This window comes from Martinezella multihospitum, assembly GCF_900094585.1.
Classification (GTDB): domain Bacteria; phylum Pseudomonadota; class Alphaproteobacteria; order Rhizobiales; family Rhizobiaceae; genus Rhizobium; species Rhizobium multihospitium.
Genome location: NZ_FMAG01000001.1, coordinates 1,431,724 through 1,489,394, shown reverse-complemented (window position 1 = coordinate 1,489,394; position 57,671 = coordinate 1,431,724). Strand labels below are relative to the sequence as shown.

Sequence of the window (57,671 nt, the reverse complement as noted above, 5' to 3'; positions counted from 1 at the left end):
ATCGAGACGAAGTTGGCTGCGGGCGAGAACCTGGACGAGGCGCTGACCACGACTGCCACGGCAGAACAAGCCCGCCCGATCGACCTTACCAATGGCAATCCAGCCCGCTTCATCCTCCTGACGCAAGAAGGGCGGGCGGTGGGTACCTTATTCTCCCTCCACGCCATCCTTGCCGACGTTGCGGCGCTCGACCTGCTTGCGACAGATTTCCTTTGCAATATCGACGGTCATTCCCCAGAGGATATCGCAGAGACCGTGCTGTCCGACGCCGCGTCGTGGATGATTACCAATGGCGCACCACGCCACGCGGCACCGGAGCTGGTCGACTTCTGGTTCCAGCGGCTGACCTCTCAAGAGAACATTGCATCGCTCCTGCCGCAAACATCGGCGGGACAGAACACGGTCGACGAGGCATGGTTCGAGCATATGCTTGAAGTGCCGGTACAGTCGTCCGCTGACACCTCCGGCGACATGCTTGCCGCCCTCGGGATCGCCCTGCGGCGCCATACCGGATACGGCACTCAAAGGATCGGCCTGGTCACGCGTCCGAAAAGGCAGAAAGTTGCCGCTCGCAGCGAGGACGTGTTGATCCTGATGCCGGAACTCGACGGCACCATGACGCTCAAGGAGGTTCGCGACGCATTCGTCAAGGAAATCGATACGGCGACCGGGCAATCCCTGCCCTTCGAGGCTCTTGCCGATGCGCTGATACGGCGGGACGAACTCTTCGACACTACGGGCCTCGTCAAGACGCTCCTTGATGTGCGTCCGCCCCTGCGCCTCATGGAAGCAACCTCGAACGAAGTCAGGCTGCGCAGCCCCATCGAACCGTCGGCGCGCCGCGATGCCGATCTGGTCGTTACCGTTTCCCCGGCATCCGTCGGCAAGCTTCGCATCAGCATCGGCTTCGACCCGCAGAAGCATGATCGAAAGCAGACCATACGCTTCGCTGACGATCTTTCCATTGCGCTTGCGCAGTTGCATGCCAATCCTGGTGCGCAGGTCAAACATATCCCCTTCGTGTCGCCGGAAGAGCTGGACAGGCTTTCTGCGCCCTATCCCGACGCGCCGGAGCCCGATGACGGCACGCCTATCCATGAGGTCATCTCCGCGCAGGCGAAACGACGGCCGAACGCCTTTGCCGTCGCACAGGGCGAAAAATCGATCGCACATGGCGAGCTCGAAGCTGCCGCCAACCGGCTGGCACATCGGTTGATCGCGATGGGGATCGGCCCAGAAAAACGCGTTGCCATCGCCCTTGAAAAATCGATCGACGCCATCATCGCCATTCTTGCCGTCTTGAAGTCGGGCGGCGCCTTCACGCCGGTCGAGCCGGATCATCCCGAGGCGCGCAATCGTCACATCCTGACGGCCCCGGGCCTCTCGCTCGTCATCTCCCGCGCAAAGCACATCGCCAACCTGCCGAGCGATATCGCCACACCCTATCTCAATCTCGATGCCATCGACCTGTCCGCGGAGAGCGTCGACGCACCGGCAACGACCATTGCCCCGCAGCAACTTGCCTATGTGATCTACACCTCCGGCTCGACAGGCGTGCCGAAGGGAGTGGCGGTCGAGCACGGCCCGCTCGCCCACCATTGCAAGGCGACCCTGCGCATCTACGAGATGAGCGAGGCATCCTGCGAATATCCCGTACTGCCCTTCACCTCGGACGGCGGCCATGAGCGCTGGATGGTGCCGCTGATGGCAGGTGGTGGCGTGGTGCTGACGCAAGACAAGCTTGCGACACCGGAAGATGCCTTTGCCATGATGAAGCGGCACGGCGTCAACAATGCCAGCCTGCCCACAAGCTATGTCCGCGGCCTTGCCGAATATGCGGGCGAGAACAGCGAAATCCCGCGGCTGCGGCTCTATTCCTTCGGCGGCGAGGCGCTGTCGCAGGCGGTGTTCGACATGATCACCGAAAACCTGAAGGCGCAGCTGCTGATCAACGGCTACGGCCCGACCGAAACGATCATGACGCCGATGATCTGGAAGATCCCGGCCGGAACCCGCTTCGAGGGGACCGTCGCGCCGATTGGCCGCGGCGTTGGCGATCGGCGCATCTATGTGCTCGATGCCGACCTTGCGCCGGTTCCGGTCGGCGTGATCGGCGAAATCTATATCGGCGGCAGCGGCCTGGCACGCGGCTATCTCGGCCAGCCGGAGCTGACGGCGGATCGCTTCATTCCGGATCCCTTCACACCTGGCGGACGACTGTACAAGTCGGGTGATCTCGGCCGCTGGCGCGAGGACGGCATCGTCGAATTCGCCGGCCGCGTCGATCACCAGATCAAATTGCGTGGCTTCCGCATCGAGCCTGGCGAGATCGAAGCCGTGCTGCGCTCCGATCAGCGTGTCGCCGAGGCGGTTATCCTCCTGCACAATGACGGCGGACGGAGCTCGCTCGTCGCCTATGTTGTGCCGCGCGAGGGCGAGAGCTTGAGCGTGACCGAACTGCGCCGCACCGCCATGACCGCCCTGCCCGATTACATGGTGCCGCAGACCATCATGCTGATCGACAGGCTGCCGATGGGGCCGAACAGCAAGCTGGATCGCGCCGCCCTGCCCGCACCTCGTATCGAACGCGAAATGGCAGCACCCGCCAATGACAGGGAAAAAGCGATCCTGGATGTCTGGAAAGACATCCTCGACATCGGCGATATCGGCGTCACGGAGAATTTCTTCGATATTGGCGGGCAATCGCTGATGGCCGTGCGCATCGTCTCGCGCCTGAAGATGCGCCATCCCGAATGGCCGCTGTCGATCGCCGACATGTTCAACCATCCGACGGTTCGCGACCTAGCACTGGCGATCGACGGCAGCCGCGACGAGGCCGGCGTCGATGTGGTCTATCTTCGTCGTAACGGCGACCGGCCGGCGCTCTATTGCTTCCCGGGCCTGCTCGTCAGCACGCGCGAATATATGCGTCTCGTCGATTATCTCGGCCCTGAACAGCCGGCGACCGGCTTCATCTGCTATTCGCTGACGGAAACCAAGACGCTGAGCACCCGCGTCGAAGACATTACTGCGCGTTACGCCGAAGCCGTGCGCAAAAAGGCCAATGGCCGGCCTTGCGCCTTCCTCGGCTGGTCGTGGGGCGGGCTGCTCGCCTATGAGGCCGCCCGGCAGCTCGGCAACGATATCGATCTGCGCATGATCGGTATGGTCGATGTCTGCGACATGGACGAGGAGTTCACCGTCGGCATCATGCCGCGCTTCGAAGACGGCATCCGCGATCGCACCCATGCCGCCGTGCAGAGCTGGCTTGCCACCACGCCGATGCGCGAAGACTGGAAGAGGCTGTTCGCCGCCATGAACGAGGAGGTTTACGAACAGTTCCTCCACCATGTCGTCAAGCATAACGTCAAACTACCGACGGATGGTCCCGATATCGGCTCGGAAGAGCATACGTTCTGGATTCTCATCGACAACGCGATGATCTTCCGTAACTACCGCCTGGAGCAATCCGATTTCCGCATCCATGCCTTTGCGGCCGAGGATTCTCTCACGCGCGCCCTCAACGTCATCGACTGGCGGCGATATTCTCCGAATGCAACGGCATCGGAGATCGTCACCGGCACCAACCATTTGACGATCATCGGCAAGACGCCCTTCCATCAGCGTTTCGCCCGGCGGCTCGATCATGCCTTTGCGCCGGCGCCACTGTCCAAAGACACCGTCAAGTAACCCCTCTTCGACATCATTCTGGAGCTGCATCATGACATCGCACGTGCTCGACCTCGCCGGGGCCGGTATCGGTCCCTTCAACCTCAGCCTTGCCGCTCAGCTCGATTCCATACCGCAACTTTCCGTCCGTTTCTTCGAACGGCGCCCATCCTTCGCATGGCATCCGGGAATGATGCTGCCGGGCGCGGAAATGCAGACATCCATCCTCAAGGATCTGGTGACGGCCACCAACCCGACAAGTCCGTGGAGCTTCCTCTCCTATCTTGTTGCACATAAACGCTTTTATCAGTTTCTCAATGCGGAGTATGAAGCCGTACCTCGCAAGGAATTCGCCGACTATCTCGGATGGGTCGCACGCGGACTGACGTCGCTTCGCTTCGGCGCCAGCGTCCGAGAGGTCCATGCCAATGACGGCTTTTTCTCCATCGCCACCGACAATGGCGCGATCAGCGCTCGCAATCTCTCCGTCGGCGTCGGCAAGATAGCGTCTCGTCCGGCCTGGGCCGAACAGCTGCCAAAATCGATGACCTTCCACAGCAGCGAAGCAACGCAACGTATCGGTGATGTCAGAGCGCCCCGTGTTGCCGTCATCGGCGGCGGCCAAAGCGGCGCCGAGATCGTCGATGCCCTCCTGGACCTGAACGCCGTTTCGTCCATTCACTGGATCAGCCGCCGGCCGAATTTCGAACCGCTCGATGCGACGCCGTTCACCAATGAGCTCTTCACGCCAAGCTATATGGAGCGCTTCCACGGACTTCCCGAGGAACTGCGGCTCACTCACACACGCCGGCAGGTGCTGGCGAGCGACGGCGTTTCCGCCTCCACTTTGAAAAAGCTCTATCGCCGCCTCTACGAGCGAAAGCTCGATGCCGCCGGTCACCCCGATCACGGCATATCGCTGCGCCCCTTCCGCAACGTCATCGCAGCCGAACAGGATGGTCCCGAAATCACGCTGACCATGCGCAACGGCTTCGATGACAGTATCGAAACACTGATGGTCGATATGATCGTCTTTGCGACCGGCTATCGCTTTGTGCTTCCGGAATTCCTACATTCGCTCGAAAACCGCATCGAGCTCAGCTCCATCGGCGAGCCGGTGCTGGAAAGCGACTTCTCGCTGGCTTGGGACGGGCCGCGCGAGAACCGCATCTTCGTTCTCAATGCCGGACGCCATAGCCACGGCATCGCCGAACCGCAGCTCAGCCTCGCCGCATGGCGCAGCGCCGTGATCGCCAATGCATTGCTCGGTCGTCCGCATTTCGATCTCGATCAGCTCGATCCCATCGTACAGTGGGAAACGCACGGGCAGTCGTCGAACCTACCCTCTCACATGGGACAGGCAGCGGAATAGGTGAAGATGGGCCAACCGGGGGAAGAGACGGCGCAGGTGGAGCTTCATAGCCTGCACCTGTCTGACGGGCTTGCCGTACCGGTCTCGATTTTGAGCGAGGCGGAAAAAAGCCGTGCCGCAGCATTCAGATCATGCTCGGCGCGGCGCCTTTTCGTTGCCGGACGGGTCTTGTGCCGAAGCGTCATCGCCAATCTGCTCGGCTGCGCCCCGCAAGCACTTTGTCTTGCGATTACCCCTTCCGGCAGACCCTACCTGCATGATTACCCCGACATCGACTTCAATCTCTCGCATACGAAAGACCGCGTAGCGCTCGCGATCTGTCGCGGCGGCCGCATCGGCATCGATATCGAGCGCCTCGATGCGTTTTCGGAGAAGGAAGCCTCCGAGATCATGCCGATGATCCTTTCCGAACAAGAACTCAACCAAGTGTATCAATTGGATGAGCGACATCGCCACGATGTTTTTCTCGCCTGCTGGGTTCAGAAGGAGGCTGCGCTGAAATGCTTCGGCCAGGGTTTTCTGGCCGACCCGCAAAGCGTGATGCTGACGCCAGGAAATACAACCCTAGAAAGCAAAAGCCAGGTATCTGGCGAAGCGATATTCATCCATTCCGGCCGGATCGGCAATGGAGAAACCGGGGATTTTCAATGGGCTATCGCGACCTCAAGGGCTGTGGCACAGCCGCAATGGCAGCATCACAAAAGCGGGATTTTCTTCTAGATTCCATAAAAAGTTAAAATAAAATCAGGTGGATAAACCTTGATTTAGGAGATGCTTCACTTTTCGACTCCGCTATCTTGACTATCATTGTCATGTTTTATAGGTTCCCTCTCAAAAAGAGGGGCACACAGAAATGCAACTTTGGATTTCAGCGAGAGCCCGACATGATTGCCAACCATTTGCAGTCGACTTCCAATGAGCAACTCCAAACAGCACTTCACGCCTATCCGAAGCTCCTCTCCGTCGCACGCAGGATCACAGGCTGCATGAGCCTGGCCGAGGACGTCGTGCAGGAAGTTCTCCTGCAGCTGGTCTCCAAGCCGCTGAAGGAGGATATAGCGGCTCCCGCGCCCTATGTGATGCGCATGGTGCGCAATCTGGCGACCGATCATATGCGGCGCCGGCAATATGAGCGCGGCCTGTTCGTCGAAGAGGAAGTCGGCGGCAATACCTCGGCCTATGGAAGCCCCGAGGAATATCTTCATGAAGCCGAGGCCTACAAGGCCTTCCGCTGCACGGTCGAATCCATGCCCGCCAGAACCCGGAAGTTCTACGAGGAGCACTATTTCGACGATATCCCCCAGAACATCATTGCCAAGGAGGCCGGGGTATCCTGCGCTCTTGTCTGCGGTCTTCTGCGGGAGGCGCATTCGCGGTGCCTCGCCGCCATCTCGCTCGAAGCCGACCATGCTTGCGCCGCAAGCAGCAACCACAGACGAAACAGAACAACACGGGTGCGGGAGATGCGGGCCTGATGGCGGTTCGCCGCCATCGCCTGCGAACCGCGCTCCATCGCCAGGAAAGGGAAGAATAGATGCAGGAAACCATCGAGATAACCGAATCCAAAGGCGCCATCTGTCGTGACATCATGTCGGAATTGACCGACTGGTTTACCGACCCCGACGTCATCGAAGCCTGCGCGGGTGCCGTGGAGACCCTGCCGATGTTCGGCTGCGTCGAGGCGGATACGGTTGCCGGCTTCGTTGCGCTGCGCGCCCATCCGCCGGCCGCCATGGAGATTCTCGTGATAGCAACCAGGCGCCGACACCATCGTAGCGGCGTCGGCAGGCGATTGCTGGCAGCGGCCGAGACCTTCGCCCGCTCTTCCGATTGCAAGCTCCTGACCGTCAAGACGCTTGCGCCGCGCGGCAGGGACGAACCGCAATATGAAAAGACTCGTGCCTTCTACGATAGAAACGGCTTCATCCGCGCCGAAATATTCCCGACCCTCTGGCGTGAAAGCGATCCGTGCCTGTTCTTCGTCAAGCCATTGACCTCGATAAACTAACCCGGCCACCTGCCGGCCATCGGAATTTCAGGAAGCCAGCGCGCTTCACCAGGAATGATAATGATCATGAAAGACGAAACGATCACCGGAAACGATCAGAATCACGCAACGGTCTTCACGACGGAAGGCCTGCGTTTCGAGGTCGATGGCAAAACCATTCTTCACCCGCTCGATATCAGCTTCAAGGCGGGCGAGATTTCCGGCCTGATCGGCCACAACGGTTCGGGCAAATCCACGCTGATCAAATTGCTGGCCCGGCAGATTCAGCCGACCAGCGGGCGCATCCTGTTCGATGGCGTAGCCGCCAGCTCCTACGACATGCGCGCCTTTGCCCGCGCCGTCGCTTATCTGCCGCAGGACACCAGCTCGGCTGCCGGCATGACCGTCGAGGAGCTTGTCGCCTGCGGGCGCTATCCCTGGCATGGCGCGCTCGGGCGCTTCACCGATCTCGACCGGGAAAAGGTGGATACAGCAATGAAGCTGACGCATGTCGATACATTGATAGGCCGCACGGTGGATACGCTCTCCGGCGGCGAGCGTCAGCGCGTCTGGATCGCCATGCTGGTCGCTCAGGACAGCCGTTGCCTGCTGCTCGACGAGCCGACATCGGCACTTGACATCGCCCACCAGATGGAAATCCTCGGGCTCGTGCGCGAGCTTTGCCGGACGAAGGATCTGAGCGTCATTCTCGTCCTGCACGATATCAATGTCGCAGCGCACTTCTGCGATCATCTGCATGCGCTGAAGCAGGGCCGTCTCATTGCAGCAGGCCCATCGCCGAGCCTCATGAAGGCTGAAACGCTCAATACGATCTACGGCACCAATATGGGCGTCACCGCCCATCCCGTGCATGGAACGCCGCTAGCTTATGTCATTTGAAAGCAGCTTCGAGAACCTGATGCTCTCCCGCCGCACGCTGCTTGCCGCCGCAGCACTTTTTGCCGTTCCGCAAGTGGGCGTGGCTGCAGAAACCATATCCGGCCCGATCGTTTCCCTAGATTATGGCCTGGCGTCGACACTGCTGGCGCTCGGGGTCACGCCCGCTGCCATCGCCTCGCTTGCCGATTGGGACACATGGGTCGTCGAACCGAAAATGCCTGGTGGTGTCATCGATCTCGGCACCACCAGCGAGATCAATCTCGAGGTCCTGGCAAGCATCAAGCCGGCACTGATCCTGACGACGCCCTATCTCGCTCCATTGAAGCCGCAACTGGAGGCAATTTCGCCCGTCCTGGAACTGACGATCTATGCCGAAGGCGGCGAAGCTTTGCCACGCTCCATCGAGGCGACGCGTCGGCTGGCCGACTTTATCGGCCGGCGGCAACAGGCGGAAGAGTTCCTTGCCCGGTCGGAGCAATTCTTCGACGACTGCGCAAACCGCGTCAAAAAGCTCAACCCTCCTCCATTGGCGCTCATCAATTTCGTCGACCCGCGCCATGCCCGCATCTATTGCGGCGCAGGCCTCTACCAGAATGTCATGAGCAGGATCGGGCTCAAAAACGCCTGGACTAGGCCGGGCGACTACTGGGGCTTCGAGACGATCGGGCTGGAGCAATTGGCAACGCTCGATCAAAGCCTGCGCCTCATCGCATTCGAACCGCTGCTCCCGCCGAACGTCCTCGACAATCTGCAGGATAGTCCGCTGTGGACCGGCCTCCCCTTCGTCAGGGACGGGCGCGTCTCCGTGCTGCCGGGCACATTGATGTTCGGCATGGTGCAGGAAGCAGAGCGCTTCGCGCGCATATTGCTTGACCATCTGGAAACATTCGCATGACCCGCGCCGAAGCAAATAACGTCCTCGGCGCCCCAGCCGTTGCTCTGACGCTGTTCGTGCTCGCCAGCCTGCTTGCCTGGCATCAACTGGCACCTGACCTTTCACGCCTGTTCGAGCAGGAAGCAGGCTACGATCCGCAGCGCCTGCTGCTCATCTACTCGACCCTGCCGAGGATCGTCACCGCCTTGCTGGCCGGTGCCGCACTTTCGCTCTCGGGAAGCCTGCTACAGCAGGTGCTGCGCAATCCGCTCGCCTCGCCCTCCACACTTGGCATTTCCGCAGGCGCCAATCTTGCGCTCGTTGCCGTCATGCTCGCCTTTCCCGCCCTTCAGGGCCTCAGCCGCGACGCCGTTGCCCTCTTCGGCAGCGCCGCCGCGGCGGCAGTCGTTTTCCTGATCGGCGCAAGACGAGGCTTCTCGCCCCTGGCGCTCGTGCTTGCCGGCCTGATCGTCGGCGTCTGGAGCGGCGCGCTGGCCGCCATTCTCGTCCTGATGAACGATCGCTATCTTTCCGGCCTATTCATCTGGGGGGCGGGATCGCTGGCGCAGCAAAGCTGGACCATTCCGCTTTCCCTTCTCCCGAAAATCGCCATCCTCTCTGGCGCGGCCTTGCTGATGGCGCGGCCGCTGGCACTCATGGAACTTGGCGATAGTGGCGCGAGCGGACTTGGCCTGTCGGTCAAGCGCACGCGCATTGCTGCCGTTTGTATTGCAATTGCGCTTGCCGCGATCGTCACCAGCGCCGTCGGCGTCATCGGCTTCATCGGCCTCATCGCGCCGCGCATCGCCCAGCTCGCCGGCGCCCGACAGATGAAGAGCCAGCTCATCTGGTCGCCCCTCATCGGCGCAGGATTGCTGCTGCTGACCGATGAGGCCCTGGTGCTGCTTTCCGGAGCCTCTTCGACCTTCCTGCCGACAGGCGCCATCACCGCATTGCTGGGTGCGCCGTTACTGCTCCTGATGCTGCCGCGCTTGAAGGCCGTGCAGCGCAGTGTGCCGTCCCCCTCTCAGAATGTGAATCGCGCCTTGCGGACACCGCGCGTACTCTTGCTTGCATCAGTTCCGGCGCTCGTCCTTCTCCTGGCCGGCGCGGTCTTCTTCGGGCGCGCACCGGATGGAACATGGACACTCCTGGCCTACCCCCATTGGCCCGAAGTCCTGCCCTATCGCCTTCCACGCATCGCCGGTGCTTTTGCTGCGGGCGCAATGCTTGGCGTCGTCGGCGCCATTCTGCAACGGCTCAGCGGCAATGAGATGGCAAGCCCGGAGGTTCTGGGCATTTCGGCAGGCGCTACCCTTGGCGTCACGGCTGCGCTTTTCCTTCTGCCCGCTCCCGGCATGGCCGCCCAACTGGGCTTCGGTGGCATCGGTGCCTTCGCCGTCCTCATCGCCATTTTCCTGTTCGGCATCCGGTCCGGTTTCGCACCGGAACGGGTACTTCTGACAGGTATCGCGCTCGGAGCCATGCTGGATGCCTTCATCAGCGTGCTGGCCGCGAGCGGCGATCCGCGCGCAATGATCGTGATGCAATGGATGAGCGGATCGACTTATCTCATTGATATACCGAAGGTAATCTCTGCGATGATGGCAGCAGTCGCAGGCCTTGCGCTTGCCTTTCTGACCCATCGCTGGCTCGATCTGCTGCCGCTTGGGACCCAGGCGGCCCAGGCAGTCGGCATTCGCGTCAACTTCGCCCGGGCCTGCCTCTTTGCCCTTGCCGCAGCTATGACCGCAGCCGCCACCCTCGTCGTCGGGCCTTTGAGCTTCATCGGCCTCATGGGACCGCATCTGGCGCGAGAACTCGGCCTGCGGCGTGCCTCCCCCCAGCTTACCGGCGCGGCGCTCGCCGGCGGTGGCCTCATGGTGCTCGCGGATTGGTTCGGCCGAATGATCGCCTTTCCCTACCAGATGCCCGCTGGCCTGGTTTCTGCCCTCGTCGGCGCGCCGCTGCTGCTGATATTGCTGATGAAGCGGCGTAGAACGGCATAGTGGTCGTGAAAGGCGGGCGTTCACTGTCCGAAGCGCTCTGCCGAAATGGCAAGTCAAACGGATGGAAACGCGTCACGCGTTGAGGCCTACGACTGCCTTGCTCATCGCGCCAATGAGATCGAAGTAAGTATCTGATGGGCCTGTGCTCACGCTTCCAGGCAGCGTTTACGAAAGCCGACTTACGGGAAGAGCACTCAAACTTGATTTGGCAAAAGCTGGATAGGAAGCCTTGGGGGAAAAGAGCTCGCCTCTTGACCGGCACCCAGCAGAATAAAGATGGGCGCTGCAAGCCGCAGCGCCCGCAGGAAGCTTACCAGCGATACTTCAATGACGCCGTGATGTTGCGGCCCTGTCCGAGGTAGCAATAGCCCTCGTTGCAGACCGTCAGGCGGCGGTTGGCGATGTTGCGAACATCGACGGATGCCGTCAGGCCCTTATATTTCTGGTCGACCGCGCCGAAGTCATAAGAGACAGCCGCATCCAGATAGACGCTTGCATCATTCTTCGCCGTGTTTGCCGTGCTGGTATAGGTCTCGCCCGTATAACGAATGCCGGCACCGACAGTCAGGCCCTTCGCGGCGGAATCATCCTGGAACGTATAGTTCGACCAAAGGCTGGCGATGTTCTTTGGCGTCACGGCAGGCGCGTTGCCGGCATCGTCGCCACGCGTGATTTCGGAATGGTTATAGGCATAAGCCGCAACCACATCCCAGCCGTCAGTAATATTCGCCCTGGCCTCGAGCTCGATCCCCTTGTTGGTCACCTCGCCAAGCGAAGCGTAAACGAGTGTCAGCGGGTCGACCAGAACCGGCTTGTTCTTCTCGACGAGATGATAGGCAACCGCCGAGAGCAGAATGTCGGTGCCCGGCGGCTGGTATTTCACGCCAAGCTCATACTGCTCGCCCTTGGTGGGATCGAGGATGCTACCGGATGCAGACCGCTGCGTGACCGGATTGAAGGAGGTCGAATAGCTTGTGAAGGGCGCAATGCCATTGTCGAAAAGATAGAGCGCGCCGAGCTGGTAGGAAAATGCATTCTTGTTGAGGCTGTCGTTCGTGGTCGTATCGGTGGAAACAATGGTGGTGTCGGTCGACTGCTTCACCCAGGTCTGACGCCCGCCGAGCGTGAAGCGCCATTTGTCGAGTTCGATCTGATCCAGGGCATAGGCGCCGAACTGCTGCAGACTGGCATCGACCCGGCTGAAATTATAGGCCGGCGTCGGACTCGATACTCCATAGGTCGGATTATCGATATCGAAGTCATAGGCGGGACTGGTCGTTGCATCCATCCCATAGGCGAACGAATCGCTCATACGGGTATAGTCGAGACCGAACAGCATGGTATGGGCAGCCGCACCGGTATTGAATTTGGATTCAAGCTGGTTGTCGACCTGAAAGACATTCATCCTGTCGCCGATCGCGGTCGCATAGCGTTGCGCGACGTCTCCTACCCAATCGAGGGTGCTGAGATAGCGCGATTTCAGGTCAAGATGCGAAAAACGAAGGTTCTGACGGAAGGTGAAGCCGCCGTCGAACTCGTGCTCGAACTGATAGCCGACCTGCTGCTGCTTGGTCCTCTGATAATCGTAATCCGGGTCGCTGTCGCGATAATCGAGAACATTGCCGTCGGGGCCGATCATTGCGCCGACATTGGCATCCGTTTCCGTCGATTGCGCCGAGCCATAGATGGTAATTTTCGTCGTGTCATCCGGCTTCCAGGTGAAGGACGGCTGGATCAGATAGCGGTCATCGGCGATATCGAAATTGGTGTCACCCTTTCGCGCCAGGCCGACGATGCGATACAGCATGCTGTCATCGTCTTGATTGACCCGACCGCCGAAATCGAACATCGTCTGGGCACGATCCGATGTTCCATAGAGAACACCGACCTCCCTGATCGTCTCATCCGTCGGCAGTTTCGATATCTTGTTGACGATACCGCCCGGCGAACCGGCACCATAGAGCACGGACACCGGCCCCTTGATGATCTCGACGCGATCGAGCGCATAAGGATCGGTCCGGAACATCGCATAATTCATGTAGGGCTGGCGCAGCCCGTCGCGATAATCACCGTCGGTCGTGACATCATTGCCGCGAATATAGATCTGGTCGAAGCGCGGATCGAAGCCATAAGAGCCGGTCTGAACGCCAGCCGAATAACGCACCGCCTCGGTAATATCCTGCGCACCGCGCTCTTCCAATTCCTTCCTGGTCACCACCGAAACCGAGCGAGGGGTTTCGACCAGAGGCGTATTGATCTTGGTGGCGCCCTGGCTCTTCTTCGCCGCTACGGTCGTATTATCACTTGCGTCGCTCGATTGGCCGCTGACGACGATCGGCGCGAGCTGGGTGGCATTTCCATTGTTCGCATCGGCCGCAGCGTCCTGCGCGAAGGCATTTCCACTTAAGGCAAACACTGTCGCAAGTGCGGTGGCGCCGCTTGCACGGTGGAATCTCTTACGTGTCAAATTACTGATATAATTATGGGATTTCTGCTTCATAAGCCCTTTGCGCCTGCCCGTTTTGAAAAGATGGCGCAAATTAGTTCGCAGGCGCAGCCGGCGTCAAGAATACATGAGTACAAGAGTCATATTTTTTATTGGTTTCCACTCTCATGTTGCAGAATGGCCCCGGTGGCCGAGCACGGGATTGCGGAAGACACCTGAAAATTGCGCTTAGCAAAGCATTTGGCCCGCTTGCCAAATCGCGCCACCCATAATATGAGAAATTTCATCATCTTTTCGAATATCGGCGCCTGCTGCTCCAGCGCCCCATATGATCGGTCAGCCGGAAAGGCCATGTCGCACACCTCATCACACAATGCCGCTGCCATGCTGGCACCGGTCACCCTTCCCGGCTGCACATTCGCTGACCTGAAGTTTGACAACGCCGATCATCCTCACAGGATCCTTCTCTACCGTCCCGACAAACCGGCACCGCCGGAGGGTTGGCCGATCCTGTACCTGACCGACGGCAACGCCTGTTTTGCGACCGCTGTCGACGCCCTGAAAGTGCAGGCGAGCTATCCGAACGGGACCAATGTCGCGGAAGGCGTGATCGTCGCCATCGGCTATCCCACGGACGAGCCCTATGATCCGCTTCGCCGCTCCTGGGATTTGAGCCCGCCGCCCGGACGGGTCTATCCGCCATTTTTCCCCGATACGCCGGATGTAAGGACCGGCGGCGGCGAGCGCTTTCTGACGCTGATCGAAGACGAGCTCAAGCCCTGGATAGAGCAGCAGCTACCGGTCGACCGCTCACGCCAGACGCTTTTCGGCCATTCGTTCGGTGGCCTGTTCACGCTCTACGCACTGTTTCGTAAACCCAATGCCTTCAGCCGCTGGATTTCCGCAAGCCCAGCGATCTACTGGGAAGATGCCGCTATTCTTTCGATGGAGAGAGAGTTCCTGGACAGGCACAAGGAGCCGCTGGGTACGGAACTGCATCTTTCCGCCGGTCAGTATGAAGGCGAGATCCTCGCGCCCTTCCATAAAGGCACAGCCGAAGAGCAAAAACGACGGGAACGGGCAAAGGAAACGCGCACGGTAGAACTCGCTCGCGACATGGCTGAGAGATGGACCAAACTGGCGTCATCCACAGGAACGATCACCTTTGAGGAATATGCCGGAGAGAACCACATGTCGGTCCTCCCGGTCGCGCTGAACCGGGCCGTACAGATCGCATTTCGAAGAAAGAAATCGATCTGAAATTCATAGGCTTGCGGCCTAAAGTTGCAGCTTGATCTCCGACTAGATATCACTCTTCGTGCATTCGGCGCGACGGAGCGCATTCGGCGTGCATTTCTGGCCTCTTGCGGCACGCCAATCGGTCAAAATTAACCCTTGGTTAACCATAATCACCTTTATTTGCTATAGTGAATACAAGGACTTGATTCCAAAGACCGTCGCGCAATTTGCGATGAATGTGACCACACAGGATTGCCGCGATCTAAGAGATGCATTTTTCAAAGACGATAACGTTGATGATATTGGCCTGCCTCGGCGCCGGCTGCACGACGACCGGCCAGGTTCGTCAGTCGATCGGCGTGGAAACGGTTACGAGTGACAAGGCACTGGCCTTTCCACCGCCCGGCGGACCGGCGATCGTCAATGTGGTCGAGCGCAGGCATGCCAAGGATGTCGAGCAGACGATCGCGCTTTCCACCTCGTCTTCCGTCTCAGGCCAGAATTTCCTCAAGGTTCAGTTTCTTGGGCTAACGGGTTCAAGTCCCGCGCTAGGAAGCCGGCCCTACAATACGATCAGCGAAGGCGCGATTGCTCGCGAAATGGCAGCCGCAGTGCCTGGCGTGCGGCTCGCCCGCTCGGCGACCTTCGTTCAGAACAATTACGGTCCCTTTGGTTATGCCTCCGGCCAGAGCCATGCCGGCGATACCTGTCTTTATGCCTGGCAACAGGTGAAGGCCGGCTTTGCGCCGCCGCAGGATCAGCGTAATTTCGGCATGGTGCAGGTGCGCATCCGGCTCTGCGACGCCCATGCGAGCGAACGCCAGCTGTTGAGCACCGTCTACGGCTATACGATCGCCGGCCATTTTACCGGCGCAGCGCTCAACCCTTTTGGTGCACCGCGCGGCGCTGATGCCGTTTTAGGCAAGCCCGGCGAACCGGTCTATCCCGACGCCATCCCTTATCGCACGGCACCGATCAGCATCGGCTACCAGAACCGCCCGGTCGCACCGCGCCCTACAGCCGTGCGCCGACCGGTCATGACACAGCCGCAGACGGCACCAGTTCTGCCGCCGATGATCGGCCCGCGCGTACCGCTGCCGGATGGGCAGACCGATCAGCCGCAGATGAATGGCGCGAATGGTGCAAGTTCGATGGTTGCGCCGCCGCCTGTAAATACCGCAAGCAATATCATCGTGCCTTTACCGGACTGTAACGGAGCAACTGGCATATCTCAGGGGTGCCGCTAGCGGGCGGCACTGCTTGGGGGCGCCAGGATGGCGTCTGGCAATACCTTTGAAGGGACACCGATGCATACTGCACGCAGCATCTTGATATGGGCCGTGATAGCGCTATGCGGGATCCTGCTGATTACGTTACCGGTCAACCTTCAAACGCAGTTGATTGCCAGCACCGTGGTCGTCACCCTGATGGCGATCATCAAGATCCTCAAGCGTCAGGGAACCTGGCGACTCGTGGCGCTTGCCTTCGGTACCGCGATCGTTCTGCGCTATGTCTATTGGCGCACGTCCTATACGATACCGCCCGTCAATCAGCTGGAAAACTTCATTCCCGGCCTGCTGCTCTATCTGGCGGAAATGTACAACGTCGCGATGCTGATGCTCAGCCTCTTCATCGTCGCCACTCCCCTGCCGCCGCGCACCAGGCGCGCCTCCGAAACCAAGCACTTTCCGAGCGTCGATGTCTTCGTGCCGTCCTATAATGAAGACACCAACCTTCTTGCCAACACGCTTGCCTCCGCCAAGGCGATGGACTATCCGGCCGACAAGCTCAAAGTGTGGCTGCTCGACGATGGCGGCACATTGCAGAAGCGCAATTCGACCAAGATTTTGGAATCGCAGGCCGCAATTGCCCGCCACGACGAACTCAAGCGGCTCTGCGTCGATCTGGATGTCGAATATCTGACGCGCGATCGCAACGAACATGCCAAGGCAGGCAACCTCAACAACGGGCTGGAGCATTCGAGCGGCGAACTGATCGCCGTTTTCGATGCCGACCATGCGCCTGCGCGCGATTTCCTTCGCGAAACCGTCGGCTACTTCGAGGACGACCCGAAGCTTTTTCTCGTTCAGACCCCGCATTTTTTCATCAATCCGGATCCGTTGGAGCGCAACCTGCGCACCTTCGACAGCATGCCGAGCGAGAACGAGATGTTCTACGGCATCATCCAGCGCGGCCTCGACAAATGGAATGCCGCCTTCTTCTGCGGTTCGGCCGCCGTGCTCAGCCGCAATGCGCTGCAATCGCAAAATGGCTTTAGCGGCATCAGCATCACGGAAGACTGCGAAACCGCGCTTGCGCTTCATGGCGCCGGCTGGAACAGCATCTATGTCGACAAGCCGCTGATTGCCGGCCTGCAGCCGGCGACTTTCGCAAGCTTCATCGGCCAGCGCAGCCGCTGGGCGCAAGGCATGATGCAGATCCTTCGCTTCCGCTTCCCGCTTCTGAAGCGCGGGCTGACGCTGCCGCAGCGCCTCTGCTACATGTCGTCGACGCTGTTCTGGCTGTTTCCGTTTCCGCGCGTTATCTTCCTGTTTGCGCCGCTCTTCTATCTCTTCTTCGATCTCGAGATCTTCACGGCATCAGGCAGCGAGTTCCTCGCCTATACGCTTGCCTATATGCTCGTGAACCTGATGATGCAGAACTATCTTTATGGGTCGTTCCGCTGGCCATGGATTTCCGAGCTCTACGAATATGTACAGACGGTGCACCTGTTGCCGGCCGTCGTCTCAGTCATGCTCAATCCCCGCAAACCGACCTTCAAGGTCACGGCCAAAGACGAATCCATCGCCGTCAGCCGGCTTTCGGAAATCAGCCGTCCGTTCTTCGTCATCTTCGCCGTTCAGATCATCGCGCTGGCGGTCACCATATATCGTATCTATGCGGAGCCTTATAAAGCCGACGTCACCCTTGTGGTCGGCGGCTGGAACATCATCAACCTCGTCCTTTCCGGCTGCGCACTCGGCGTCGTCTCCGAACGCGGCGAGCGTGCCTCTTCGCGGCGCGTCAGGGTCGACCGCCGCAGCGAGTTCGGTGTCGACGGCCGTTGGAATTCCGCCTCCATAGAGGACGTCTCCGTCCATGGCGCCAGGTTGAACGTCTTCAACAAGGATATGGAACCGGTCAAGATCGGCTCGGAAGCCATCATCCGCTTCCAGCCCTATAGCGGCGCCGACATGGTGACTTTGTCGGTCATCGTTCGCAATGTCGAGCAGATGGGTGATATTACCGCGATCGGCTGCCAATATGTTCCGAGGGGTGCTGCCGACCATCGCCTGATTGCCGACCTCGTCTTTGCCAATTCCGATCAATGGACGAAGTTCCAACAGGCACGGCGGCGCAATCCGGGCATCATCCGCGGAACCTTCTGGTTCCTGAGCATGTCGCTCTATCAGACCAGCCGCGGCCTGATCTACCTGTTCCGGGGTGTTGGCTCCGATCGCACGCAGCAGCGGCAGGATGCGAAGGCCAGAAGCTGATGAACCGCGCCCTCCCTGCCCTCCTGCTTCTCCTTGGCGCCGTTACAGCACAGGCACAGATGATGCCTTTCGACATGTCCGGCGAGCGGCCGAAAGGCGAAGCGCCGACGGTGCCTCAGATCATAACGCCGCAGACAGAGCCGCCGAAGGCGACGGTGCCCCCGGTCACAGCACCTCAGACCGTTGCGCCACAGACCGTCGCTCCTCAAGCTACTCCGCCCCTGGTCATGACGCCGCCGGCCGTTACTCCGCAAACGGCAGTGCCGGAGGTCGCAATCCCTGTCGCCCCCACCCAGACGACACCGCAAGTGGCGCCGAAGGCGAGACAGATTGCCGCCAGTACCGACCCATCGGCATTTCGGCGCTATGTTGTTCCCTTCGCAAAGCTGCGATTGGAGGGAGAAGCCGATCGCAAGTCCTGGTCGATCTATCTGACGCCGGAGCAGGCCGCGGCACCCGCAAAACTTAGCTTTGCCTATCAGAACGCCGTCGTCGTCGCCCCCGAGGCATCGCAGCTTACCGTCTTCGTAAATGACCGCGCCGTACATCAGCAGCAGATCGGCTCATCGGACAACGAGTCGGATATCAGCTTCGATATCCCGCGCGGGCTCCTGCAGCCCGGCGCCAATCTGTTGACCTTCGAGGCGACGCAGCGGCACCGCGTCGACTGCGATATTCCGTCGACCTACGAGCTCTGGTCCGATATCGATCCCGCAAGAACTTATCTCAGCTTCGCCGGGCGCGAAGCGGAAAAACTGTCGACAACCGACGCAATCCGCGCGATCGGTGTCGACGGCACCGGCAAGACGCAGTTCAATCTGGTCGTTCCGGCACTCGCCCAACCGGGAACGACCAAACCGATCCTGCGTCTGGCGCAGGGATTGGCGCTTTTGAGCGGAATGCCGAACGAAACCTTTTCGTTCGGCACGGATGCGCTACCCGCGTCAGGCCCAGGCAAGATGACCGTCGTCGTCGGCACGCCAGCGGAGCTACAGCCCGTCTTTGCCGTTCCGGTCGCAGCGCAAAATGGGGCCCTGGCGACGTTTGCGACGGACCCACGCAGCGGCCAGCAGCTTCTCCTTATCAGCGGTCCGTCCTGGCAGGCGATCGCATCTGCGATCGACATGGTTGTTTCGCCGACCGACCGCGACCCCGATACCCGTCGCGATCTGCTGGTAACGCAACGATGGTCGGCACCCGATGCCCCGCTGATCTACTCGGGCACCAGCCTTTCCTTCGAACAGCTAGGTGTCAGGACGACGGAATTTTCCGGGCGGCGTTTCCATACAAGTTTCAACGTGGCAATCCCGTCCGATTTCTATGCGAATGCCTATGGCGAGGCCACCATCCTGCTCGATGCGGCCTATGCCAAGGATGTGCGTCCGGGCAGCCATATCGACGTCTATGTCAACGGCAGTATCGCCACGACCAAGCCGATCACGGTGACCGGCGGCGGCATCTTCCGGCAATTGCCCATCCGCATCACCATGCGGCATTTCAAGCCCGGCCTGAACACGATCACGCTTGAAGCCATGTTGCTGGCAGAGGAGGATGCCGCCTGCGCGCCTGCGGCGACCTCGAGCACGACGCCACGCTTTGCATTGTTCGATACCAGCCAGTTCACCGTCCCGGATTTTGCAAGGGTCGCACAACGACCTAACCTCGCAGCCCTTGCCGGCACCGGCTATCCCTACAATCGCCAAACCGAACCGACCGCACTCTTCATCGACCGCGCGGACACCGATACGCTGTCCGCGACCGCGACGCTCCTCGGCCAGATGGCGCTTGTCGCCGGCCACCCCATCGCGCTGGAACCCACCGCCTCGCCAAGTACGGTCGGGACCCGCAATGCGCTGTTCATCGGTTCCGTCTCGCAGCTGCCGTCGACGATCCTCACCCAAATGAATATTTCCGCCTCGAGCCAAGTCGCCTGGCGCCCACCCGCCCCGGGCCAAGCCGGCATACCGGAGGCTTCCGTGACGATTGCCGATTGGCGCTCCCGCATCAGCGGCGGATTGCTGCAGGGACAGATGCAGAGCTTCCAGCAATGGATGCATCGCAATTTCGATATCACCCTGAGCTCGCTCCGCTTCATCCCCAGTTCCGAGCAGGTATTCACCCCATCGAATGCCAATAGCTTCCTGATCGCCCAGGAGGCAAATCCTACCAATGACGCGACCTGGACCGTTGTCACTGCGCCAAGTGCCGGAGACCTGCGTGCCGGCGCCGAGGCAATGACCGCGCAAAATACCTGGTCGCAGATCGGCGGCCGCATCACGGTCTATTCCGGCAAGACGGGAAAAATCGATACCGTGCCCGTGAGCCGGTTCACCTTTGTCGTCTCCCAACCCTGGTCGCTGACGAATTATCGGTTGATTGCCGCAAATTGGCTTTCCAGCAACATATTGTCCTACGCCTTCCTGTTCGTGATCGGTTCGTTCCTGCTCGGCGTGAGCACGGCAAGCGTTCTTTCCAAGATCGGCAGGCGCGAATGAAACTCCGGCGCCTTGTTCTTGCAGTCTGCAGTGCTGCCATCCTGGCGGCAGCGCAGCCGGCAGCCGCTCAACGCACGGCGGTCGATCCGCAGGCCTGGACTGCCTACAAAGCGAAATTCCTCGATGTGAACGGACGCATCATCGATAACGGCAATGGCGGAATCAGCCACAGCGAGGGGCAAGGCTATGGTATGCTGCTTGCTTACCTTGCCAACAATCCGGCCGATTTCGAACAGATCTGGTACTTTACCCGGACCGAGTTGCTGCTGCGCGACGACGGCCTTGCCGCCTGGAAATGGGATCCGGCCGTCATCCCGCATGTGACGGACACGAACAATGCGTCCGACGGCGATCTCCTGATTGCCTACGCGCTGGCCCTGGCGGGATCGGCCTGGAACAACAAGGATTATCTGCAGGCGGCTGCGAGCATGGCCAAGTCGATCCTGTCCCATGTCGTCATCAGTTCTGCAGGGCGCACGCTGCTCATTCCCGGCGTCGAGGGCTATCGGCCGCCCGGGCGCAAGGATGGACCGATCATCAATCCATCCTATTGGGTCTTCGAGGCGATTCCCGTCATGGCGCTGCTGGTGCCTTCCGATCGCTGGCAGAAGCTCAGCGATGATGGGCTTGCCCTGTTGCGCTCCCTGCAATTTGGTCCGCGCCAGCTTCCGGCCGATTGGGTCAGCCTGAAGGCGAAGCCGGAACCCGCGGCCGGCTTCGAGGCGGAATTCGGTTATAATGCCGTCAGAATCCCGCTTTACCTGGCGCGCGCCGGTATCAACGACAAGGTGCTGCTTTCACGTCTGCAGCAGGGCATGACCGTCGAGGAGGACGAGCCTGCAACGATCGATCTGGCGACAGGCAAGCCGAAGGACCTGCTTCCTGACCCGGGTTATAGAATTGTTAACGATGTTGTGGCGTGTGTGGTGAGCGGAACGAAACTGCCTGCTTCGGTTCGGCAGTTCGCCCCATCGCTTTACTATCCGGCCACCTTGCAGCTGTTGAGCCTGGCTTTCGTCACGGAGAGACATCCGGAGTGTTTATAAAGTCCACCTTGATCATGGCTTTCATGGCCGTCGCCGTGGCGGGGTTTACGCTCGCGACGAAGGATCACGATTCGCCGGAGGAAAAGATCAAGCTGGCAAAGTCGGCACGCCTCGAGCCGCAGACGATGCTGGCCGCCGATAGCAGCTCGGCCGGCAGCTCCGGACAGCCCGTCGACTTGCAGGCGCTTGCTGACCATATACAGGCGGCTGCGCCGTCGGCTGTTCTCTCCGACGCTGCCTCGAAGCCGGCAGATGCGGCGACTGCGGATTCGATCGCCCAGGCGGCCCCACAACAGGCACAGCCGCAATCAACGCAACAGCCATCGCCTCAGCGGGCCAATCCGGCACAAGCTGCTGATAATCAGCCGAAGGTCGACGAAAGCGCATTGCGCTATTTTGCAAGCCGTGGCGACAAGGCGCGGCTCCAGGCAGAAATCTCCCGCCTGCAGGCGCTCTACCCGAACTGGACGCCGCCAGCCGATCCGCTGGCCATTCCACAAAACAGCGACAAGCAGCTCGAAGCCATGTGGCAGCTCTATTCGGAGGGCCGTTATGCAGAGGTACGCAAGGCGATTGCCGACCGCCAGGCTACCGAAGCCGGATGGCAGCCGCCTGCCGATCTGCTGGAGCGTCTGGATATCGCAGAGGCACGCACGCGGCTCGTCAATGCCTCCGATCTGAAGCAATATCAGACCGTGATCGACATCGGCGCCAGGACGCCGAGCCTGCTGACCTGCAGCGATATCGACGTTCTCTGGCGCGTCGCCGAAGCTTTCATCCGCACCGATCGTGCAGCACGCGGCCAGGACGCCTACAAATATATTCTGAAGGCCTGCACCAATCCGCAGGAAAGACTTGCGACCATCCAGAAGGCAGCGGCTCTACTGCCCTATCAGCCGATGCAGGATCTCTTGTCGCTGGAAAAGCCAGACGGCAATGGCGGGCGGGAATTCGACAGCATAAGGACCGATCTGGCTCGCCGCTTCGTTGCCCAGGGAAATGACGATCCCAAGCTGGTAGTATCGCAGGACTATCTGTCTCAAGTCGAGCGTGTCGCCCGCAGCCAGGGCCTTGCATCCGATGATGCGCTCCTCGGCTGGTACTATCTGCGCCGCAGCGATTATCCTAACGCCGAGCAATGGTTCAAGGCCGCGCATGAGAAGGAAGATTCGGCAACGATCTCGCAGGGGCTGGCGCTGGTGCTGATTGCCGACCGCAAGCCGCAGGAAGCCGAAGACGCCATGTATAAATGGCGCAACGAATCCAAGGACGCGATGGCGACCTACCTCGCGGCAACCGCCAATCTGATGGCGCTGCAACCGCCGGCCAATCTCAGCGAAGATGTTCTCGGCCGTATCGCCGCGGAGGTCGTGAAGCAGAAATATGTCCCGACGGCCCAGCAGTTCGGGTGGTTTGCACGCTCGATGAACCAGCCGCAGGCCGCTGCTCGCTGGTTCGAGACGGCCCTGCGCTGGAAACCCGACGACGAGCCTTCCGCCTACGGCCTTGCCATTACGCGCAACCAGTTGAACGACCGTGTGGGCGTCGCCGAAGTCCAAAGATTATGGGCCGGTCGCTCCCAGCGTATCGCGGTGCTCGGCGAGCCGGCGCCGCGCACGCCGACGTCAGAACCGCTGCCGTCTCCCAATCAGGCTATGCAATCTGCCCCACAAACCCTGCCCCAGACAACGATGCAGCAAGGCGGGTCGCAGAATGCGCAGCCGATGGCCTCTCAGGTCGCGCCCCAGCCTCCAGTCACGCAGCCCTACGTCAACGCTGAGATCCCGGTGCAGCCAGTGGCTCCTGCCCGCCGTGCTCCTTCCCCGAATTATGCTGAACCGGCGGCCCGTGCCCGGGTGGCCACGCGCTCGGCACGCCAGCCGGCAGGATGCAATACCACCGTCAATGCGCAGCTGCTGACGCCTGCCAGTGCCCTTTCCCGCGGCTGGTGCCTGATGAACCTCAATCGGCCGATGGAAGCGGTTGAAGCCTTTGATATTGCCTTGAACAACACGGACCCAAAATCGCGCGAAGAAGCAGCCTATGGACAGAGCCTCGCCTATCTGCGGGCCGGCCTTGCCAACAATGCGGCCGTCGCTGCGACCAAGGCGCCGATGAACCACCAGCGCGCCGCCGAATTGCAGGTCGCCATATTGGCCGACCGCGCACTCTCTGCCTTCGAGGGCAAGCGCTATCACGAGACATTGCTCTATCTCGATCAACGCGCGCAACTGCAGCAGGAGCGCGTCGACCTGATGGTGCTGCGTGGATATTGCTATCTCAATCTCAAAATGTACGACGATGCGGAGCGCATCTTCACCGCCGTCGCCGCAACGGGCAGCCGCGATGGCAGCCGTGGCCTCAAGGATTTGCAGCTTACGCTACATCCGCCGCCGGGGAGTTATTGAGGGGCCGGCCGGACCGGTCGTCATCGGAAACAACTCCTGACGCGCTCTAGGGTACCTGTACGCCAGTCGCAGTCGTATATACCCGATACAACGATCGCGTCGCGGTGATGAACAACTGGTTTCGCTTTGGACCACCAAAAGTAAGGTTAGCGACCGTCTGTGGTATTTTGATTTTACCGATCAAAGTCCCATCCGCCGCAAAACAATGAACGCCGTCGCCAGCGCTTGTCCAGATGTTGCCGTCGACATCTGCCCGGAAACCGTCCGGAATGCCGGTGTCGATGTTGCAGAAGACCCGGCCGTTTGCGAGTTTCTTGCCATCCACAACGTCAAAGACGCGAATGTGCCTCGGGGCGCTGACGTCGTGGCTTGCCGCCGAGTCAGCAACATAGAGTTTCGTCTCGTCCGGCGAGAAGGCCAAGCCGTTCGGCTGGCGGAAATCATCAGCCACGACATCCAACTCCCCCGTGGACGGATCGAGCCGGTAGACGTTGCGGGCCGGCTGCTCCGGCTCTGCCTTGTAACCCTCGTAATTCGAGAGAATGCCGTAGGTGGGGTCGGTAAACCAGACCGTTCCATCCGAGCGGACGACCACGTCATTGGGTGAGTTCAGGCGCTTGCCCTTATAGCTATCGGCAAGAACGGTAATGGAGCCGTCGATCTCCGTGCGCGTAACACGGCGGCCGCCGTGTTCGCACGATATGAGCCGCCCTTGACGGTCGCGCGCATTGCCGTTGGCGAAATTCGACGGCGCGCGGAAGATCGAGACATTGCCGCCGGGCACCCAGCGCAGCATGCGCTCGTTGGGAATGTCGCTCCAGATCAGGCATCCGGCATCGGCAAACCAGACCGGCCCCTCCGCCCAACGGCAATCCGAATAGAGCTCCTCCAAGCCCGCGCTCGGAACGATCAGATTGCGGAAGCGCGTGTCGTAGATTTCGTAGACGGACGAGACGTCGTTTGGCATCGCAGTTTTCCTAGGGGTCTTTTGGGAGAAAGTTCAGCGCCCGCCAATGGGACGGCCGCCGGCAACGAGAATGACAGCAATAATGATCAGGCCGGTGAGAACGAGCCTCGGCCCCGCACCGAAGCCATAAGTGTTCAGCATGGAGACGACCAGAAACATGAACAGCGAGGCGCCCCAGATGCCCGGTACGTTGGAATCGCCGCCGGCAACCGCCGTGCCACCGATGATGACGACGGCAATAGACATCAACAGATATTCCGCGCCCATGTTGAGGGCTGCGCCGCCGGAGAAGCTCGCGAGCAGATAGCCGCAGATCGAGGCGAGGATGGCGCAGAGCACATAGGTCGCAAGCCGCGTTCCATCGACCGGAATGCCGGCCATGCGCGCCGCAAACATGCTCTGGCCGATCGCCGATATCCAGCGGCCATAGATCGTCTTTTCCAGCAGAATCCAGGCAAGCGCCGACAGCAGCAAGGCGACAATGGCGACATTTGGTATGCCGAACACACCCGACGTTGTGAAATCGGCCAGATATTCGGGCGGCTTGATGCGCAGGCCGCGATTGCTCCAGATGGCGGTCGACTGAATGATGAAGCTCATGGAAAGCGTTGCAATAATCGGCGGAATGCGCAGCAGTTTGATCAGCGCGTAATTGCCGAGACCGATGCCAAGGCCGATGACGACCGACACCAGCAGACCCGGCACGATCATGCTATCTTCGACATTCATGAGTTTCAGCGCAATCGTACCGGCAAGCGTCATTGTGGCCGGTACGGAAAGATCGATATTACCTGGCCCGAGCGTGATGACGAACATCTGCCCGATGCCGACAATGACCGAGAATGCCGCAAAGGTGAGGGCAGCCTGAGACAGACCGATAGAACTGGCGCCGCCGGTGAAGAGGACGGTGATGATCCACACCGCGATTGCCGCGATGAACGACCAGATCCAGGGTTTGCGGCTGAGCGCGCGAAGAGGGATCATGATTGTTTCTCCCGCTTTTCGACACGATTGAGCAAGAGCCTGAGGGCGAGCACAATGATCAGGATCGCGCCCTGTGCGCCGATCTGCCAATCGGGCGATATCCGCAGAAACGACAGGAAGGAGCCCGCCAGGGTCAGTGTCAGCGCGCCGATGACGGCGCCCACAGGCGAAACGCGGCCGCCGGTAAATTCGCCGCCGCCGAGGATGACGCCGGCGATCGACAGCAACGTGTAGCGCAGTGCGATATTTGCATCTGCCGAGGTGGTGAGGCCGACCAGCGCAATACCGGAGAGCACTGCGAAGAGGCCGGCCAGCGCATAGGCTGCGGCACGCAGGCTGACGACGGACCAGCCGGCCCGCTGCAGCGATCGCTGATTACCGCCGACGCCGCGGATCAGCACCCCGAAGGAGGAGCGCATGACGATCAGGTGGGAAAACAGCGCGATGACGATGCTCGCTATGATCGCCATGGGAACAAGCGGCGGTTTCGAGGTCATCAGCCAGCGCGCCCAATCGGGCGCGGTGCCGCCTGGTGCTGGCAACAACAGAACCGCCAAGCCGCCCCAGACGAAGCTCATGCCGAGCGTCACGACGATTGATGGCAAATCCCTGATATAGATGACGATGCCGATCGCGGCGTAGACGGCAATTGCGGCCGCCAGAATGAGGATGCCGATGAGCGGAGAGGATTGCAGATAGGTCGCCGCGACACAGGCCGTGAAGCTGACAAAGGTCCCCATCGACAGGTCGAGATCGTTGACCGACATGATCATCATCTGCGCGATCGTCGCCAAAGCGATCGGAACGGCGAGATTGAAGAGCAGATTGAGGCCGATATAGCTCATGGCGCGCGGCTGCAGATAAAAGACCGCCACGAGCAGGACGGCAAGCGATAGCGCCGGAATGAGCAGGCGCAGGGTAGCAGATGACGGACGGCTCATGCGCCCTCCCCGGCAAAGGAAGCCGCCAGCACATTTTCCTCCGTGATGTCCTCTCCAACCAGCTCCGCGACGATGGCACCATCGCGAAAGACATAGGCGCGGTCGCAAAGACGAATCTCGTCCATCTCCGTCGAATACCAGATGAATGTCCGGCCGGACGAAGCCTCGTCGTTCAAGATCCTGTAGACCTCCTGCTTGGTACCGATATCGACGCCGCGCATCGGATCGTCCATCAGCACGATCGGCGCGGTCGTTGCCAAGGCGCGGGCGAACAGAACCTTCTGCTGATTGCCGCCGGACAAGGATAGAATGCCGTTTGCCATCGTCGGCGTGCGAATTTCGATACGGCCCTTCCAGTCCGCTCCAAGGCGATCCTCCCGCCCACCGTCAACGACGGACAGTCGCGAAAAATCGCCCAGTGAGGCAATGCTGAGGTTTTTCAGGATGCTCCACAGCGGAAACGTTCCGTTCAGGCTCCGGTCGCCGGCGACGAAGGCGATATTTGCCTGCCTGCCCGGCAACCAGTTGCTCGAAAGCGACCGATGGAGATCGAGCAGCATGTCGGTCTGACCGTGGCCGGCCAGTCCGGCGAGCCCTATCACCTCGCCCTTGCGGACGTTGAAGCCAAGGCCCTTGCCGCCTCGTGCCGGCAACGCAAGGAGAGAAGGCGATGCTGCGCCCTCCCCGCTCCTGCGCTTGCGGTCCTGCTCCTTGACGACACTGCCCATTGCCTGGACCAGACTATGAACAGTGAAATCCTGAGCGATGCGATCGGCGACGACTCGACCATCCTTCATGACGACGATGCGGCTCGCGGTCGAAAGGATCTCACCGAGAATATGCGAGATCAGCATGACGGCGCCACCCGCCTGCACGAAGCCGCGCACGTAAGCCATCAATTGCGCCGCAAGTCCCGCATCGAGCGAAGAGGTAGGCTCATCCAGGATGACCAGCTTCGGCTTCTCGCCGACGGTGCAAAAGGTGATCGCGATCTCCACCATCTGCCGCTCGGCGATCGAGAGTTCGCCGAGCGTCCGCATGACATCGATCCTATGGCCGGCAAAAATCTCGTCGAGCTTGGCGCGAACGATGACCGCCGCCTGCCGCCGCCAGTTCCAGCCGGTAAGGCCGCGATGGACGACCCGCATATTCTCGACGACAGTGAGATTGGGGGCGAGTGACAATTCCTGAAAGACGCAGCGTATGCCGTGCGCGCGAGCCGCGTTGACGCCGTGCACGGTGTCGTCTCCCTCATAGGTGACGCTGCCCTCGTGCGGGCTGAGACCGCCGTTTATGACGTTGACGATCGTCGACTTGCCTGCGCCATTGTGACCGACGAGCCCTATGCACTCGCCGGCATGAACCGTCAGGTCGGCGCCATCGAGCGCCTTTACGGCTCCGAAATGCACCTTGATGCCCCTGGCCGAGACGACGGCCTCTGGGCCGGCATCCTGTCTCTTCAAAGCATTATCTTTCGCTGCAATCATGGATCGTCCGGTCGGGCGTTGATCGGCAGGCGCCGCCTTTCTATCGGCAGCGCCCGTCTCTACGGCTCGCAGATATCGGTTACTTCGCTGCGGCGATGACCTTCTTGGCATCGTCTAGCGTATACTCGACATTCGCGACACCACCCGCCTGTGTGTTGGCCAGATTGGTTTCGAGATTGTCCTGATCGATGCGCAGGAACGGCACGACCAGGTCCTTCTTCACCTCTTGACCATCGAGGATCTGCTGGGCGACCCAGAAGGCAAGCGTGGAGACGCCTGGCGCGATCGAGACCGACATGGTCTCATAGCCGCTGGCATCCTTCTCCTTCTTCCACCAGGCAAGCTCGTCCTGGCGGTTGCCCATGACGATCGTCGGCATCGGACGCTTCGCCGCGGCAAAAGCCTGGGCGGCACCATAGCCGTCACCGCCCTGGGTCACGACCGCAGCGATATCGGGAAGGCTCGGAAGAATACCGGCAACAGCGCGCTGGGCGACATCCTGAGCCCAGTCGCCATGAACCGAACCGACAATCTTGAACTGCGGATATTTGGCGGCAGCCTCATGAATGCCGGCCGAGATCTCGTCATCGACCGAGACACCTGCAAGCCCGCGGATTTCGAGCACATTGCCGCCCTTCGGCATCTTCTTGGCAAGATATTCGATCTGGCTCGCGCCCATGCCCTTGAAGTCGACGGCAATACGCCAGGCGCAGGGTTCGGTGACGATACCGTCGAAGGAAACGACGACGATCTTGGCATCGCAGGCTTCCTTGATCGCACCGTTCAGTGCCGTCGGCGATGCGGCATCGATGACGATCGCATCATAGCCCTGCAGGATCATATTCTGGATCTGGGCGGCCTGTTCGGTTGCCTGGTTTTCGGCCGTTGTGAACGGATCGGCAGCGGCAACGACGCCGGTCTTGACCGCTTCGCCCGTTACCTTCTGCCAGCTGGTCAGCATGGCCTGGCGCCAGGAATTGCCGGCATAATTGTTCGATAATGCAATTTTCTTGGATGCCGTATCGGCAAAGGCAGCACCCGGCGCGACAACGCAAGCAATAACGGCGGACGCCATAAGCATCTTGGCAATATTCATTTTTTCCTCCCAAAGAGCCTGTACTTCATCTTCCAGGCCAAGATTTTCGAGCGCGCTCCTCAACGAACGATCGAAAATAATATTTGCACTGAAGGTTCCCCTGTCAGTAGAAGCAGGATGTCCGAGATTGTGACGCTTGTACAGGCGCTTAAAGGGTGAGACCTTGCGGGATCCCGCAGAAAAGATGCGCAAATCCGCAAGACGGATCACTCGGATCGGCGCTTAATAGCGCTGGGAATTTGCATGCTGCGAGCGGCCGGAGGAGCATGGGTCGACGCATTGCCTGGGAGGGCGTGTCTTGCGCAATCTGGCGCCGCAATCGATCTTCGACCATTATCTCAACATATCCAGGCTTCTTGCCGGTCAGCTAGACTTTCATTCGGTCATCCAGGCGGTTGCCGCCGAAATCAGCCATGTCATCCCGCATGACCATCTGGATGTCTGCATCATCCTGATGGACGAGCAATTTCATACCGCCTACGAGAGCGGGCTGGAAACGGATTGGGGTCGCCGCTTTCCCGCACCCGTGAGCAACAGCCCCATCCGCACGCTTCTCTGGGGCGAGACCGATTACCTCTTGACCGATGATGCCTGGAGCGATCCGCAATTCCATTTTCAGGGTGCTTTCTCGCATCCGATCTTTCATCAATCGCTACACAGCCGTCTGCACGTACCCCTTAAAGTTCAGGGCCACGTCATCGGCGCTCTGTCCTGCTCAAGCCACGAGACCGGCCGCTATACCATGCAGGATATCGAAAGTGCCCGCGTGATTGCCGATCTGCTAGCACCCCATTTCTTTGCAATCCGCGCCGCCGACCAGGCAAAACGATCGGCCATTGTCGAGGCCGAAGCCCGTGCTCGCGAAGAGGGTTTGCGCCTCGGCGCCCTCAAACTGACTGAGGCGCTGGAGGCCGAACGGCAGCGCATCGGCATGGACCTGCACGACCAGATCCTCGCCGATCTGACGCGCCTCTCCCGGCGGCTGGAGCGGCTTGCCCGCCAGCCCGATGTCACCGGCGAGGCGCTCGAGCCGCTGTTTCGCGGTCTGCAGCACAGCATGCACGACCTTCGCCAGATCATCGAGGAAGCCAAGCCCTCCGTCCTTCAATTGTTCGGCTTCGCGCAGGCGGTGGAAAATCATCTTGAACGGTCGATACAGGAGAGCGAAGCGACTTTGACCTGGGTCCTGAACGATGAGACCGGCGGCGCGATCGACTGCCTTGAACAATCGGTGTCCATTGCCCTTTTCCGCATCGCGCAGGAGGCCATCAACAACGCTATTCGCCATGCCCAGGCGAGCAACATTGCGGTTCATCTGAAAGCGGCCGAGAGTGCGGTCACCATCGATGTCATGGATGACGGCGTTGGACTTGGAAACACTCGCAGATCGTCGGGCGGCGGTATCGAAAACATGAGGACGCGCGCGCGCTTGATCTCGGCGCGCTTTACGATCAAGGCCGCGGCTGCGTCCGGTGGAACGACCGTCAGCGTTAGCCTGCCTGCCAAGGCGCAATCGGCGGGAGGAGCTGCGGCATGAAGGTTCTGATCATCGAGGACGATCCGCTTCATCGCTCCTATCTCAACGAAGCGATCCGGGCCGCACTTCCCGAATGCGATGGCGTGCTCGAAGCGGAAAACGGCAATACCGGCGAACGGCTGGCGCGGGATTTGAAGTCCGCCCATATCGTCATGGATCTGCAGATGAGCCAGCGCAATGGCATCGAGGCAGCTCGCACCATATGGAAGGAACGGCCGGAGACGCGCATTCTTTTCTGGTCGAATTATTCGGATGAGGCCTATGTTCGTGGCGTCTCGCGCATCGTCCCCGTTGGCGCCGTCTATGGCTACGTCCTGAAATCGGCCTCGGACGACCGCCTGAAGCTGGCGCTTCGCAGCATCTTCATCGAGAGCCAGTGCGTGATCGACCGCGAAGTGCGCGGCATGCAGCAAAAAAGCCTCGGCAATGTCAACGGCTTCACCGAAGCCGAATATGAGATTCTGATCGATATAGCTCTTGGATTGACCGATCGCGCGATCGCCCAAAGGCGCAATCTCTCGGTACGCAGCGTCCAGAACCGATTGCAGCAGCTATACGTGAAACTGGGCGTCTATCAGCCGCTCGGCGGCCAGGATGATGATGGCCGCTTCAATCTCAGAGCGCGCGCGGTTGCCGTGGCTTTTTTAAGAAAACTGCTCAATCACAACGCGCTCGAACGTGCCGAAGCCGATCTTTCCGTCTGGCTCGCACGCCAACCACACGATTGAAAGAGAAGCTAGCCATCGATGTCGATCCTGCTTGACGTCTTCCCTCGAATAATTGTCTATTGCTAGCAATAGACATTAATCCAACCATACGGAACTTCCCATGTCCGCCGTTTCCCCTGTCATCCTGCTCAATCCCATCGACGATGTCGCCGTCGCTCGCGCGATGATCCGTGCAGGCAGCCCAACCGGCATTGACGGCTTGACTGCTGCAGATCAAATCCCGCGCGGCCACAAGGTCGCGGTCTGCGACATCCAGGCAGGCCAGGAGATCCGCAAATTCGGTCAGCCGATCGGCATTGCCACGCAGTTCATTCCGGCCGGCGGCCATGTCCATCTGCAGAACCTGGCGGTGATCGAATCCGACCATCCCTACCAGTTCAGCGTCGATATCGAAGAAGCCGGCATGCTGCCGCGCGAGGACTGTCGGACCTTCATGGGCTTCGACCGCGGCGCCGGCGGCGTTGGCACGCGCAATTTCATCGGCATCATCACGACGGTCAATTGCTCGGCAACCGTCTCCAAATATATCGCCGAGCATTTCAATCGCACGGGCGGGCTTGACGGCTTCGACAATGTCGATGGCGTCGTGGCGCTCACCCATGGCGGCGGCTGCGCCATCAACACCCAGTCGGAAGGCTATCGCTATTTGGCCCGTACCCTTCAGGGCTATGCACGGCATCCGAATTTCGGCGGCATTCTGATGATCGGCCTTGGCTGCGAAACCAATCAAATCGCGCCCATCCTGGAGCACTACAAGCTCGAGGAAGGAAACCGCCTGCGCACCATGACGATCCAGGATCTCGGAGGTACCCGCAAGACGATCGCGGCCGCTTCCGAAATGATCAAGGACATGCTGCCGGAGGTGAATTCGGCCAAACGCACGGTCCAGCCGCTCTCAGGGATCAAGCTCGCCCTTGAATGCGGCGGTTCCGACGGCTATTCGGGTATTTCCGCCAATCCGGCGCTCGGCTATGCCTCCGACCTTCTCGTGCGCAATGGCGGCACCTCGGTTCTGGCGGAAACGCCGGAGATCTATGGTGCGGAACACCTGTTGACCCGCAGGGCGGTGACGCCTGCGGTCGCCGAAAAGCTGCTTTCGCGGATCGATTGGTGGCGCGACTATACCCGCCGCAACGGTGCGGAACTCAACAACAACCCCTCCTATGGCAATAAGCTCGGCGGGTTGACGACCATCCTCGAGAAGTCGCTCGGAGCCGTCGCCAAGGGCGGATCGATGCCGCTGAAGGCCGTCTACGAGTATTCGGAGATCGTCGATGAGCCCGGTTTCGTCTTCATGGATACGCCCGGTTATGATCCGGTCGCCGTCACCGGTCAGGTTGCCGGCGGCTGCAATGTGATCTGCTTCACGACGGGTCGAGGTTCCGTCTCCGGCTTCAAGCCGGCACCCTGCGTCAAGATCGCCACCAACACCGAGATGTACAACCATATGCGCGAGGATATGGACATCAATTGCGGCGACATCGTCAGTGGCGACGACACGATCGAGGCAGCCGGCGAACGCATTTTCGAAGAGATCATCGCTGTCGCCTCCGGCAAGAAGACGCTGAGCGAGACTTTCGATTACGGCGACAATGAATTCGTTCCCTGGCAGGTCGGCGCCATCACCTGATGCCATTCCGCATTAGAGGATGAAACTGTACTCGTCCGGCTGATAGTGCTCGCGGATATAGGCGGCACGCGCCTGTACATTGGGCTGCGAATTGCGGATATGGTCTCGCATCGCTTTCCGCAGCCCCTCCTCATCGCGCTTTTGCACCATCTTGAAGACACCGATATGCTCGGAGAGAAAGGGCTCGTAGTCCGGCCTCTTGATGCGGCTGCCGACGATGTGCTTGCTGAGCGTGAGGATGCAATGCGTGCGCTTCAGGATGCTCAGGAACTGCTTGTTCGGGCAGGCCTGCAGGCTGCGCAGATGAAGGTCCAGCTCCAGCTCGTACATGGTCGAGGCCGAGACATCGGGGTAATCCGCAAGCGCCAGCGACAGCCGTGAAAGCATCCTGTCGACATGTTCCTCCGAAAGTCCGCCCAGGGCACTTGCAAGCGCCGCCGGCTCGATCTGCTCACGCACCTCGTAGAGATCGCGGATGCGCTGGCTGTCGAGCGGTACGATAGACCAGCGGAAATTATCGTCCTTCTCCGTGATGCCGAGCGTTTCCAGCTTCAGCAGCACATCACGTGCTACCCCGCGCCCGACGCCGAAATGCCGCGCCAGCTCGTTTTCATTGATGCGATAACGGCCGAAGAAGGAACGGTAGACAACAATGCTCTCGACATCTTCATAGAGCGCCTGCCATGCGAAGATCGGCCTGTCGTCATCCCCATCGAACAATTTGCCGAGATAGTCTGCAAGTTTGATCCGCTTCGGCAGCGTCCCCGTCTTGCCGACAATAAAACCGCGACCGTCAAACCGTGTGATCAATCCATCCTCGAAGAGGAGCTGCAGTGCCTGGCGTACTGGCGCCCGGCTGCTGTCTATCAGGTCGGCAAGGGCGGCCTCGGTCAGCACTGCGCCCTCGGGCACGGTCCCATCGAGAATCTCGGCCTTCAGCCGCCCAAAGAGCTCCTCATAGAGACTGGTTTTGCGCGGACCGCCATTCCCTAACCGTGATATGCCCATGTCGCCCCATGTCTCGCGTCCGAGACCGCAACTTCTATGGAGAGCATCTCGCTAACAATAGAAGCACAGCAATTCCAAAGCGGCTCCGATATCTGATGGAAAAATTCGATTGCCTTCCTCACCCTGCTTAGAACCACTGACGTAAATATTCATAACACGCTTTCGGTACATTCAGGAAAATCCGATGTCGATGGCCAGAGCCGAAATTTGCCTAACAGCAAGTGGCGCCTGGCATACCCTGAATTCCAGATTCAATCGTTCAGTTGCTCCCGAACCGCTTCGGCCCGCCCCCAGATTTCGCTCATCGAGAGGCGTCATCCGGGATGTTTTTACTGAGTAAGGGAAGCCAAGCCGATGCCGATCATGCAAATCAGCAGGCCCGCGGAGATGAAAAACAGGACCAGAGGTGTGTAACTCGACATCGGGTCCTCCTTTCGAAGTTACTCTGCATGTCGCCGTAGAAGGAAAGCAAATTACCCTTCCTGGGTATTGAAGCGGTTCAGGGCATTCCGCTCTTCGCCAGAACCGAACGAAGGCTCGCCGTCTAAGTCTACGCGGGCGTACGCTTTTGGTTCCGATAATCGTCGGGATGTTTAGGCAAATCCATCTCACTCAGCTCCGTAGCCCCAGATCTAATGCCCAGTCCTTACCGAAGGACGAAAATTCCCATGGCCGGCATATCAGCCGAGGGAATGCCTCCTGCCGATAGCTGAAGCCTATCCAGAGGCTGCCTATCATCGGGAACCCACCGATCGGCCCTGCCATCTCTCGATCACCCAATGCTTCGGTGGCTCAGGACGTATAATTTCAGCAAGGCTTCGCACGGCATGATCTTTCATTGTGCGGCCGACGATTAAAACATCATTGCTCGATATAATAGTCTATTAAAAATATAGATTATGACAATTGATGCTGCTGACGACCCATGAGGACAGATGTCTTACGCCCTGAGTTTTCTCGACAAGAGCCCGATTGATGGCGCCGAGCGCGCGTCGCAAGCCTTGCAGCGCAGCCTGGCGCTTGCCAGACGAGCTGAAGAATTGGGCTATCGTCGTTTCTGGGTCGCCGAGCACCATAATTCCCCAAAACTCGCAAGCTCCTCTCCTGAAATATTGATCGGCCACCTGCTGGCACATACGAGGCGCATCCGCATAGGTTCCGGTGGCGTGATGCTGCAGCATTACAGCGCCTACAAGGTTGCCGAGAACTTCAATCTGCTGGCGGCCTTGGCGCCAGGACGCGTCGACCTTGGAGTCGGCAAGGCGCCGGGTGGCCTTCCGCTTTCGACTGCTGCTCTCCAGAAAGCATATGATCCCGCGCGCAAACCATCGTTCGAAGCGCAATTGACCGAACTGGATGGCTTCCTGCGGCACGAACAGGGCACGGAAGGCAAAGCAGAGGACCTTGCCGCTTTTCCCGCGCCCGACGAGCCACCCGGCCGCTTCCTGCTCGGCGCAAGCCCGGACAGCGCGAGATTGGCCGCTCGTCTCCGCTGGGGCTTTGTCTATGCAGGTCATATCCATGGTGACGACGAAGCGATCTCGCAATCGCTGTCGGCCTATCGGCAGGCGGGCGGCAAGACTGCGCTGCTCGCCGTCAGCATCGTCACAGCACAAACAGCCTCTCTTGCCGACAGTCTCCTCGGCGATACGCGCCGGTTCCATCTGCAAATCAAGGATGGACAAAGCGTCAATGTCGGCAGCCGCGAGCAGGCGCTCGAATATGTACGCCAGGCAGACGCGACCGACTATCGGATCGAAGAGAGAAGCCCGCGTGTCATTCGAGGCACGCCGGCCGACGTCCATCTGGAGCTGCAGCGCCTGCACGAGGGATTCGGCATCGAAGAATTTGTGATCGACTGCCCGGTTTCCGAAGGTGCGCACCGCCTCAGCACCATCGAACTGCTGGCCGGCACGCGCAAGGCCGCGGCGGCCTGATGGAGAGCCGGTCCAAATGACATGGGAAAGAATGCCATGGTAACCAGAAGAGATTTTCTGAAGAGCTCAACGATTGCTGCTCTGTCTCTGTCCACCGGACTGCAAGCGACCGAAACACTGGCAGATGACAAGCCTGCGCGCGGCGGGTCCCTGACTTGGGGCGTCGAAACCGAACCGACCACGCTCAATCCGCATCTGAACGGTCAGGCAAAGGCGAAACTGGTTCTGCGCAACGCTTACGAATGCCTTCTCGCCCGTTCCGCGGATGGCGGCTATGTGCCATGGCTGGCGAAAGACTATGCGATATCCGAGGATGGCAGGACCTATACCTTCAACCTTCGGGATGACGTAAGTTTCAGCGATGGAGAGAAATTCGACGCTGCAGCCGTCGTTACGAATTTCCAGAAGCTAAAGGAACCGCTCTATTCCGGCAGCATCAGCGCCGGTCACGTCTCCCACATTTCCGAGGCAATCGCCCGCGATGCCCATACTGTCGTGCTCACGCTCAACGACGTCTATGCGCCGTTTCTCGATGGTGCGACCAGCATCGAAATCATCTCGCCAAAATCATTCTCATTACCGCAATTGAAGGCAGGCGGGCCTGGCATCGCAGGCACCGGCCCTTTCATCCTCGATCGCTATGTCAAAGGTCAGGAAATCCGTTTCATCCGAAACGCGGCCTACAATTGGGCTCCTGGCAATGCCGGCCACCAGGGGCCGGCCTATCTCGACGAGGTGAGCTATCGCTTCCTGCCTGAATCCGCGGTCCGCACCGGCGCGCTGAGCTCAGGCCAGGTGCATGTCATCGAAGGCATTTCGGGCAATGACGCAGCACTTTTCCGCGACAATCCCGATTTCACGTATCAAAGCGCGCTGAATACCGGCACGCCCTACACGCTTTACCTGAATGTCACCAACTGGCCGACGAGCGACGTGAAGATACGCAAGGCCTTTCTTGCGGCGATCGATGTCGAGCGCATCATTCAGTCCGTCTACCGTGGTGAACGCAAGCGCGCGTGGGGTGTTCTGACACCTGCGGACACCGACTTCTACGACAAAAACATCGAGGGCAGCTACGGCTTCGACATCGATATGGCCAACAGATTGCTCGATGAGGCCGGCTGGACGAGCAAAGACGGCGATGGCATCCGGACGAAGGACGGCAAGCGACTGACGATCGAGATCGTCCAGTCGCAGGCGACCTTGCGCGATCAGCGCGACGTTCTTCTCGAAGCCGTCCAGGCACAGGCCAGACAGAACGCAGGCATCGATATCGCCTTGCGTTATGTCGATGCCGGAACCTATGCGAACAGGCAGAGCGACGGCCAATACGGCATCATCCCGAATTCGACCACGACCCAGGAAAACGGCCTCACCCTCTATTTTCACTATCTGCCGCGTGAGAAGGGTGGATCGATCAATTACAGCCGCACTGTGGCGCCTGAAATATCCGCCTGGCTTGCCGAGGCCGCCTCTACGCTCGACGTCAAGAAGCGCTTCGAGATCTATTCGGCATTGCAGCGTTTCGCACTCCGCGAACAGGCGCTCGGCCTGCCGCTTTATGTTCCGGACGACCAAATCGCCGCGTCGGCCACGGTCAAGGGCATCGGCTTTCGCCCATTCAAGCGCCTGCCCGAAAACGCCTACGACGTCTGGCTGCAGCAACAGGCCTGAGTTTGGGTTCTCAAAGATTTCTCAAAAGGAGATATCGGTAAATGATTATTCGCAGACATTTTCTCAGCCTGACTGTCACCATGCTTGCGACCTCCATGCTATCAGGCCTTGCAATGGCGGCGGACGGCACGCCGGTCAGCGGCGGCAAGTTGACATGGGCTGTTGAGACGGAGCCGGCCACGCTCAATCCGCAGCTCAACGGGCAGGATAAAACCAAGCTGCTGTTGCGCAACGCCTATGAGTCGCTGCTGGCCCGCAGCGCCGATGGCGGCTACGTTCCTTGGCTTGCGACCGAATACAAGATCTCCGACGACGGCAAGACCTACACGTTCAAGCTTCGTGACGATGTGAGCTTCACCGATGGGCAGAAGCTCGATGCGCAGGCTGTCATCACCAATTTCACCAAGCTCAAGGACGCGGCCTATAGCGGCAGCGTGAGCGCCGGCCCAGTCTCCCGTATCGTGGAAGCGAAGGCACTGGACGACCACATCGTCTCCTTCACATTGAACCAGGTCTACGCCCCCTTTCTCGATTATGCCACGAGCCTGGAAATCCTTTCGCCCGCAGCTTTCAATTCGACACAGCTGAAGTCCGGCGGACCGGAGATCGCGGGAACCGGTCCCTTCGTCCTGAAGCGCTATGCCAAGGGGCAGGACATTCAGTTCGTCAAGAATCCGGCCTACAATTGGGCGCCCAAGACATCAGCTCACAATGGCCCGGCCTATCTGGATGAGGTGACCTACCGCTTCCTGTCCGAATCCTCGGTCCGGACCGGGGCGCTCACCTCCGGCCAGGTCGACGTGATCGAAGGGATCGCCGGCAACGATGCCAGCCTTTTCAAGGGCAACTCGGACTTCAGCTACCAAACGGCGCTCAATACCGGCACGCCCTATTCGCTGTTCCTCAATGTCACCTGGGGGCCGACCCAGGATCTCAAGGTGCGCAAGGCCCTGATATCAGCGATCGACGTCGATGCGGTGCTGAAAGCCGTCTATCGCGGAGAACGCACCCGCGCATGGGGCATCACATCGCCGATCGATCCGCAATTCTACGACAAAAGCATCGAGGCAGCATATAAACCCGATCCCAAGGCGGCAAATGCGCTTCTTGACGAGGCTGGGTGGACCGCGCGGGACGCCGACGGCTTCAGGACGAAAAACGGCAAGCGGCTGACCATCGAGGTCATCCAGGCGCAGGCGACAGTGCGCGATCAGCGCGACGTCCTGCTGCAGGCCCTGCAGGCGCAGGCACGCCAGAATGCCGGCATCGATCTCAAGATCGTCTTCGTGGATGCCGGCACTTATACCGATCGGCGCAAGACCGGCCAGTTCGGCTCGATCGCCAATTCCAATACGCCGACCGATGCGATCGACATAGAGTATCACTACCTGCCCCTCGATAAGGGCGGCAGCATCAACTACAGCCGCGCCTTCGCGCCCGAGCTGTCGCAATGGCTGAACGAGGCCGCTTCGACGCTGGACCAGAAGAAGCGCTTCGATCTCTATTCGAGGCTGCAGCGCTTCGCCATTCTCGATCAGGCCTATGCTCTGCCGCTCTACGAGCCCGAGGACCAGGTGGCGGCTGCAAGCTATGTGAAGGGCATCAGCTTCCGGCCCTTCAAGCAATTGCCGGAGAGCGCCTACGACATCTGGCGCAGCGAGTGAACCGTACCGTCAACACATCTCCGGCAATGCAAGCAGTCGGGGACAGTGGAGGAGTGATCGAGCATGACTGCTGACAATACGACGGCCTTCGACGAAAGCCCTTCGGCTTGGTTTTCACGCAGGCGCCGACTGAAACGCAACAGCCTGACATCACAGATCCTGGTGCGGATTGGATCCGCCATCGCGGTCCTATGGGCCGCGGTGACACTGAGCTTCATCAGCATTCATCTGGCGCCCGGCGATATCGTCAGCCTGTTGATCGGTGAGCAATTACGCACGCCGGAGGTGGAGGCGGCCATCCGCCTTGAATGGGGATTGGACAAGCCGTTGCTGGCGCAGTACCTGACCTATTTTCAGCGCGTTCTGCATGGCGATTTCGGACGTTCCTATATCCTGCAGACGGATGTTTCCGGCCTCGTGCTCTCGCAGATGCTGCCGACATTGAAGCTTACTGCGGCCGCCCTCGTCGTCGCCGTGGTCTTTGCCGTTGCCAGCGCCCTGCTGACGGCCGGCAGGCGGCTGCCGCGCAGCATCGCAGGCAGCCTCGAGCTTATCCTCATCTCGACGCCGTCATTCTGGCTCGGCATCGTGCTCTTATTCATATTCTCCTTCACCTTGAAACTCTTCCCCGTCGCCGGCGACCGGACGTTTTCGGCGCTGGTCCTGCCGGCCCTGTCGCTTGGCCTGTCGCTCGGCGCCGTCATCGGACAGGTGCTGCGCCAAGGGCTCGAACGGGCACTGGAAGAACCCTTCATGCTGACGGTCAAGAGCTGGGGCACCAATGACCTCGTGCTGAGGCTGCGTCACGGCCTGCGGCACGCCGCACTTCCCGCCGTGACGCTCGCCGGTTGGCTGGTCGGCAATCTGCTCTCTGGCGCCGTCATCACCGAAGCAGTATTCGGCAGGCCCGGGCTTGGGCGGATTACAGTCGACGCCGTGCTGGCACATGACCTGCCTGTCGTGCTCGCCGTCGCCATCCTGTCAGCCTTCATCTATGTCGTCCTCAGCACATTGGTCGACGTGCTGTACCTTCTGCTCGATCCCCGCCTGCGCAATCAGAATGCGGAGGCCGGCCATTGAGCGTCTCCTCGTCTCCCGAACAGGAAACCGATCAGCGCCAACAACGACTTTATTGGCGCGTCGCAAATCCTGGGCTTACCCTTTCGGCGATTTTCCTGCTGCTGGTAGCGATCGCAACCATCTGGCCGCAAGTTCTGACCGCTGCCAATCCGATCGCCGCCGATCCCTTGCAGGCACAGCTGCCGCCGTCGGCACAACATTGGTTCGGCACGGATCATCTCGGGAGAGATGTCTTCTCGCGAGTTGTTTACGGCGCGCGTTACTCCATCCTCATCGGCGTCAGCGCCGTAGCCATCGCCGCGATCGTCGGAGCCTTTCTCGGGCTTCTGTCGGGCCTTGCCCGTGGTCTCGTCGATGAGGCCATCTCGCGCTTTCTCGACGTGATTTCATCGTTTCCGGACCTGCTTTTGGCTCTCGTGCTGATCTCCTTTACCGGACCCGGCACGGTCAACCTCATCGTCGCGCTCGGCCTTGCCTCTGTGCCGCGCTTTGCAAGGGTCGTGCGCGCACAGACCTTCGTGATCGCTAAAAGCGGTTATGTGGAGCAGGCAAGAACATTCGGACTGAGACGCAGCGTGCTGGTGGCTCGCCATATCCTGCCGCATGCGCTCGCCCAGGTACCCATTCTGGCGACGATCGGTCTCGGGACCACGATCATACAGGCCGCGGGCCTCAGTTTTCTCGGCATGGGTCCGCAGCCACCCGCCCCGGAATGGGGCGCGATGCTGGCGGAGGCACGCAATTATCTTCGCGTGGCTTGGTGGATCGGCGTATGGCCAGGTCTCGCCATCACGCTGACGGTCATCTCCATAAGCGTGCTTGGAAGACGCTGGCAGCTTGCATTTGAAGGCAGGAGGCCATCGTGACCCCGGTGCTCGACATCCACAATCTGACGATCGGCTTTCCTCGGGACGGCCGCGATAACAGGGTGGTCCACGGCATCGATCTGAGGATCGACAAGGGCGAAGCTGTCGCGCTTGTCGGAGAATCCGGCTCCGGCAAATCGGTGACGGCGCGCTCGATCATCGGTCTCGCCGGCCCGGATGCGGTTGTCGGCGCTGACCGTTTCGATATCGACGGAAACGATGTTCGCGACTTCGATGAAAGGCAATGGCAGCGCCTTCGCGGCGAAAAGATCGGCTTCGTTCTTCAGGATGCGCTCGTCTCCCTCGACCCGCTGCGACGGATTTCGCAGCAACTGTCCGACGCCTTCGGCGGGCGCAGTCTCTTTCGCCGGCCCGATCGACGCGAAGACAGCCGGCAGCTGCTGCAATCGGTCGGCATCCCCGATCCGGATCGGCGGCTGCCGCAATACCCGCACCAGCTTTCGGGCGGTTTGCGCCAGCGCACCCTCATCGCCACGGCAATAGCACGCGGGCCGTCACTGCTGATCGCCGACGAGCCGACGACGGCACTGGATGCGACGGTTCAAAAACAGATCCTCGATCTGCTCCTCGAACGACGCAAGGTCGGCCATACGCTTCTCCTGATCAGTCATGATCTTGCCGTCGTCTCCCATCTTGCCGATCGCGTGCTCGTCATGAACAACGGCCAGATTGTCGAAGAAGGTTCGACGGAACAGATACTGAAGACCCCTCGCCATCCCTATACGCGACAATTGCTTGATGCCGTGCCTTCGGCCTCCTCCAAGGGATTCCGGCTATCGCCCGCATCCGTCACGCAAGCGGAGAGCGAGCCGGTGCACGCCGCCCCCAGGCCGAACGCACGGCAACGCGTCCCCTTGCCTGCAAAAGCAATCGATCGGCACAATCACATTCTGTCAGCCCGCAATCTCGTCAAACGCTATGGCGGATCGGGCGGCATCTTTGCCGTCAACGACGTCTCCTTCGAGCTCGCGGCCGGCGAAGCCCTCGGCATCGTTGGCGAATCCGGTTCTGGCAAGACGACGGTCGCGAAAATCGTTCTCGGCCTGGTAGAGCCGGATCATGGGTCGGTGCGTCTTGACGGTGGTGGCTGGAGCAACGTCGCCGAACACGCACGCCGCTCCAGGCGCTCCAGCATGCAGCTTATAGCCCAGGACGCGCTCAGTTCCTTCGATCCGCGTTATACGGTCGAGAAGATCATCGGCGAAAGCCTCGATAGCGCCGGCATCTTCGGCGCGGCTCGCCGCGAACGCGTGCTTGAGGTGCTGGACGCGGTTCGTCTGAGCGAGACCTTCCTGAAGCGCTATCCACGCGAGCTTTCCGGCGGCCAGCGTCAGCGCGTCGCGATCGCACGCGCCTTTGCGCCGCGGCCTCGTCTTCTCGTGGCCGACGAGCCGGTCAGCGCGCTCGACGTATCGGTGCAGGCGCAGGTGCTCGATCTTCTGGCGGAACTTCAGGCCGCATCCGGAACATCGCTCCTCTTCATCTCCCACGATCTCGGCGTCGTCCATCATCTGACGGACCGTGTTCTCGTGATGAAGGAGGGACGCATCGTCGAAGCGGGCGCGGTGGAGGATGTCTTCACCAAGCCACATCACAGCTACACGCGCACGCTCCTCGAGGCGGTTCCGGCCTTGCCCTGAAAAGCACGATTCAAACACCGGCTCAGACCGGAATTTTAAACGATCAAGGAAATTCGCGATGACCCATAATCGTCCCCGACGCCTGAAGACATTGACCGGAGCAAGCAGCGTCATTTCCGCCGGAAACGACGCAAGCCCCGTCGCCGGCATCAAGCGTGCCGTCGAGCTCGCCCGCAAGGCCGAAGCAGAAAAGATCACCGGGCTGTTCACGGCCGACCTGCTCCATATCGACCCGGCGGGACTTGCCGGAACCGCCGGCATCCAGGAGCCGATCATCGCGCTTGCCGCCTTGAGCCAGGTGACCTCCCACATCGGCCTGATCGCCACCGTCTCCACCACCTTTCACTATCCCTACAATCTGGCCCGCCAGATCGGCACGCTCGACCATGCGAGCGGCGGGCGCGCCGGCTGGAATGCCGTGACGTCCTCGGTTGGCGAAGAGAATTTCGGCGAGACATTGCCAAGCCCGGAGGAGCGCTACGAACGGGCTGCGGAATTCATCGAAATCGTCAATGCGCTTTATGATGCCAATGAACGCAATGCCGCGGAACGGAAGGCGTCCGGCGCGATCGGTATCGATCCGGCAAAATTCCATCCGATCAACTATCGCGGCAAGCACTTCAGGGTCGACGGCCCCCTCAACGTGCCGCCTTTGCCACAGGGCCGCCCCGTCCAGTTTCAGGCGGGACAGTCGGAAGCCGGCGTCACCGTCGGCGCACGATATGCCGAGGTGGTCTATACCTCACAGCCCAAGCTCGAGGATGCCGTCGCCTTTGCGAGCGAATTGCGCCGTCGAGCCGCAAGCTTCGGGCGCGCAGCCGGCCTCCCTTTCATCATGAATTCCTTCCACTCGGTCATCGGCGATTCCGACGCGGATGTCGCAAGACGCCTGAAGGAAAAACATGAGCGGATCGACTACGAACAAGGCCGCCTGAAACTGACGGATATGCTCGGCGGCGATCTCGACCTGTCCGAACTGCCGCTCGACAAGCCGTTGCCTGAGGCACTCCTGCCTGAGGTCACCAGCATCAACCGGCGGCGCGGCCGCGTGGAAATCTTTCGCCGCTATGCGCGCGAGGGACTGACCTTGCGGCAGCTCATCATTCAGGCGCAGGAAACCGGCCACTGGTCGGTCGCCGGCACGCCGGAGCAGCTTGCCGATGCGATCGAGGAGCGCTTTCGGGCCGGAATCCTCGATGTTCTCTCCCTGCACGGCTTCGGCAATCCGGACCAGGAGGACCTGCTGGTGAACGGGCTGCTGCCCGAACTGCGGCGGCGCTCGATCATCGACACTGATTATATCGGAGACGATTTCCGCTCGAATCTGGAGCTCCCGCCCTATGTAGCGGTGGACGGTGCGTTGAATTCGGCCAAGCGTGCCTGATCCAAGGTATGCATTGGCTCGCATACCATCGGAGGCTAGCAGCGAGAACAATGCCGGCCGGCGACGGCTGTCTTCCACGCGGATGCCGAACAGATCGGAAAGGTGGCCGCATGATACGACAAGAGCGGCATCATGGCCCCACCCTTCCGAATGTCGCTATCCGCCACGGGATAGCGATCTCTCGCTTGCGGCAAGGATATTGGTGGACGGGACAAGCTCAGAACCGTTCCTTGCACCCATGCAATGACAACTCTCCCGACTTTTTTAGGGGCGATTGGCGTGCCGAAGCCATCAAGCTAGTCCTGCCATCGCAGGCGATTGAGGAAGAAGCTCTCATTCGGCGTCGGCTGAAAGTCGAGATTCTTGGCCGCCCCGTAGATCGACACCATCTGGTAAAGCGGCACGGTCGGTATTTCGCTTGCGATGAAGCCGCCCACCTTTTCGTAGTCGGCAAGGCGCTTCTTCTCATCCAGCGATGACGCCGCTTCGTCCAGCAGGGCATCGATCTCGGGCTTGGCAACGATGGTCCAGCTGCTGCCGGAATGAAAGAGCGAATAGAGAGCCCCGTCTGCATCCTGGCAGGCGCAGGACGAAGTGCTGATGGCAAGTGTGGGACCATCTGCCGGCCCCTTCTGGATCAATTGCAGGAAGGTTGGCGTATCGACATTGGCGATCTCGACGTCGAAGCCGACATCCTGCAGCTCCTGCTGAATGGCTTGCGCAACCCTCTGGTCGAAGAAGGCGCCGATCGTCAGCTGAAATTTGGCCGGTCTGCCGGCGGCCGCGATCAGCGATTTTGCCTTGTCGGGATCGAAAGGCAGCCCCTTGATTGCGTCGCTCCAGCCGAAATGCGCCGGCGTCACCATCTCGGCGAGCGGCTTGTCCAGTCCGCCGAGAATACCCTGCGTAATGCCTTCCTTGTCGATCGCAGAGGCTAATGCCTGGCGAAGCTCGAGCTTGTCGAACGGCGGCTTGTTCGGATTGATGCGAATATAGGCAAGCCGCTCGGTGAGAACGGGCAGCGCCTTGGCATTCGAATAAGTCTGCAATTGCGCGGCCTGGTCAGAGGTCAGCGCCCTTGCCAGATCCACGGTGCCGGACTGGATGTCGGCCAGCCGCGTCGGCGCATCCGGCACCGCACGGAAGACGGCCGTCGCAAATGGCCCTTTCGCTCCCCAGTAGCCGTCATTGCGCGCAAGCGTCACCGAAACGCCCTTGTCCCATTTTACGAAGCTGTAGGGACCACTGCCGACCGGCTGAAGGTTGAAGGCTGCATTTCCGACCTTCTCGACGACGTGTTCCGGTACGATGGAAAGGTTCGTCAGTGCGGCCAGAAGAGCAGGAGAACTCGTCTTCAGGGTCAACGTCACCTCGTGATCGCCGGTCACGGCCGCCTTGACGATCTTGCCGAATTGCGCGCGCTGCGGGCTTGCGAATTTCGGATCGATGATGCGGTTGACACTGAACGCGACATCGCCAGCCGTCAGAACGCTTCCATCATGAAAGTGAACGTCGTCGCGAAGCGTAAACGCGATCTCGGTATCCGAGACGTTTTTCCAGGAGGTAGCAATCTGCGGGACGATCTTGCCCGCATTGTCGCGGGTGACGAGGTTGTCGAAGATGTTGCGATAGACGAAGTAGCTATCGGGATTCCATTGCAATTGCGGATCGAGGGTCGACGGCTCGTTGACGAGGTCCACAACGACCTGCTGCTTTTCGGCGGCCTGGGCCGCAGTCGCGACGGAAAGCATCGATAGGCCGATGCCCGCACCCAATACAAGACGCTTATGCCACTTCATTTTCCGGTTCCTCAAATGATCGATCATTGATGACGATAGTCAGACCCCTGCCCTCGTGGCGAGACCGGCGGCAATCATGTCGTGCCGTTGATTTCAACGGCGGGAGCCCGCAGGTGACAGGCGGCTTGATGGTCTCGCTCCAAGAGATTCAGCGCCGGCGGCAATTCCCGGCAGATGGCCGCCGCAATCGGACATCGCGTCGAGAAGCGGCAACCGGCCGGCGGGTTCGCCGGGCTCGGCAAGTCGCCTTCGAGAAGGATGCGTTGTCGCTGGCGCTGGGCGACCGGATCGGGCAACGGCACCGCGCTGAGCAAGGCCTCGGTGTAGGGATGTGTCGGTCGCGCAAAAACATCGGCCGTCGCCCCGACCTCGGCGATGCGGCCGAGATACATGACCGCTATCCGGTCGGCGAAATGGCGCACGACCGACAGGTCGTGAGAGATGAATAAATAGGAAAGACCAAACCGGCGCTGCAGCTCGAAGAGCAGATTGAGGATCTGCGAGCGGATCGATACGTCAAGCGCAGAGACCGGTTCATCGAGGATCAGCAGTTTCGGCTGAAGTGCGATCGCCCTTGCGATGACGATGCGCTGGCGCTGCCCACCGGAAAATGCGTTCGGCTTGCGATCGGCATGTGCCGGATTGAGCCCGACCAGTTCCAGGAGTTCCGCCACCCGTCGACGCCGCTCTTGTGCAGTCCCGACACCATGAATGGCAAGCGGCTCGGCGATGCTGTCACCAATATCCATTCGCGGATTGAGTGCTGAGACCGGGTCCTGGAATACGATCTGAATATCCCGCAGCCGCGCAGTGGAACGATCGGAACCTTTGGCCGCAAGATTGCTACCCTCGAAGAAAATCTGCCCCGAGCTTGCCTTCTGCATTCCGACGACGGCCGCGCCGAGCGTCGACTTACCGGACCCTGATTCACCGACAAGCGCGAGACTCTGTCCAGCCTCGATATCCAGATCGACACCATCGACGGCCTTCAGTAATCCTGCCGAATGCCCGAAAAAGCCGCGACGGATCGGAAAATGCACATGCAGATCGCGAATTGAAAGAAGTGGCGCAGTCATGCCAGGCTCCCGATGCGATCCTGGTGCCAGCAGGCGGCGCGGCGGCTCGACGCCATCGGCGCGAGCGGCGGCACTTCGCGACAGTCTTCATCTGCGAGCGGGCAGCGCGTCGAGAACCGGCATCCAGCCGGCCATGCGCCTGCGTCAGGCACCATCCCCTTGATCGTCGGCAAAAGCCGCCCGGCATCGCTGCCATCCAGGCGCGGGATGGTTGACAGCAGCAATCTCGTATAGGGATGCCTCTGCTCCCTGAAGATCGCATCGACATCGCCAACTTCGACAATTCGGCCGCCATACATGACCGCAACTTGGTCGGCGATGTCGGCAACGACCCCCATGTCATGGGTAATCATCAGGATCGCGGTTCCGGTTTCATCGCGCAGCCGTTTCATCAAATCGAGGATCTGCGCCTGGATGGTGACATCGAGCGCCGTCGTCGGCTCGTCGGCGATCAACAGGCGCGGCTTTGTGATCAAGGCCATGGCAATCATGACGCGCTGGCACATGCCGCCAGACAGTTCGAACGGATATTGCCGCGCGCGCATTGCCGCCTCGGGGATGCCGACATCTGCGAGCATATCGATCGCCTGATGCCATGCCTGCCGGTGGCCCAGCTTGCGATGAACGATGAGACTTTCGGCGATCTGGCGGCCGACCGGCATCAGCGGGTTGAGAGATGCGACGGGCTCTTGAAAGATCATTGCAAGCTCGCTGCCGCGTAGACGCATCAGTGCCTTCCCATCGAGGCGCGAAAGATTGTGCCCATTCAGCTGCACCGAGCCGCCGACCATGGTTGCCGCGGCTGGAAGAAGCCCCATGACGGCGAAAGCCGTCATCGATTTGCCGCACCCCGATTCGCCGACGATGCTGACAATCTCGCCGGCATGGACCGACAGGCTGACGCCATCGACCACAGCCTTGTGGCCAATGGACACCTGCAGCATGTCGACGCTCAAGACCGGTGCCGCCATCAGATAGTCGCCTCGCGGACGGCCGCCCATGGATTGCGCGGATGAACCATACCGCTATTGACGCCATCGCGTTGCATCACGACGGACGGCACGGCAAAATTGACCGGATAAAGCGTGTCATCGATCACCTGAACCTCGAAGTCGGCGGCGATGGACGCCGCCACCTCGGCACCGGCCGTTCGGCTCACTCTGATCGTCGTGCCGCTGGCATCGATGCGCGGACTGAAGAGCGCCTTTTCCAGCGACATGCCGAAAGCCAGGACGTAGGACAGGATCTGCGCGACCGCCGGCACGATCTGCCTTCCTCCCGCTGCGCCCAGGGCCAGCTCCGGCAGGCCATCGCGCGTCGCAATGATCGGGCACATATTGGCAAGCGGCTGCCGACCCGGAGCGATCGAATTTGGATGCCCCGGCCTTGGATCGAACCACATCAGGCCATTGTTGAGCGCAAATCCCAGTTCCGGCACCACGACCTTGGAGCCGAAGCGGGACAGGAGCGTATTGGTGAGGGAAACCATGGTCCCTTGCGCATCGACCACGCTGATATGGCTGGTACAGCTTTCGCCGGCCGCATGCCCCATATGCTTGAGGCGATATTCGCTGGCGCGACGCAACGCCCGCGCAAAGGCGAGAGCCGTCGCTCCCGAATGCGGGTCGATATCGAGCGGAAGGTCTTCAAGCTCATCGAGCGCGGCAAGCAAGGTCGGACCGCCGGAAAGACCCGGCACCGCATGGATACGGCGCCCCATGTAAGAGCCGATGGCGGGCTGCCGCCACTTCGGCGCATAGGCGCGCAAATCCGCTTTGGAAAGAACGGAGCCGCCCTGCGAAAGATCCGCAACCAGCAGCTCGGCAATCTGGCCCTCATAGAAATCGCGCGCTCCCTCGCGCGCCAGCCTTTCCAGCGATGCGGCCTTGGCCTTCATCTGCAGGAACAGCGACCGGCCACCTTCCGGTACGCGCGGCGCACGGCCATCCCGAAGAAAGAGATCGGCAGCACCCTTGAACTGCGCGAGATTATGGCCATCAGTGGCGAGCGCGAGGGCCGCATACCAATCGACCTGCAAGCCGCGATGGGCTTGCTCGATCGCCGGCGCCAGGGCATCGGCCCAGGAAATGGTGCCGAAGCGATCGAGCGCCTCGGCAAAACCGGCAACGGCGCCGGGAACGCAAATCGATCCGTAACCGATCAGATTGCGATCGCCCTGGACGGAGGGCCATTCGAACCAGTCCCCATCCTGACCGGCAACCAAGGGGTAGTCGTCAGGCCGGAGAGTAGCCGGAGAAATGACGTTGAAATCGAGGACGTCGACCGCCCCGGAACCGCCGTCGGCCCTGAGCATGAAGCCACCGCCGCCGATACCGGATAGCCAAGGCTCCACGACGCTGAGAACGAGGGCCGTGACAATGGCCGCGTCGACGGCATTGCCGCCTGCCGAAAGGATGCGAGCTCCGGCCTCGGCCGCCAGCCAGTTCTGGCAGGCGACCAGGCCGTGCCTGCTGCGCGTCTCCTGCTTGCCGATCGACCAGGTCTCATTCATGGCCTTGCCCCGAAACGCCGCGCGCCTATGGCAGTGGGAATGGCCGAGGCAACGGAAAACCGGCCGGAATTTGCGGAAGAAGCATGATGGGCGGCAATTTCGACCGCAGTTGCGATCCAGGTGCCTGGTTCGGCGGTCATGGCTTCCAGCAGCTTTTCGAGCATGGCGATGCGCTGTGCCCTGCCGGAAATCCAGTCATGAACCGTCAGGGTGAACAGGCCTCCGAAGCGGTGCAGCGCCCGCCATTCGGCCAGCCAGTCCTCCAGCACGGCACTGCCGGAGACCGGCGCCCAGCGCTCGTTGCCGCTGCCCTCGAACTTGTAGAAGATCGCGTCGTCCAGTGCCCATTGGACCGGGATTTCGACAAGTCCATCGATCTCATAGGGGTGGTCGAAGCCCATCAGCGAGGAGTCATAGGCAAGACCTCGCGCCTTGATCTCAGCCAGCATATGCGGGGTCATCTCCCAGGCGGGCGAGCGAAAGCCCGTCGGCGCCTTTCCCGTCTGCCTGACAAATAGCTCCAGACTTGCATCGAGAGCCGCACCGAACTCATCCTCACGAATGTCTCGAACCAGCTCATGGAAGTAGCCGTGCAAGCCGATCTCGTGACCGGCCGCAAGAAGAGCCGGAAGCAGCTCAGGATCGAATTCCGCGACCACTGCCGGCACATAGAAACTCGCCTTCACGCGATAGCGGTCAAAGAGATCGAGAAGCCGGCCAAGTCCCGAACGCAACCCGAAGCGGCGGATCTCAAGCCGCGCAAGGCGATCCGGAACACCGTCCCGATGCTCCCACAGGAAGGGAGCGGTCGCATCGACGTCGACACTCAGCAGGACGGCGCTTTGCTTGCCGTCCGGCCACTCGTAAGCTGGAAAGGGAGAAAAGCCCTTTGCCGTCCTGGCTGGATCCTCGACCATGTTCCTATCCTCCTGCCTTGCTTCAGAGCGGCTTCTTCTTGGCCTGGAAGACGGCAAGCGAGCCGATTGAATTGCCGCCGTCGACGGTCAGCGTCGCACCCGTGACATAGGCGGCCGCATCCGACGCCAGATAGAGAACGGCGGTCGCCGCATCGTCCGGCGACGAAATCCGGCCAAGGGGAATGTTGCCGACGACGGTGTCGATGTGTTCCTGCGTGAGGTGGCTGACATCGCTGCCCGGCGCAAAGCCCGGCTCGACGATGTTGACGCGGATGCCGAACTCGGCAAGTTCGAGGGCCAGGCCCTTGTTCAGACGGTCGAGCGCCGTCTTCGAGGTGCAATAGGGAACGACAGTGCTACGCATCTTGCGCGACGCGCCGGAAGAAATGTTGACGATCGATCCCCTCACGCCTTTGTCGATCATCTGAAGGGCAACACCCTGGGACAACAGGAACGGCGCGCGAAGATTGATGTCGAAGATCCGGTCCCAGTCTTCGGCGGTCAGGTCGAGCAGGAAGCCGGACGGATAGATACCCGCATTGTTGACGAGGACGTCGGCTGAGCCCCAATGCGCGGCGATGGCGGAAAGAAGCGACTTGATATCGGCATCGGAAGTCAGATCCGCCACGTGCTGCAGATGCCTCCCGCCGATCTCTTGCGCCGCCGAGGCAAGTCGAGGGCCATCGGAGTCGGTCAAAAGAAGCTCTGCCCCGGCATTGGCGAAAGCCTTGGCAATCCAACCACCGAAAATGCCGGCAGCCCCTGTCACGACCACACGCTTACCTTTGAAATCCCGCGAGAAATCGACCATTTTATGCACTCCTTGGGTCGAGGCGGTCCCTCAGGAAATCGCCCAGAACGTTGACGGACAAAACAAGAAGGAACAGTGCCAGTCCCGGCATGACGGAAAGCCACCAGGCATTGGCGACATAATTGCGGCCAACCGAAAGCATCGCTCCCCAGCTGGCGGTGGGCGGCTGCACTCCAAGACCGAGGAAAGACAATCCCGCTTCGAACAGTACCATCAGACCGAATTCAAGGGTGGCGACGACGACGAGCGCGCCTGCGATATTCGGCAGGACATGGTAGCGCAGCACCCGCAGCCATCCGGCGCCCATCGCCCGCGAAAGCCGGAGGTAGGACATATTGGTGATAATCAGCGTCTGGGCATAGGCGACGCGCGCGTAACGCGGCCATCGTGTGAGAGCCAGAACAAGAATGACATTCTGCAGGCCTGGCCCAAGCGTTGCCACGGTGATGATGGCAAGCAGAATGGCAGGCACGGAAAGCACGATGTCGACGAGGCGCATGATCACGGTTTCGACCCAACCGCGATAAAAAGCGGCGAGCATTCCGAAAATGCAGCCGGCAATGCCGGACAGCACGACCGAAGCGAATGCGACGAGCAACGAGACGCGCGCTCCGTAGATCAGACGGCTCAACGTATCGCGTCCCAGTTCATCGGAGCCGAACAGGAAATGCGTCGCGCGGATAAGGGTGCCCGGCGACTTCAGGCGTCCGAGAAGGTTCTGTACATTCGGATCGTAAGGGGCGACCAGAGGAGCGAATATGGCCGCAAGGACAATGATCATCAGGATCAGGACCGAGAAGACGACCGTCAGCGGCGGTTTTCCGGCCAATCTGTTTGCTTTGGCAAGGGCCGCGATCATGCCGGTCTCCCGCCAAGACGAATGCGTGGGTCGATGAGGCTGTAGAGCAGGTCAGCCGCAAGATTGAGCAGGATCGCCACCGCCGCGCCGATCAGCACGATGCCCTGGACCACCGCGAAATCGCGTGCGCTGATAGCCTGCATGGTCAATTGACCGAGGCCTGGCCAGGCGAAGACCGTTTCTATGATGATCGCACCCGTCAGCAGATTGGCGATTTCGAGAGCGGAGATCGTCACGATCGGTACCGCGGCATTGCGCATGAGGTGGTGGAAGACCAGACGAGACGTCGACAGACCCTTGGCGTGGGCCGTGCGAACATAGTCCTTGCTCAACTCATCGAGGACGGAGGTGCGTGTGACGCGGGCGAAGGTCGCCATAGACAGAAGACCGAGAGCGAAGGACGGCATCAGCAGGCTTTCGAGCCCGTTCGCCCCAGACGGCGGCAACCAGCGCAGGAAGACTCCGAAGAACATGATGAGCAGGACCGAAGTCCAGAAGGTCGGCATGGATTGCCCGACGAGCACCAGACCGATCAGCCAGCGGGCTTCCCAGCGCTTGCGCCGCACGGCCAGCACGACGCCGATCGGCACGCCAAAGCCGACCGCGACCAGCAAGGCGCCGGCGGCCAGCTCCAACGTGTAGGGAATACGGCTAGCGATGATCTCGACCACCGGCAGGTTCTGCACATAGGAGCGGCCGAGATCGAATTGTGCCAGGCTGGACAGGAAGTGGAAATACTGGATGTAAAGCGGCTTGTCGAAGCCAAGAGCGGTCCGCATGACATCGATGTCGGCCTGAGTAGCGCCCTGCGGCACCAGCAGCAGCACCGGATCGCCGGTCAGGCGCTGCAGAAAGAACACCAGCGTTATGACACCGAACAAGGCGATGAAGGCCTGGATCAAGCGTCTGGCGATGAAGGCAGCCATCCCCTTTTCCTTTCCCCGATGATCCGGGCCTCGACAAACGGCTAGGCTGAAGGTCGTCCGAACTTCGTCATAACGGCTCTAGTCGTGCCAGCTTACCCTGTTGAGGAAGAAGCTCTCATTGGCCGTCGGCTTCCATTCGAGCTTGTCGGACGCACCGTAGATAACGGCTGCCTGATAAAGCGGCAGGATCGGAACATCCTTCGCAACGACCGTGGCGACGTCCTTATAGGCTTCAAGCCGCTTCTTCTCGTCGAGCGTATTGCGCGCACTGTTGAGGAGCGCATCGATGCTCGGGTCCGACACTGCCGAAAACGAGCTGCTGCTATGCAGAAGCGGGAAGGATATGCCATCCGCATCCTGGCAGGCACATGACCACCTGCCGAAGGAAATGGCCGGCTGCTTGTTTTTCTCGCTCTGGACCCGTTGCAAATAGGTGGCGAAATCCACCGTCTCGACATTGACCTTGAAGCCGACATCATTGAGCTGCTGCACGATTGCCTGCACGATCCGCTGATCGAAGGTGGGCGACGTCAGGAAGGCAATTGGCTGCGTCGCGACGCTGCCGGCCTTTTCGACGAGCTCATGTGCCTGTTTCGGATCGAAAGGAAGCCCTTCGATACCGGAAACATAACCCGTATAGTCCGGCGAAGCCAATTGCGGGACGGGTTTGTCAAAGCCGCCGAGCAGACCGTCGACGATCGACTGCTTGTCGATGGCGTAAGCGACAGCACGCCGCAAATTGACATCGTCGAACGGAGGAATGGACGGATTGAGCTTCAGATAGGCGATGCGTTCCGTTACCGCCGTCAGTACCTTGGTGCCGGCCACCCCTTGAAGCTGGGCGCCAAGATCCGGATCGAGCGTCACGGCAAGATCAGCACTTCCGGCCTTCAGATCGGCGACGCGAGTGGCAGCGTCCGGCACAGCGCGGAATTCGGCACTTTGAAAATAGCCCTTGCTGCCCCAATAGCCATCGTTGCGCACCAGGGAAACGGCAATACCGCGCTGCCACTTTTCGAATTTGTACGGCCCTGAGCCGACAGGCGACAGGTTGAAGGCATCGTCGCCCACGGCCTCGACAACATGCTTCGGCACGATGGAAAGCTTGACGAGCTGCGCCAGGAGCACCGGATAAGGTCCATTGGTGCGAATGGTCACCTCATGTGGGCCAGTGACCGCGGCCGATAGGATCTTGTTGAACTGGCTTAGCTGCGGGCTTGCGAACTTCTTGTCGATGATGCGGTTGATGCTGAAAGCCACGTCATCGGGCGTCAGTTTTTGTCCGTCGTGAAAGACCGCATCATCGCGCAATGTGAAGGCAATTTCAGCATCCGACTTATATGTCCAGGAGGTGGCGATCGCAGGTACGATCTTGCCATTGTCATCGCGCGTGACCAGCTGGTCGAAGATGTTGCGATAGACGAAATAGCTGTCCGGATTCCATTGCTTCTGCGGGTCGAGCGACGACGGCTCGCTCACAAGGTCGATCACGACCTTGTCTTTTGCGGCGGCTTGGCCCGCAACGGACATCATCGCCGCAACAGAAACGGCAATCGCAAGAGTTCTTATCGCTCGCATCTAAAAATCCTTTTTCAAAAACGATCGCTCCCGGACGGGACGAGAAATGCGGGTCTCATCATTTGATATCGAAGGACTTGATACCGAAGGACGCTTGGCCTTGCGCTCCACGGGCGCAGCAAGCTCCGACTTCAGCAGACTTGCCTGGGTAAATTCGGCAAAGGCATCACAAGCGAGCTTGAGCAGCTCTGCCGCATCGCCATTGCGATGCGCCTTCTTCGCCGCAACGAAATCGGTCCAGTCGACCGCTTCGAGACGCTGGACGGAGGATGCCTCGAAAAAGTTGAGGTAATAATCGGCCCTGTGCCACAGGATATCCAGCCAATCGGCAATCAGCGGCGCCTTGAGACGCGCCGCGAGCAAGCTCCTGATCTGCCGCTCGTATTCCCGAATGAGGGACAGCTGCGATCCGTGCGCCGAGCCACCCAATCGCAAGGCCGCCTGCATGTCACACAAGGTTTCCAGACGGGCAATATCGTCAGCAGACAGATCGACATCCACCAAAAGCGGCTCCAACCGGGTTCGACCAAGCGTAATTTCTCGCAGACCCAACGCGGTGATGGAGCAAACCCGCCATCCACTCCTTGGCTGCGCCGAGACGAAACCCTTGTGCGCCAGACGGCTGAGCGCAGATCGAACGACCCCGCGCCCGAACCGATAGGTATCGCAAAGAACCTGTTCGGAGAGCCGCTCACCCGGAGAAAACTCACCGAGCTTGATCGCGTTGCGAATCCTGTCCTCGGCGATCGCAACGAGATCGCTGGGGCTTTGAGCAAGAAAGGGACTTTGGTGATCGAGCATATTGTGAAACTAACATCTCAGTTTTCAAAACTGAAGTCTCAAATATGCTATTCTTCATCTTTTTTGTAGAGAATTTTTGCCCGCCCGGCCGCTTGTCGGGTTCGAAATTGCAAGAGACGGCGCAGTAGAAATGCGGATTGAGATCAAGCGAGCAGCGAACGGAAACAATCGGTGGAGCGTCCCAATATCGGCCCCAACCGGAGCAACAGTCACGGAGCCTGCCCGCAGGGGCAAAATCATATGGCGAAGGAACGATTGGCGCCGAATGACACGAAGGTCATCGTGCAACCAGAGCTGCCGTTCTCAAATGGAGGAACAAGGACAAGCTGGCCGTGCTTTGATGGCTGGAAGCCTTACCTCGATCAGGGCTTCAGCTGAAGCCAGAAGTAACCGTAGGGTTGAAACATGATCGGATAACGATGCTTGCCCGCAGCCGGAAATGCCGTCTTTCCAAGCAACTGCCTATGCCGATCTCATCGCCATAGGAGAGCATATCGAGCTGGCAGACAATCCGAGCGCCGTCGACGCAATCAATGAGAAGACACAGGCGCCATCAGCGGATCCTCACCGACTATCTCAATCAGGAAGTCGAGAACCGTCCTGATGCGCAATGGCAGGTTCCGACGCGATGGATAGACGACGCTGATGGCGAACCGGCTCGGCGGAAATTCGGGCATGACGTTCACAAGCCTGCCCTCCTCGATGTCGGACCCGACAAGAACGTGGGAAAGCACGGCAATCCCATTGCCAGCCAGCACGGCACGGTGCACGGCAACCGCATTGCTGGCGACGAGGCGCGGCGCGATACGCACGCTAACGTCCTCGGCGCCATTTGAGAACGACCATGCCCGGCCGTTTCCGACGCGATTGTAACAGATGCAATCATGAGCACTGACGTCGTCGGGTGTTTTGGGTGCTGCCCGCCCTTGTAGATAGGAAGGTGCAGCGACGAGAAAGGCCGTCGTCCACCCAATTCTGCGGCACATCAGACTGCAGTCCGCGACCATTCCCAGCCGCACCTCGAGATCGATCCCCTCTTCGACCAGGTCGGACGGCTCCTCGCGAAAGAGCAAGTCGACGGAAAGTCCCCGATGGCGTTCGAGCAGTATCCCGAGCCGGTCGCTGACGTAAAGCCCGAGCGGTGTCGGCAGAGCCAGTCGCACCTTGCCGGCCACGCGCCCGCCATCACGACATGTGGTTTCGCTAAGCGCCTCGACCGCTTCGATGACCTTGAGTGCCATCGGGATGATCTGTTCCCCCTCCGCCGTCAGCGCCAGCGCGGTCGTCGTGCGATGCAGAAGACGTGTGTTGAGATACGCTTCCAGTGCCGAAACCTGGCGTGAGACAGCAGGCTGCGTCAGCCTGAGATCAATCGCAGCGGCGGAAAAAGAGCCAGTCTCCACCACTCGCATGAATGTTTGCAATGCGCATACGATGTCCATCCCCACCCCATACTTTTCGGCATAGGCCTTATGTTCGAACCTTAGCCTGGAAGGACTTTACTGTCCAGCTATTAAGGATATCTTTTATCCACAAGGATACTAAATATCCTTAATAGCGGAGGCGACCATGACCCAGCGTTTGAATTATGCCCAGCAATCACCGGAACTTTTCAGGAAACTCTCGGAACTCAGCATGGCTCTGAAGGACAGTGCTATCGACCAGAAGATCCAGGATCTCGTTCACATCCGCGCATCGCAGATCAATGGCTGCGCTTTCTGCCTGGACATGCATGTGAAGGAAGCCAAAATCCATGGCGAGAGCGAGCTCCGGCTCTACCACATCTCCATCTGGCGGGAATCCAAT

43 protein-coding genes (2 of these 43 only partly in view) are annotated in these 57,671 nt (G+C 60.2%); 25 read left to right on the top strand and 18 right to left on the bottom strand.

The genetic code is table 11. The features are described 5' to 3' along the window. The 8 genes from GA0061103_RS06795 to fhuB form a co-directional block, all read left to right on the top strand. Nucleotides 1–3,690: the 3' portion of a non-ribosomal peptide synthetase gene (locus GA0061103_RS06795; protein WP_167376531.1), read on the top strand. 288 nt of this gene lie to the left of the window's left edge; 3,690 of the gene's 3,978 nt are visible here — the last part of the coding sequence; its start codon lies beyond the left edge, outside the window; it ends in the stop codon at nt 3,688–3,690. Between the two features lie 31 nt (nt 3,691–3,721). Beyond that, complete coding sequence (locus tag GA0061103_RS06790) at nt 3,722–5,041, top strand: lysine N(6)-hydroxylase/L-ornithine N(5)-oxygenase family protein (RefSeq protein WP_092708395.1); 1,320 nt, start codon at nt 3,722–3,724, stop codon at nt 5,039–5,041. Nucleotides 5,042–5,047: 6 nt separating this feature from the next. Then, entirely contained in the window at nt 5,048–5,761 is a 714-nt protein-coding gene (locus GA0061103_RS06785) for a 4'-phosphopantetheinyl transferase family protein (protein ID WP_245304683.1), read from the top strand. 164 nt (nt 5,762–5,925) lie between these two features. Then, entirely contained in the window at nt 5,926–6,516 is a 591-nt protein-coding gene (locus tag GA0061103_RS06780) for a sigma-70 family RNA polymerase sigma factor (RefSeq protein ID WP_092708389.1), read from the top strand. Between the two features lie 59 nt (nt 6,517–6,575). Continuing rightward, complete coding sequence (locus GA0061103_RS06775) at nt 6,576–7,049, top strand: GNAT family N-acetyltransferase (protein WP_092708386.1); 474 nt, start codon at nt 6,576–6,578, stop codon at nt 7,047–7,049. Between the two features lie 66 nt (nt 7,050–7,115). After that, nucleotides 7,116–7,928: an ATP-binding cassette domain-containing protein gene (locus GA0061103_RS06770; protein WP_208603487.1), complete on the top strand. Its 813-nt coding sequence runs from the start codon at nt 7,116–7,118 to the stop codon at nt 7,926–7,928. Continuing rightward, nucleotides 7,918–8,823: an iron-siderophore ABC transporter substrate-binding protein gene (locus GA0061103_RS06765; RefSeq protein WP_092708380.1), complete on the top strand. Its 906-nt coding sequence runs from the start codon at nt 7,918–7,920 to the stop codon at nt 8,821–8,823. Before GA0061103_RS06770 ends, GA0061103_RS06765 begins: the two co-directional genes overlap by 11 nt. Further along, nucleotides 8,820–10,811, top strand: coding sequence for a Fe(3+)-hydroxamate ABC transporter permease FhuB (fhuB, locus tag GA0061103_RS06760; protein ID WP_092708377.1), 1,992 nt, complete (start codon nt 8,820–8,822; stop codon nt 10,809–10,811). Before GA0061103_RS06765 ends, fhuB begins: the two co-directional genes overlap by 4 nt. A 310-nt stretch (nt 10,812–11,121) precedes the next feature. Here fhuB and GA0061103_RS06755 read toward each other — a convergent pair whose 3' ends face one another. Then, nucleotides 11,122–13,311: a TonB-dependent siderophore receptor gene (locus tag GA0061103_RS06755; protein ID WP_092708374.1), complete on the bottom strand. Its 2,190-nt coding sequence runs from the start codon at nt 13,309–13,311 to the stop codon at nt 11,122–11,124. A gap of 297 nt (nt 13,312–13,608) precedes the next feature. On the opposite strand from GA0061103_RS06755, the gene GA0061103_RS06745 reads away from it, so the two are divergent. The 6 genes from GA0061103_RS06745 (at nt 13,609) to GA0061103_RS06720 (ending at nt 23,942) form a co-directional block, all read left to right on the top strand. Beyond that, entirely contained in the window at nt 13,609–14,517 is a 909-nt protein-coding gene (locus GA0061103_RS06745) for an alpha/beta hydrolase (protein ID WP_092708368.1), read from the top strand. Between the two features lie 275 nt (nt 14,518–14,792). After that, the gene (bcsN, locus tag GA0061103_RS06740; protein ID WP_245304682.1) at nt 14,793–15,743 is read left to right on the top strand and encodes a cellulose biosynthesis protein BcsN; all 951 of its coding nucleotides are present in this window, start codon (nt 14,793–14,795) and stop codon (nt 15,741–15,743) included. Between the two features lie 60 nt (nt 15,744–15,803). Continuing rightward, on the top strand, nt 15,804–17,993 hold the full coding sequence (gene bcsA, locus GA0061103_RS06735) for a UDP-forming cellulose synthase catalytic subunit (RefSeq protein ID WP_092708362.1): 2,190 nt from the start codon (nt 15,804–15,806) through the stop codon (nt 17,991–17,993). Beyond that, nucleotides 17,993–20,488 (top strand): cellulose biosynthesis cyclic di-GMP-binding regulatory protein BcsB, encoded by a 2,496-nt coding sequence (locus tag GA0061103_RS06730; RefSeq protein WP_208603486.1) that lies wholly within the window; start codon nt 17,993–17,995, stop codon nt 20,486–20,488. The genes bcsA and GA0061103_RS06730 overlap by 1 nt, the downstream gene beginning before the upstream one ends. Next, the gene (locus tag GA0061103_RS06725) at nt 20,485–21,534 is read left to right on the top strand and encodes a family 8 glycosyl hydrolase (RefSeq protein WP_092708359.1); all 1,050 of its coding nucleotides are present in this window, start codon (nt 20,485–20,487) and stop codon (nt 21,532–21,534) included. Before GA0061103_RS06730 ends, GA0061103_RS06725 begins: the two co-directional genes overlap by 4 nt. After that, nucleotides 21,525–23,942, top strand: a complete 2,418-nt coding sequence (locus tag GA0061103_RS06720; protein ID WP_425349462.1) for a polyadenylate binding domain-containing protein — start codon at nt 21,525–21,527, stop codon at nt 23,940–23,942. Before GA0061103_RS06725 ends, GA0061103_RS06720 begins: the two co-directional genes overlap by 10 nt. Before the next feature lie 46 nt (nt 23,943–23,988). Here GA0061103_RS06720 and GA0061103_RS06715 read toward each other — a convergent pair whose 3' ends face one another. From GA0061103_RS06715 to GA0061103_RS06695, 5 genes are all read right to left on the bottom strand, one after another. After that, a complete protein-coding gene (locus tag GA0061103_RS06715) occupies nt 23,989–24,909 on the bottom strand; it encodes an SMP-30/gluconolactonase/LRE family protein (protein WP_092708356.1) in 921 nt (306 codons plus the stop codon). A 33-nt stretch (nt 24,910–24,942) separates the two neighbouring features. Further along, nucleotides 24,943–25,893: an ABC transporter permease gene (locus GA0061103_RS06710; protein ID WP_092708353.1), complete on the bottom strand. Its 951-nt coding sequence runs from the start codon at nt 25,891–25,893 to the stop codon at nt 24,943–24,945. Next, complete coding sequence (locus tag GA0061103_RS06705) at nt 25,890–26,834, bottom strand: ABC transporter permease (RefSeq protein WP_092708350.1); 945 nt, start codon at nt 26,832–26,834, stop codon at nt 25,890–25,892. The genes GA0061103_RS06710 and GA0061103_RS06705 overlap by 4 nt, the downstream gene beginning before the upstream one ends. After that, the gene (locus GA0061103_RS06700; RefSeq protein ID WP_092708347.1) at nt 26,831–28,321 is read right to left on the bottom strand and encodes a sugar ABC transporter ATP-binding protein; all 1,491 of its coding nucleotides are present in this window, start codon (nt 28,319–28,321) and stop codon (nt 26,831–26,833) included. Before GA0061103_RS06700 ends, GA0061103_RS06705 begins: the two co-directional genes overlap by 4 nt. Before the next feature lie 79 nt (nt 28,322–28,400). Continuing rightward, nucleotides 28,401–29,417, bottom strand: a complete 1,017-nt coding sequence (locus GA0061103_RS06695) for an ABC transporter substrate-binding protein (protein ID WP_092708344.1) — start codon at nt 29,415–29,417, stop codon at nt 28,401–28,403. Between the two features lie 298 nt (nt 29,418–29,715). Here GA0061103_RS06695 and GA0061103_RS06690 point away from each other — a divergent pair, with 298 nt between their 5' ends. The 3 genes from GA0061103_RS06690 to GA0061103_RS06680 all read left to right on the top strand — a co-directional run bounded on the left by GA0061103_RS06690 (nt 29,716) and on the right by GA0061103_RS06680 (nt 33,312). Further along, nucleotides 29,716–30,954, top strand: coding sequence for a GAF domain-containing sensor histidine kinase (locus tag GA0061103_RS06690; RefSeq protein ID WP_092708341.1), 1,239 nt, complete (start codon nt 29,716–29,718; stop codon nt 30,952–30,954). Then, nucleotides 30,951–31,682 carry a response regulator transcription factor gene (locus GA0061103_RS06685; protein ID WP_092708338.1) on the top strand — a complete coding sequence of 244 codons (732 nt, stop codon included), beginning with the start codon at nt 30,951–30,953 and terminating at the stop codon, nt 31,680–31,682. The genes GA0061103_RS06690 and GA0061103_RS06685 overlap by 4 nt, the downstream gene beginning before the upstream one ends. Nucleotides 31,683–31,782: 100 nt before the next feature. Beyond that, complete coding sequence (locus GA0061103_RS06680; RefSeq protein ID WP_092708335.1) at nt 31,783–33,312, top strand: UxaA family hydrolase; 1,530 nt, start codon at nt 31,783–31,785, stop codon at nt 33,310–33,312. A gap of 12 nt (nt 33,313–33,324) precedes the next feature. Here GA0061103_RS06680 and GA0061103_RS06675 read toward each other — a convergent pair whose 3' ends face one another. Next, nucleotides 33,325–34,320, bottom strand: a complete 996-nt coding sequence (locus GA0061103_RS06675; protein WP_092708332.1) for a GntR family transcriptional regulator — start codon at nt 34,318–34,320, stop codon at nt 33,325–33,327. Nucleotides 34,321–35,255: 935 nt separating this feature from the next. On the opposite strand from GA0061103_RS06675, the gene GA0061103_RS06670 reads away from it, so the two are divergent. The 7 genes from GA0061103_RS06670 (at nt 35,256) to GA0061103_RS06640 (ending at nt 44,586) form a co-directional block, all read left to right on the top strand. Then, the gene (locus GA0061103_RS06670) at nt 35,256–36,257 is read left to right on the top strand and encodes an MsnO8 family LLM class oxidoreductase (protein ID WP_092708329.1); all 1,002 of its coding nucleotides are present in this window, start codon (nt 35,256–35,258) and stop codon (nt 36,255–36,257) included. Between the two features lie 36 nt (nt 36,258–36,293). Further along, on the top strand, nt 36,294–37,931 hold the full coding sequence (locus GA0061103_RS06665) for an ABC transporter substrate-binding protein (protein ID WP_092708781.1): 1,638 nt from the start codon (nt 36,294–36,296) through the stop codon (nt 37,929–37,931). A 41-nt stretch (nt 37,932–37,972) separates the two neighbouring features. Continuing rightward, complete coding sequence (locus GA0061103_RS06660; protein ID WP_092708326.1) at nt 37,973–39,595, top strand: ABC transporter substrate-binding protein; 1,623 nt, start codon at nt 37,973–37,975, stop codon at nt 39,593–39,595. A 63-nt stretch (nt 39,596–39,658) separates the two neighbouring features. Beyond that, the gene (locus GA0061103_RS06655) at nt 39,659–40,675 is read left to right on the top strand and encodes an ABC transporter permease (protein WP_092708323.1); all 1,017 of its coding nucleotides are present in this window, start codon (nt 39,659–39,661) and stop codon (nt 40,673–40,675) included. Beyond that, complete coding sequence (locus GA0061103_RS06650; protein ID WP_092708320.1) at nt 40,672–41,541, top strand: ABC transporter permease; 870 nt, start codon at nt 40,672–40,674, stop codon at nt 41,539–41,541. The genes GA0061103_RS06655 and GA0061103_RS06650 overlap by 4 nt, the downstream gene beginning before the upstream one ends. Then, nucleotides 41,538–43,202, top strand: coding sequence for a dipeptide ABC transporter ATP-binding protein (locus tag GA0061103_RS06645; RefSeq protein ID WP_208603485.1), 1,665 nt, complete (start codon nt 41,538–41,540; stop codon nt 43,200–43,202). Before GA0061103_RS06650 ends, GA0061103_RS06645 begins: the two co-directional genes overlap by 4 nt. Before the next feature lie 58 nt (nt 43,203–43,260). After that, on the top strand, nt 43,261–44,586 hold the full coding sequence (locus GA0061103_RS06640; RefSeq protein ID WP_092708315.1) for an NtaA/DmoA family FMN-dependent monooxygenase: 1,326 nt from the start codon (nt 43,261–43,263) through the stop codon (nt 44,584–44,586). Nucleotides 44,587–44,882: 296 nt separating this feature from the next. Here GA0061103_RS06640 and GA0061103_RS06635 read toward each other — a convergent pair whose 3' ends face one another. The 11 genes from GA0061103_RS06635 to GA0061103_RS06585 all read right to left on the bottom strand — a co-directional run bounded on the left by GA0061103_RS06635 (nt 44,883) and on the right by GA0061103_RS06585 (nt 57,307). Next, nucleotides 44,883–46,385: an ABC transporter substrate-binding protein gene (locus tag GA0061103_RS06635; protein ID WP_092708312.1), complete on the bottom strand. Its 1,503-nt coding sequence runs from the start codon at nt 46,383–46,385 to the stop codon at nt 44,883–44,885. 74 nt (nt 46,386–46,459) lie between these two features. Then, nucleotides 46,460–47,461: an ABC transporter ATP-binding protein gene (locus GA0061103_RS06630; protein ID WP_092708310.1), complete on the bottom strand. Its 1,002-nt coding sequence runs from the start codon at nt 47,459–47,461 to the stop codon at nt 46,460–46,462. After that, nucleotides 47,458–48,432: an ABC transporter ATP-binding protein gene (locus GA0061103_RS06625; protein WP_092708778.1), complete on the bottom strand. Its 975-nt coding sequence runs from the start codon at nt 48,430–48,432 to the stop codon at nt 47,458–47,460. Before GA0061103_RS06625 ends, GA0061103_RS06630 begins: the two co-directional genes overlap by 4 nt. After that, nucleotides 48,432–49,973 carry a gamma-glutamyltransferase family protein gene (locus GA0061103_RS06620; RefSeq protein ID WP_092708307.1) on the bottom strand — a complete coding sequence of 514 codons (1,542 nt, stop codon included), beginning with the start codon at nt 49,971–49,973 and terminating at the stop codon, nt 48,432–48,434. The genes GA0061103_RS06625 and GA0061103_RS06620 overlap by 1 nt, the downstream gene beginning before the upstream one ends. Next, complete coding sequence (locus tag GA0061103_RS06615) at nt 49,970–50,890, bottom strand: polysaccharide deacetylase family protein (protein ID WP_092708304.1); 921 nt, start codon at nt 50,888–50,890, stop codon at nt 49,970–49,972. Before GA0061103_RS06615 ends, GA0061103_RS06620 begins: the two co-directional genes overlap by 4 nt. A 22-nt stretch (nt 50,891–50,912) precedes the next feature. Further along, complete coding sequence (locus GA0061103_RS06610) at nt 50,913–51,701, bottom strand: SDR family NAD(P)-dependent oxidoreductase (RefSeq protein WP_092708301.1); 789 nt, start codon at nt 51,699–51,701, stop codon at nt 50,913–50,915. A 1-nt stretch (nt 51,702) separates the two neighbouring features. After that, entirely contained in the window at nt 51,703–52,560 is an 858-nt protein-coding gene (locus GA0061103_RS06605; protein WP_092708298.1) for an ABC transporter permease, read from the bottom strand. Further along, nucleotides 52,557–53,486, bottom strand: a complete 930-nt coding sequence (locus tag GA0061103_RS06600) for an ABC transporter permease (protein WP_092708295.1) — start codon at nt 53,484–53,486, stop codon at nt 52,557–52,559. Before GA0061103_RS06600 ends, GA0061103_RS06605 begins: the two co-directional genes overlap by 4 nt. 78 nt (nt 53,487–53,564) lie before the next feature. Continuing rightward, the gene (locus GA0061103_RS06595; RefSeq protein ID WP_092708293.1) at nt 53,565–55,064 is read right to left on the bottom strand and encodes an ABC transporter substrate-binding protein; all 1,500 of its coding nucleotides are present in this window, start codon (nt 55,062–55,064) and stop codon (nt 53,565–53,567) included. Then, the gene (locus GA0061103_RS06590) at nt 55,065–55,865 is read right to left on the bottom strand and encodes a GntR family transcriptional regulator (RefSeq protein WP_092708290.1); all 801 of its coding nucleotides are present in this window, start codon (nt 55,863–55,865) and stop codon (nt 55,065–55,067) included. It lies immediately after the preceding gene. Nucleotides 55,866–56,395: 530 nt separating this feature from the next. Continuing rightward, entirely contained in the window at nt 56,396–57,307 is a 912-nt protein-coding gene (locus tag GA0061103_RS06585) for a LysR family transcriptional regulator (RefSeq protein ID WP_092708286.1), read from the bottom strand. Nucleotides 57,308–57,434: 127 nt separating this feature from the next. Here GA0061103_RS06585 and GA0061103_RS06580 point away from each other — a divergent pair, with 127 nt between their 5' ends. After that, nucleotides 57,435–57,671 carry the 5' portion of a carboxymuconolactone decarboxylase family protein gene (locus GA0061103_RS06580; protein WP_092708283.1) on the top strand. The gene runs 243 nt beyond the window's last position, so 237 of the gene's 480 nt are visible here — the first part of the coding sequence; its start codon is at nt 57,435–57,437; the stop codon falls past the right edge of the window.

Coding starts and splice junctions, on each gene's coding strand:
- GA0061103_RS06785 (WP_245304683.1), top strand. CDS start 5,048: ATGGGCCAACCGGGGGAAGAGACGGCGCAGGTGGAGCTTCATAGCCTG.
- GA0061103_RS06660 (WP_092708326.1), top strand. CDS start 37,973: ATGATTATTCGCAGACATTTTCTCAGCCTGACTGTCACCATGCTTGCG.
- GA0061103_RS06790 (WP_092708395.1), top strand. CDS start 3,722: ATGACATCGCACGTGCTCGACCTCGCCGGGGCCGGTATCGGTCCCTTC.
- GA0061103_RS06755 (WP_092708374.1), bottom strand. CDS start 13,311: ATGAAGCAGAAATCCCATAATTATATCAGTAATTTGACACGTAAGAGA.
- GA0061103_RS06675 (WP_092708332.1), bottom strand. CDS start 34,320: ATGGGCATATCACGGTTAGGGAATGGCGGTCCGCGCAAAACCAGTCTC.
- GA0061103_RS06710 (WP_092708353.1), bottom strand. CDS start 25,893: ATGATCCCTCTTCGCGCGCTCAGCCGCAAACCCTGGATCTGGTCGTTC.
- GA0061103_RS06695 (WP_092708344.1), bottom strand. CDS start 29,417: ATGAATATTGCCAAGATGCTTATGGCGTCCGCCGTTATTGCTTGCGTT.
- GA0061103_RS06780 (WP_092708389.1), top strand. CDS start 5,926: ATGATTGCCAACCATTTGCAGTCGACTTCCAATGAGCAACTCCAAACA.
- GA0061103_RS06715 (WP_092708356.1), bottom strand. CDS start 24,909: ATGCCAAACGACGTCTCGTCCGTCTACGAAATCTACGACACGCGCTTC.
- bcsN (WP_245304682.1), top strand. CDS start 14,793: ATGATATTGGCCTGCCTCGGCGCCGGCTGCACGACGACCGGCCAGGTT.
- GA0061103_RS06745 (WP_092708368.1), top strand. CDS start 13,609: ATGTCGCACACCTCATCACACAATGCCGCTGCCATGCTGGCACCGGTC.
- bcsA (WP_092708362.1), top strand. CDS start 15,804: ATGCATACTGCACGCAGCATCTTGATATGGGCCGTGATAGCGCTATGC.
- GA0061103_RS06620 (WP_092708307.1), bottom strand. CDS start 49,973: ATGAATGAGACCTGGTCGATCGGCAAGCAGGAGACGCGCAGCAGGCAC.
- GA0061103_RS06585 (WP_092708286.1), bottom strand. CDS start 57,307: ATGGACATCGTATGCGCATTGCAAACATTCATGCGAGTGGTGGAGACT.
- GA0061103_RS06605 (WP_092708298.1), bottom strand. CDS start 52,560: ATGATCGCGGCCCTTGCCAAAGCAAACAGATTGGCCGGAAAACCGCCG.
- GA0061103_RS06630 (WP_092708310.1), bottom strand. CDS start 47,461: ATGACTGCGCCACTTCTTTCAATTCGCGATCTGCATGTGCATTTTCCG.
- GA0061103_RS06775 (WP_092708386.1), top strand. CDS start 6,576: ATGCAGGAAACCATCGAGATAACCGAATCCAAAGGCGCCATCTGTCGT.
- GA0061103_RS06705 (WP_092708350.1), bottom strand. CDS start 26,834: ATGAGCCGTCCGTCATCTGCTACCCTGCGCCTGCTCATTCCGGCGCTA.
- GA0061103_RS06635 (WP_092708312.1), bottom strand. CDS start 46,385: ATGAAGTGGCATAAGCGTCTTGTATTGGGTGCGGGCATCGGCCTATCG.
- GA0061103_RS06610 (WP_092708301.1), bottom strand. CDS start 51,701: ATGGTCGATTTCTCGCGGGATTTCAAAGGTAAGCGTGTGGTCGTGACA.
- GA0061103_RS06670 (WP_092708329.1), top strand. CDS start 35,256: ATGTCTTACGCCCTGAGTTTTCTCGACAAGAGCCCGATTGATGGCGCC.
- GA0061103_RS06680 (WP_092708335.1), top strand. CDS start 31,783: ATGTCCGCCGTTTCCCCTGTCATCCTGCTCAATCCCATCGACGATGTC.
- GA0061103_RS06595 (WP_092708293.1), bottom strand. CDS start 55,064: ATGCGAGCGATAAGAACTCTTGCGATTGCCGTTTCTGTTGCGGCGATG.
- GA0061103_RS06730 (WP_208603486.1), top strand. CDS start 17,993: ATGAACCGCGCCCTCCCTGCCCTCCTGCTTCTCCTTGGCGCCGTTACA.
- GA0061103_RS06770 (WP_208603487.1), top strand. CDS start 7,116: ATGAAAGACGAAACGATCACCGGAAACGATCAGAATCACGCAACGGTC.
- GA0061103_RS06600 (WP_092708295.1), bottom strand. CDS start 53,486: ATGGCTGCCTTCATCGCCAGACGCTTGATCCAGGCCTTCATCGCCTTG.
- GA0061103_RS06665 (WP_092708781.1), top strand. CDS start 36,294: ATGGTAACCAGAAGAGATTTTCTGAAGAGCTCAACGATTGCTGCTCTG.
- GA0061103_RS06685 (WP_092708338.1), top strand. CDS start 30,951: ATGAAGGTTCTGATCATCGAGGACGATCCGCTTCATCGCTCCTATCTC.
- GA0061103_RS06655 (WP_092708323.1), top strand. CDS start 39,659: ATGACTGCTGACAATACGACGGCCTTCGACGAAAGCCCTTCGGCTTGG.
- GA0061103_RS06590 (WP_092708290.1), bottom strand. CDS start 55,865: ATGCTCGATCACCAAAGTCCCTTTCTTGCTCAAAGCCCCAGCGATCTC.
- GA0061103_RS06725 (WP_092708359.1), top strand. CDS start 20,485: ATGAAACTCCGGCGCCTTGTTCTTGCAGTCTGCAGTGCTGCCATCCTG.
- GA0061103_RS06625 (WP_092708778.1), bottom strand. CDS start 48,432: ATGGCGGCACCGGTCTTGAGCGTCGACATGCTGCAGGTGTCCATTGGC.
- GA0061103_RS06640 (WP_092708315.1), top strand. CDS start 43,261: ATGACCCATAATCGTCCCCGACGCCTGAAGACATTGACCGGAGCAAGC.
- GA0061103_RS06700 (WP_092708347.1), bottom strand. CDS start 28,321: ATGATTGCAGCGAAAGATAATGCTTTGAAGAGACAGGATGCCGGCCCA.
- fhuB (WP_092708377.1), top strand. CDS start 8,820: ATGACCCGCGCCGAAGCAAATAACGTCCTCGGCGCCCCAGCCGTTGCT.
- GA0061103_RS06765 (WP_092708380.1), top strand. CDS start 7,918: ATGTCATTTGAAAGCAGCTTCGAGAACCTGATGCTCTCCCGCCGCACG.
- GA0061103_RS06615 (WP_092708304.1), bottom strand. CDS start 50,890: ATGGTCGAGGATCCAGCCAGGACGGCAAAGGGCTTTTCTCCCTTTCCA.